Raw genomic sequence first — 57,671 nt, 5'->3', positions numbered from 1 at the left:
TTTCGCCAAGATACCGGCGATGAGTGCGATGATGTATGCCCCCCAACTTGAGAGCGGGCTGATGACACAGACCGGTGCGGCCGTCGAGTCGATCGTATACGCGAGTTTCGCACGTGAGACTTTTTTCCGGTCCGTTAGCGGACGACTGATGTTACCGACAGCCAAACTGTTAAAGTAATCATCAATGAAAATCAAAATCCCGAGTCCGAACGAGACGAGGCGTGCGCCGCGTGCCGTCTTGACGTTTGCAGCCGCCCACTCACCGAACGCCCGGGCTCCGCCTGACGTTTGAATGATTGACGACAAAATACCGAGTAAGAGCAAGAACGCGATCAAGAGCACGTTCCACTCATTCAACTCGCCGTCCGACCAGAACAAGGCGAGAACGTTTGACCATAAGTATGAGATCGAGTCGAGCGGATTGAAGTTATGCAAGAGCAACACCCCTGCGATAATCCCGACGCCAAGCGACGGAATGACTTTCCGCGTTGTGATGGCCATAATAATGGCCAGTAATGCCGGTACGAGTGATAGTACCGAAGTTGAATAATCTACCATGCTGATTTCCTCCTCTTTTGTTTGAGATGAGGCCCCCCTATGCTTAAAAAAACGCAAAGCGAGGGCATCGGCAACAAAGCCGACACCCTCGCTGGATGTTCCGTCTTTCTTAGCCGACTTGGAGCGCTCCATACGTAAATATGTATGGCAGTCTGACGCGTATTCCCCGTCAGCCCAGCACAACCCCATAGACCATGGGTGTTGCACTTCGGCGATTCTGCCTTTTTGTAGCCTTCATCGTTGTCATCCTCCGACTACATACTCATCAGCATCGCACCTCTACCTCATCGATAGCACGAATATTCATTTAAAAGTTACGTCTAAATTATCATAGGTCCATGACACATTTCAACACTTATTTTTCGTCACGGATGATTTGTTTCAATACAGCGAGTGCTTCTTGGTCATTTGCCTCGACCGCTTTAAAGAAATCGCTAAAGAAATGATACAACACGAACCGCTCGGCATGTGACGACGTTTGCTCTTTAATCGTCAAGAGGATGAGGCGGCGTAACCGACGTTTCGTCCGCGTCTCGTCCGGCAATTCTTCATATCGGTCTTTGAAGGCACGATATACAGAATTGATCAAATCCTCATGTTCATCATACGACCGGTTATAAGCAACTTGTTCCATCTGTGATATCCCCCCTTTCAATTTGAACCGATGAAACTTGTTGTAACTATACCAACTTACCGGAAACCGTTCAATCGTTCCGAGCCGTTCTTAACAAAAATCATACGTTAGACCGACTCATGACTCGATGAATGAGAACGTCGTCACATCGAATAGTCCCATGTCCGTCAATTTCAAGTCTGGGATGACCGGAAGCGCGAGGAACGACATCGTCAAATACGGATTGAAATGACGATGCGCCCCGACGACGTCGAGCGCGTCGTTCAACTGTTCGAGCACGTCCGCCACTTCAGCGTAAGGACGCTTCGTCATGAGTCCACCGATCTCGAGTGGCAAGACCGCAAGCACTTCTCCTTCTGATACTGCGACGACGCCACCACCGACTTTCTCGAGCGTCTCGGCCGCGAGCAACATGTCGTTCGGACTGACGCCGGCGATGACGAGGTTGTGGCTATCGTGGGCCACCGTCGCGGCGAGCGCGCCTCGCTTCAAGCCGAAGCCTGTGACCGGCGCGAGTGCCATATGCCCCGTGCCGTGATGTCGCTCGATGACGGCGAGCGTGGCGATGTCTTGGTCGAGGTCTGCCCCGGATTCGTCTGGACTGAAGACGAGGCGCTCCCGTTTCGTCAACAGACTGTTCGGCAACACTTGAATCACGTCGACCGCCTCTTCTTTGACAGGTAACCGGAACGATTCACTCGTCAACGCCGGAAGTCTCAACTCCCCTTTCATCGGTTTCGGCACTTCAATCCCGTTCGCTTCGAACGTCGCTTGGCCTTCACGGGCAACGACTTCGCCGTTCACATAGACGGTTTCGATTTTTACCGATTGGACGTCTGACAAGATGACAAAGTTCGCCTTCTTCCCAGGCGCGATGGCCCCGATGTCGTTCAACCCGTAAGCCTCGGCCGCATGGAGACTCGCAACGGCATACGCCGTTTCCGGTTTGACGCCTTGTTTGATCGCCATGCGAATGTTATAGTCGATCCCACCTTCGGCGACGAGGTCGTCCAAATGCTTGTCGTCGGTACAGAACAAGAAACGATGGGCGTTACTTTCCGTGATGGCCCGGCTCACCTTCTCGACGTTCCGGGCGACCGAACCTTCCCGGATTTGAACGTAAAATCCGCGGCGAACCCGCTCGAGCGCCTCTTCGGCCGTCGTACACTCGTGGTCCGTCATAATCCCGGCCGTCCGGTAGACGTTCAGTTGGTCAGGACCGAGACCGGATGCGTGACCGTCGACGACTTTCCCGACCGCCTCCGTCTGCGCGATTTTTTGGAGCATGTCTACGCTCCCGGCCTCGACCGATGGATAATCCATCACTTCACCGAGGCCGTGCACGCCCGGATCGCCTAAAAACGGGGCCAAGTCCTCCGCATAAAGTTTTGCGCCCGCATGTTCGAACGGCGTCGCCGGCACACAGCTCGGGAGCATCATCCGGACGTCGAGTGGGAGTCCTTTCGCGTCAGCCAACATATATTCAATCCCGAGCGCCCCGTTCACGTTCGCAATCTCATGTGGGTCCGCGATGACCGTTGCGACGCCGAGCGGCAGGACGGCTTTCGCGAACTCGTGTGGCGGCACCATCGATGACTCGATGTGGACGTGTGAATCGATAAACGTCGGTGCGAGCGTCCATGACGGGTCATGGTATTCCGTCTCTCCTTCGTAGCCTTCCCCGATGGCCACGATGTATCCCGCGTCGATTGCGACATCGGTGCGAATCGTCTCACGGCTATACACGTCGATGACCGCCACATCTTTAAAGACGACCGCTGCTTTCTTTTTCTTCGCGGCGATGTCAATCAAATGTTGTTTTTCCATCTGTGTGTCTCCTTTTTTCAACGTATTTTATCTATCTTAACAAGAAAAATCTTTTCGGCGCAATTTCTTTTTCAAGTTGTGCGACAATAAGAGCATATCTGTTTGAAAGGGGTTACACATATGCAGTACAAATTAGGTGATTTACTTCCAAACGTCGACGCGACGGTCTTCGTCGCTCCCGGTGCCCATGTCATCGGCGACGTCACGATCGGGGCCCATTCTGGGGTTTGGTTCAATACGGTCATCCGCGGGGACGAAGGTCCGATTCAAATCGGTTCGTACGTCAACATCCAGGACGGTTCGATGGTCCATCAATACGAAGGCTCACCGACAATCATTCACGACCGTGTCTCCATCGGACACATGGCGATGATTCACGGTTGTGAGATTGAAGAAGGTTGTCTCATCGGGATGCACGCGACCGTCCTCGATGGGGCCAAGGTCGGGAAAGGTTCATTCGTCGCAGCCGGTGCGCTCGTCACGCCGAACATGCAAATCCCAGAAGGGGTCATGGTCATGGGGGTACCTGCAAAAGTCGTCCGACCGCTGAACGATGAAGATCGCTTTATCATGGAGCGGACGGTCAACAAGTACGCCAAACGAGCAGAGCAGTATTTGACGACGTGCGAACCGATCGAACGTAAAGAAAGTTTGTGAAAGCGTTTACAAGATTCATAAATTGTTAACGATTCCCCTGAATTTTCTTCATGATTCCTTTGTATACTGAGGATGTAGTCAAGCCGACGTGTCGAAAGGAGCCAATTGTATGCATCTCAACCACGCTCAACTCATGTTAGACTTGTACGCTTCGTCCATTAACCCAAGCTATTGCCTTCATGTCGAGGATTCGTTCGATGATACGTTGCAAGGCACACATCGAGAGGTTTGGGAACGGATCCAATCGGATAATAGTATAGAGGAAGAAATCAAAACCGGGGGAACGTGATCATAATGATTCCAGCAAACGTCATTCAAGACTGGCTCGCAAATAAATTAAAAAAATAACTTGCATAGACGAAAAGCTCGAGCGTAGACACTGGTCTCCGCTCGAGCTTTTCTTTATTCAAAAATCGTGAGGCAACTGTCAACCGACTGACGACGTTTCTTTGGTGGGACGTCCTCGAATCGCCCGAGTTGGAGCAACCCGACGAACGTCTCTCCTTCCGCCCCGATCATGTCTTGCAGGCGCGCATCCTCAAAGATACCGCCCGTCCGCCAGACGAGGCCGATGTCTCGCTCGCTACAGAGCAGATGGAAGTTCTGGATAAACGTCGCCGTCGCGAGCAACGCATCCTTCTTGTCTTTCTCCGTCTCGAACGGCTTCGTCGTCACGTAGATGCAGGCAGCGGCATTCCGAATCCGCCCGGCAATCTTTTCCCGCTTCGACTCCGGTCCGTCTTGAAACGCTGGCTCGAGCGCGGACAGTAACACGTCTTTCCCGTCTCCGTTGAACAAATAGACGTTCCACGGTTCGACTTTATTATGAAACGGCGCTTGATGGGCCGATGTCAAAAGTTCATACAACTCGGCCGTGTCGAGTTCACCTTCCGTAAACATCCGAATCGTCCGCCGCGATTCAATCAACTGTTGTCCCGCTGTCTTTTCAATCATGTCAATCCCCCCTCTACTATCTGTTTCATCATAATTGAAAATCGTTCTCATGTGTAGCGATTTGACCGAAGATAAAGGGAACCTGATGGCTATTTAGCGAGTATATAGTAGTGAATCGCTCTCATGCTCCATTCGTCGAAACAACCGCCATGAACGAACAAACAGATAAGGAGAGGATCGTCATGACCGCACGGTTCAAATCATTGCTATTATGTACGCTCTCACTCGCCATCTTCACAGCAGCATGTCAGTCCGCGGCCTCTCAGCCTGAAACGATTGAAATGAAAAGTGAAGAAGAACAGCGCCAAATCGTAGACAATTTCACGTTCGACGACTATAAGAAACTGTTTGATGACGTGCTCGTCGAAGCAAACCAGTTCGACGTCGAGGAGCCGTTACGGAAGTGGGTCATTCGGACGTTGGCAGAAGAGAAGCTGTACTATGAAACCGACTTAACAGACGCGCAAGTCATCGCACTCTCGACTGAAGCGATGGAACAAGATGTCTCATGGAAGACGGTCGCAAGAGAAACGTACAACATTCACGTAACCGAAGACGAGATTGACCGATTCATTCAACAAGGTCCGGACCAGAGTGATTTACCAAATCACCTCGCCTACGCGAGCGCTCTCGGTTTATCGCTTCAAGAGTTGAATCATCAGTTTGACAGAGACCTTTATGAAAAGAATACGATTTGGTTACGTCTAATCCCGGTCTTAGAAAAGAAATACGGTACGACGGACAACAACAAACTTGTGGAACGATATGAAGCGGAAGTGAACGCACGACTCGATTGACCTGACAGATGGTTGTTGACACGAAAAAGGGATTCAGTCGCATGACTGAATCCCTTTTGTGCTTACCCTTACGATGATTGTCCGACGACTTCACACACGACCAGATCTTCGAGCGTCTGTCTGCGGACGACGAGACGATGTGTCCCATTTTTCACGAAGACGACGGCCGGGCGAAGCATTTGGTTATAGTTGCTCGCCATCGAGAAGTTATAGGCGCCCGTCGCTTTGACGAGGAGCAAATCCCCTGCCTCGACCGGCGGGATGAGTGAACGGTTCGAGATGATGTCTCCCGACTCGCAACATGCGCCGACGATCTTCGCTTCGAGCGTCTTTTCTTCATTCATTCGTGTCGCTGCGATGACGTCGTACTCGGCGTCATAGAGGGCAGGACGGATGTTGTCCGTCATCCCGCCATCGACCGAGACGTACGTGCGGACACCGCTCACTTCTTTCACCGTCCCGACTTCATACAGCGTCGCCCCGGCGTTGGCGACGAGCCAGCGGCCCGGCTCGATCCCGATTTTCGGGAGCGGCAATCCGAAGCGGTTCACTTCCGCGATGAGCGTATCCATCACTTGCGTCATCGTGTCGGCAAAGTCGAGCGGATCGTCCGACTCGAGATAAGCGACACCAAAGCCGCCCCCGATATTCAACACGTCGGCTGTGAAGCCCGTCTGTTGACGAATCGTCTCGATGAAGTTGACCATCGTCTTCACCGTGTTGATGAACAGCGTCGGCTCTTGAATCTGTGACCCGACGTGGCAATGGATGCCTTGTAAACGAAGGCGATCCGCTTCAAGTGTCGCTCGGACGGCTTCTAAGTACGTGTCGTCATGTGTCGGGAAGCCGAATTTCGTATCGACCCCACCCGTCTGAATCGCCTCGTGGGCGCCTCCGACGACTTGTGGGACGATGCGGAGCAAGACATCGACGTCGACGTCATGCTGCGCGGCAAGGCCCGAGAGCAACCCGATTTCCCGCATGTTATCGATTGTGAAATGGGTGATGCCGTGCTCAAGCGCGAACGTGATATCCTGTACCGTCTTGTTCGACCCGTGGACGTGAATCCGGTCGGCCGGGACACCCGCATGAAGGGCGACGAACATCTCGCCGCGCGAGACGACGTCGATGCTTAGACCAGCCGCCATCACTTTCTCGTACACGGCCGCGATTGACATCGCTTTTGACGCATAGAGCGCATACGTGTTCGGATATTTGTCTAAAAATGCGCTCCGGACGAGGCCGAGGCGGCTCTCGAGTTCCGGTTCGCTCATGATATAGAGCGGCGTCCCATATGTCGCTTGAAGTTCACGAACGGACACGCCCTCGATCATACAAACTGATTGGTTGGTGGTGTACATACATTTCCTCCTTCATAGCGATGCGGGACACGCCATGAGCGTGCGCATAATTGTTCCGAGTTATTCGCATAACCCGTCCGCGTGATGTCGTCGATTTTCGTCGTGTTCCCGTACAATTCGACACGGTCCCCGATTTGAACCGACGCATCAACGCGTAAAAAGCTGTGACTCATAAAGATGTTGCTCACGAACGGGAACGCCTTCTCCTGAATGTGGACCGGTAAATGGCGCCGGGCCCGCATGAGCCCGTCCCCATAACCGACCGGAAGCACGGCGATGCGTTCTCTCGTTTCGGCCGTATAGCCCGTCCCGTATCCGACGTGCGCCCCCGCTTCGATGTCATGGATGGCGATGACTTCCGTCTCCCAACGAAATGCCGGGATGAGCCAATCGACCGGTTCCACGGAAGAGTAGCCATACAAGAAGATGCCGACGCGGACGTGTGTGCAGTGACCGAGGCGCGGGTCGGCTTGGAGCGTGGCCGCGCTATTGGCCGCGTGCACCACTTCAAACGTTTGCCGTTCCATCAGTCGCGTCGACCAGTCGGCGAACCGTTCCACGTGGACGCTATGCTCAATTTCTGCATTGTCCGCATCGGCGAGCGGAAAGTGTGTGCATAATCCGACGAGGTCAAGTCCCTCGTCTTGGCAATACGCGAGAATGGCGAGCGCTTCGTCATACGTCTTCGCACCGAAACGGTTCATGCCGACGTCTAGCTTCAAATGAAGACGAACGCCGTCCAATTGACTGCGCTGTGCGACGAGCCAGTCGTAGGAACCGATGGCGACGTCAAGCTGTTGCTCGTGCACACTCGTCCATTCATACACAGGATTCATGACGAGCACGCGGGCATCCGGTGCGCTTGACCGGACTTCCGTCGCCTCATCGAGCGTCGTCACCATAAAGTGACGTACCCCTTCTTCGTACAGCGTCGTCACAACTGGCTTCATCCCTAAATTATAGGCGTTGTTTTTCACGACGGCGAACACCGGTCGGCCGAGCGCCTCAATCCGACGTTTGTTTTCGCGAATCGCATTCAAGTCAATTGTGACTCCCATACAAAAACTCCTTTACTCTTTCACTGCTGCTTTGACGAACGTGACCCAGTCGCGACGGTGCTCGATTTGCCCCGTCACCGCTTCACGATAACGGGTGAGCATGTTCGTTGCGACCGTCTGCACGCCGCCTCCGATTGAAATGTTGTCGACTTCGATGACACTCGTCACTTCAGCCGCTGTACCTGTCAAGAAAATCTCATCCGCGACATAGAGCTCGTCCCGTCCGATATGACGTTCGATGACTTCGAACCCTTCTTCACGGGCAAGGTCGATCACCGTTTGACGCGTGATGCCGTCAAGCACTGAACAGTCGAGTGACGGTGTGAAAATCTTTTTCCCTTTGACGAGGAAGATGTTGGCGACGCTCGCCTCGCTGACGTTCCCGTTCATGTCGAGAGCGATCGCTTCATCGTAACCGTCTCGTACCGCCTCCCCTTTAAGGAGTTGCGAGTTCATATAGTTGGCCGCCGCTTTTGCCTGCATCGGCATCATCGTCGAAGATACGCGACGATACGAAGCGACTTTCGCCCGGATGCCGACCGTCTTGCTGAAATACTCGCCGAGCGGCCAGCACGAGATCGCGACATGTACTTTCGTTTCCTGTGTCGGCATGAGTGCCTGCCAAGGTGTGCCGAGGAAAACGAATGGGCGGATGTAACAGGCTTCGAATCCATTGCGCTCAATCAATTCGATTGTCGCTTGCTCGAGCTCATCGACCGTATAAGGTAAGTCGACATGATAGTACGCACATGAACGCACGAGTCGCTCTAAATGTTCGCGGAGTCGGAAGATGGCCGGGCCTTCCTCTGTGTGATACGCCCGAATCCCTTCAAAAAAGCCGCTGCCATAGTGAATCGCGTGCGTCATGATGCTCGTGTTCGCATCCGTCGGCTCGATCCAAGCTCCGTCTTGCCACATCCATTGTCCATACTGTTCCATCGTTCAACTCTCCCATTCATTTTTGATATTTTCTGTCTATTATACGTTACAGGGAGCGTAAGTCATCAACAAGTTGTGTTTTTTCTGCTGTTTTTTCATCTTTTTGCTTAATGATGCGGGCAGGCGTACCGGCGACGACGACGCCTGGCGGTACGTCTTGTGTGACGACACTACCGGCTGCGACGACCGCGTTCTCTCCGACACGGACGCCCTCCAAGATGACCGCGTTCGCACCAATCATGACACCGTCTTCGATGATGACCGGATCTTTTGAAGGTGGCTCAAGGACACCTGCGACAACTGCGCCGGCTCCAAGGTGGACGTTTTTCCCGAGTGTGCCGCGGGCGCCGATGACGGCGTTCATGTCGACCATCGAACCGTCACCGATGACGGCTCCGATGTTGACGACCGCGCCCATCATGACGACGGCATTGTTTCCGATTTGAACGTGGTCACGGATGAACGAACCTGGCTCGATGCGCGCATTGAGTTGAGTCGTATCGAGCATTGGGACGGCACTGTTGCGGCGGTCAAACTCGAGGTGCGAGTCCGTGATGACCGCGGCGTTCGTTTCAAGGAATGCCGCCGCACGTTCTGCTGTCGTCAAGAACAGCTTCGACTCATCCGATCCGAACGCTTTCGCGTCCTCGATCGTGAGACCGGCCAATTGACCGTTGACGTATAGTTTGACTGGCGTTTCTTTCTTGGCATCTTTAATGTATTGCGCGATTTCATAAGCGTTTGTGAGTAACATGAGTAGCCTCCTCGTATAGGTTCGTTAAATTGTAAAGTCCGGCCGGGCGGTCGAGAATCGTCGCCGCCGCGGCGAGTGCCCCGTTCGCGAAGACGCGTTTCGACAGGGCCGTGTGTTTCAATTCGAGCATTTCATCGTCTCCGACAAAGAGGACGGTGTGTTCACCGAAAATCGTGCCGCCACGCACCGAGTGCATGCCGAGCTCGTTTGCTTCCCGCGCCTCACGTCGTGGCGTCCGGTCATATACCGGTGTGACGTCACGTTTCGCTTCGATGGCACGGGCGAGCAGCTCCGCCGTCCCGCTTGGCGCATCGACTTTCTTCCGGTGGTGCGCCTCAATCACTTCGATGTCGTATCCGAGCGTGAGCGGGACGAGCTGGTCCAATAGCTGTTTTAGTAGCGCGATCCCATAAGACGTGTTATACGATTGGAAGATCGGAATCTCGTTTGACGCTTCCTCGATTTTCGCGAGCTCGGCTTCCGAGAACCCGGTCGTCGCGATGACGAGCGGGACTTTATTCGCTTTTCCGTAGGCGAGCACGTCATCTAACAGTGCCGGGTTCGAGAAGTCGATGACGACGTCGATGTCCGCCTCGACGTCTCGCAGTGACGTCGGATGTTCGCCGCCCGCCGGTGAAACGATGGCTGCGACGTTCAAGTTTTGGGTATGGGCGACTTCTTCGACGATCTGTCCCATCGCCCCGTATCCATGAATGAGTAGGTTCACTGTCTCACCTCGTTGAACTGCTCCATTGCCGACAAAAGTCTCGCCTCGGCCGTCGCGCTCATCGGGACGAGCGGGAGACGCGGTGCCCCAAACTCGAAGCCGCGTGCGTTCAATGCCGCCTTGACCGGAATCGGGTTTACTTCCGCGAACAGTTCATCGATGACTGGAAGCAATCGGATTTGCCATTTGCGAGCCGTCTCCAAGTCCCCGGCAAGGAGCGCCTCGGCGAGTGCGACGGTCGCACCCGGATAGACGTTCGAGAGGACCGAGACGACGCCTTGCGCGCCCCATGCCATGTACGGCAAGATCTGGTCGTCATTGCCACAATAGACCGGGAAGCCTTCCGGTAAATGGGCCATCATCTGAGCCATGACCGAGATGTCGCCGCTCGCTTCTTTGAGCGCAGCGATACGCGGGTGGTCAGCGAGTTCACCGACCGTAGCCGGTTCGAGGGCGACGCCAGTGCGTGACGGCACGTTGTAAAGCATGAGCGGAATCGGTGAAGCGTCGGCGATCGCCGTGAAGTGGGCGATGAGCCCGGCTTGTGTCGACTTGTTGTAGTACGGTGTGACGACCATCGCCATCTCGGCACCGAGCTCTGCGGCACGCTTCGTCTTCTCGATACTGAGCGCCGTGTTGTTCGACCCGGTGCCGGCGATGATGACGGCGCGTCCGGCTGCGATAGCGATCGCTTTCGTGAGGAGCGTCTCGAACTCATCGTCCGTGATCGTCATTCCTTCACCTGTCGTGCCTCCGATGACGAGCCCGCTCACCCCTTCCTTGATTTGATCTTCAATCAACGCTTCCCATGCGTTAAGGTTTAGCGATCCATCCTGTTGAAACGGTGTAGCGAGTGCGGTTGCGACTCCTGTGAACATATGATCTCCTCCTTATTTTGTGGCGGTCTGGCCAATCATGCACTGGGCGATTTGGACGGCGTTCGCGGCCGCGCCTTTTCGAACGTTGTCGGCGACGCACCAAAGATGGAACGTGTTCGGTTGCGACTCGTCGACACGGACGCGTCCGACGTACACGTCGTCCGTCCCGTTCGCATCGAGCGGCGTCGGATAGACGAGTTCATTCGGGTTGTCCATGAGGACGACGCCTGCTGCGTCACTGAGGACGGCTTTCACTTCAGCGAGTGTCGCCTCGCGGTCGAGCGTCACCGTGATGGAGACGGCGTGGCTATTGCGGACCGGGACACGGACACACGTCGCCGTGACACCGAGGTTCGGCGCGTTCAAAATTTTGCGCGTCTCGTCGATCATCTTCTGTTCTTCTTTCGTATAGCCGTTCTCGAGGAACACATCGATGTGCGGCAACACGTTGTCGTAAATCGGATACGGATAGTTTTGCGGTTCCTCCCCGCGTGCTCCGCGCTCTAAATCTTCAATCCCTTTTTGGCCCGAGCCCGAGACGGCTTGATACGACGTATAGGCGACACGCGTCAAGCCGTACACTTCAGCGAGCGGCGCGAGCGCGACGACCGATTGAATCGTCGAGCAGTTCGGATTGGCAATCAGTGTCTTGTCCGGGCTCAACTCGATTCGGTTCACTTCCGGGACGATGAGCGGGATGTCCGCCTGCATCCGGAAGGCGCTCGAGTTGTCGATGACGATGACGCCTTGTTCGCTAAGCCGAGGCGCATACTGTTCACTCAAGCTGCCTCCGGCCGAGAAGAGCGCGATGTCGATCGGGTCTGCGTAAATCGCGTCCGAGAGCTCCCGGATGACGACGTCCTTGCCGTTCACGGTCACTGTTTTTCCAGCCGAGCGGGCCGATGCGTAAAGCAACAGCTCGCTAATCGGGAATTCATATTCTGTCAATACGTCAATCATCTTTTGGCCGACGGCACCGGTCGCGCCGACGACGGCTACGTTATACATGTCGCGTCCTCCTTATAATTTGAAGCGTGTCGCGATGGCCGCGACGGCTGCTTCGACGTCTTGTTCGTTAATCGTGTATGAGATGCTGATCTCGGAAGTCGTGACCTGGTAGAACGGGATGCCGCTCTCACGGAACGTCGCGAACAATTCAGAGGCGACACCCGTCGCGTCGCGCATCCCGATCCCGACGACCGAGATTTTCGCATGCTCGGTATGGCGGTCAATCTTGATTTGCGGGAACGATTCCGTCAACTCGGCGAGCGCTTCTTCAAGGAACGCCTCTTCATCGAGCGGGCACGTGAACGAGAGGAATACTTCCCCGTCGAACGCCGTCTGACTGATCATATCGATATTGACATGGCGCTGTGACAATTTCTCGAAAATATCGGCAACCCCTGCCACCGAATGCGGGATGTGTTTAATCGAGACGCTGAGCACGTTTTTCACGACGCTCACGCTCGTCACCGCTTTTTGTTCCATTGCTTGGGTCATATCCATAATCCACGTTCCTCCTTCGCTCGCAAGCGTCTTTCCTACAAAAATGTTCACATCGTATTTTTTCGCGAGCTCGACGCTGCGCATTTCCATCACTTTCGAGCCGAGCGCGCTCATCTCCATCATCTCGTCGTATGAGACGGTATCCAACCGGCGCGCTTCTTTATGGATGCGCGGGTCGGCCGTGTAGACGCCGGCGACGTCTGTGTAAATCTCACAGCGTTTACTGAGGACGGCCGCTAAAGCGACGGCCGTCGTGTCCGAGCCGCCACGACCAAGCGTCGTGACGTCACCGAATTCGTTGACACCTTGGAAACCGGCGACGATGACGACGTCGTACGTCCGGAGCTTCTCTTCGAGCACTTCTTTTCGAATTGCCTTAATCTTACTTTTTGTATGGATACCCATCGTATCGATTCCGGCCTGCTGTCCGGTGAGTGAGATGGCCGCGACGCCTCGCGAGTTCAACGCGATGCTCAGCAGGCTGATCGTCTGCTCTTCTCCGACGGCGAGCAAGCGATCGAGTTCTCGAATCGTCGGCCGTTCCGTGATTTGCTTCGCGAGTGACAAGAGCGAATCCGTCGTCTTGCCCATCGCCGATACGACGACGACGAGCTTCTCACCGGCCTCGGCTCGGGTTTGCAAGTATTCAGAAATTGCCTGAATCTGTTCGATTGTGGCAACGGAGCTGCCTCCAAATTTTAATACGGTTGTCATCAAGTTCCCCACTTTCATGATGTCCACCAACAGAAAAAGCGGCAGACCGGTAGGAAGCACTCTCCCTACGGCCTGCCGCTTGTACGCGCAGTTGAAAAACGATTAAAGAATCGTTCCGTAGATAGCGCTCCATGGCATTTCATCCATGGCAGTGTAGGCGTTATTCACGACTACCCCAGCCTTCGTTCGTACGCATGCGAACGTCGACTTCGGCGAAATTCCCCTTTCGGCCCGATCCGGAATGCGTCCGTCTCGATCAAGCTTACTCATGTCATTCGCAACCTCTATCTGTCAGTTGTTAGTTTTAGTTATAACAAATGAAAAACGACTTGCCAACCTTTTTTTAGAAAAAAGGAAAATTTCTAAAAAGCATTACCACGTCTTTTTCATCATCCGGTGCGGGATGTCGGCGTCTAAAAACTCGTCGCCATACGCCTCATACCCGAGTCGCTCGTAGAACGGGAGCGCCGTCAGTTGGGCCCCGAGCTTCAACGTATGCATGCCTTGGCTGTTCGCGACGCGCTCAATCTCGAACATGACTTCCTGGGCATACCCGTTCCCGCGCGCCGTCTTCAATGTCGCGACGCGTTCGACTTTCCCGACGCCGTCTTCAACCGGCCGCAGCCGGGCCGTCGTCACCGGAACGTCTTCGACCGTTCCGACGACGTGGACACAGACCGGGTCGAGGTCATCATATTCGAGCGCCGGGTCGATGCCTTGCTCTTCGATGAAGACGACTTCTCGGACGTGTCGCGCTTGTTCAATCAACGTGTCTGTCTGACCGTGCTTCACTATTAACATGAGACGACCCCTTCCTGTAAACGTTTGACGACTTCTGCCGTCGCCTTCTCTAAGTCGAGCACCGACTCGAATCGTGCCTGCGCTTGTTTATGGCTGCCACCGCCTCGGCCAATCCCGAGGTCGTCGAGCGTCCGTTTCAAAAACTTTCCGATGGCGATGTCGTGCGTCCCGTCATGCATGAGAATCAACTTTTGGGCCGTATGATTGGCCCCGACGGCAATCCGTCCGGTCGCGGCAATCCGTTCGATAATCATCGTTGTGAGCGTCTCGCCTTCGGTCTTGCCGATATGTGTGATCACGTAATTGTCTTCTTGTAAGAAGGCGGCCACTTTCGCCTTGGCGACCCGGGCCTCAAGCGCCTTCACTTCTTTCTCACGCTCAATCCGAGCGTTCCGTTCTTCAAGGACGCGGGCCGCGACGGTCTCGTTCGTCGTCGACAACGTCTGATGGACCGTCCGAAGTGCTGTGCGTGCCGATTGAGTTTCCCGGATTGCCCGCCGACCGGCAACGTATGTCAAACGGACGTTCCCTCGGACTTTTTTCAAAGCCGTCACGTGTACGAAACCGAGTTGTCCGGTCGATGCGACATGAGTCCCGCCGCATGCGTTATAGTCGAGACCCTCGACTTCAACGATGCGAATCACCCCGGTACGGTCAGTCGGCTTTCGCAACTTCGTCTGATCCACTTCACTTACATCAAGCTGACGGATGTGAATCGGACGGTTTTCGTAAATGACCGTCGCCACGTCTTGCTCGAGTTGCTCGATTTGCGCCCAATCGAACGCATGCGTCCCAATCTCAATCGAGGCGTCATCGGTTCCGATACCGAAACTGAGCGTCTCGATGCCGTATCGGTCTTCAAGGATGGCCGTCAACACGTGTTGCGCCGTATGTTGGATGGAATGGTCGCGACGTGTCGCGACGTCGACTTGTGCAGTCACTGCTGTACCGACTTCAAGCGGACGCTCAAGCAAGTGCCAGACGACGCCGTCAACTTGTTGAACATCGTGTACCGCTTCGTCCGCGATCGTTCCGGCATCAGCCGGTTGTCCGCCGCCTTCCGCATAAAAGTGCGTCTCTTGAAGCGCGATCCAGTGCCCGCGCTCATCTTGTCGTTGTGCCGTTACCATCGTTTTAAATTCCCATCCGGTCATAAGTAGAACCTCGTTTCTCTATAATGTGTTCAGACAACTAGTTTGATTTGGTCTATAATAAGTCATAATCCTTATGAGTCAGGAGCGATTGAGATGTTACAGATTGATAAAAAATCCCCGCTTCCTATTTATTATCAAATCGAATCTTATTTAAAGCAACAAATAGATGACGGGTTTCTGCAACCCGGTGATCTCATCCCGTCCGAACGCGAGTTTTCCGAGACGTACGATGTCAGCCGGATGACCGTCCGCCAAGCGATCAAAAACTTGGTCAATGACGGCTATCTCGATCGCCAAAAAGGGCGCGGCACGTTCGTCGCGACGAACAAAATCTCGATGACACTCTCCGGTTTGACGAGTTTCACCGAAGAAATCAAACACCGCGGCATGCGGCCGTATTCACGCCTGCTCTCGTTCCAAACGATTCCGGCCCCGTATAAAGTATCACGTCGCTTGAGCGTCGCGCTCGACACCCCGGTGTACGAGATGAAACGCCTTCGCTTGGCCGACGAGCAAGTGCTCGCCCTCGAGACGGCCTACATCCCTGTCTCCTTATTACCCGAGTTGACGAAAGAGGACGCCACCGGGTCAATCTATGAATATGCCGAGCAAGCTGGGCTCCATTTGAAAAATGCGACGCAGACGCTTGAAGCCCGAAGTGCCGGTGAGGAAGAAGCCGAACTCTTGACGATTGAGCCGGGGGCACCGGTGCTCTTAATCGATCAACGGACGTACCTCGATAGCGGAGACATGTTCGAATATAGCCGCTCGTTGTTCCGTGGCGACGCCTACTCGTTCACGGTCGCGATGGAGCGGTCATAATAAAAACGATTGCGAGGTGGCAAATCGTTTTATTGTGCTTCATATGTGATTCCAGATGGGTCGTACATATACGACTCGAGCTCTGAGTCGGTCATCGCCTGTACTTCGTTTCCGGCATCCGCTTGTTGGACACGGTAACGGACCTCATCGAGCAATGGCTCGTTCAAGAAGTAGTAGAAATGTCCGTCACTGGCGCGGGCACCTTCACCCGTCAACTGGTATTGCACCGTGTTGTTGAGCGCACCGACGTCTTCAATCAAGCGCATGTAGTCGTTCGGTCCGAGCGTCGTCTGCATATTGTCACCGACGGCCTTCAACACTTTATCGTAGTTGTTGAGGAGCGACGTCCCGAGCGACTGTTCGAGCACGGCGTTGATGACTTCCATCTGACGTTGACCGCGGCCGATGTCACCGCGTGGGTCGTCATAGCGGTTGCGGACGTAAGCGAGCGCTTCTTCACCGGTCAATTGCTGGAGGCCGGCCTCGACTTCGACGACCTCACGCGAAGCGTCGTAGCTGTTTTGTTTCGACGAGAACGGGACGTCAATCTCGACACCGCCGACGGCATCGATAAAGTCGACGAACCCTTGGAAGTTGAGTGAGACGACGTGGTCAATCTCAATCCCGACGAGGTTTTCGACCGTCTTCGTTGACATCCGCATACCGTTGTTCGGGTTCGACTCGTCCATCGAACCGAAGTAATAGGCGTGCGTGATTTTGTCTTGGTCAAGACCTGTCTTCCCGTACGGAATGTTGTAGCCGGTATAGTCGATGTTGACGTATGAGTCACGCGGGATGCTAAGCATCGTCGTCTGTTTTTCTTTCTTGTTCAAGATGACGACGATCATGACGTCAGAACGTCCGTATTCACCACGTGCTTTCTTCTGGGGCGATAAATCCGTCCCGAGCACGAGGAAGCTTTCAGTATCTTCTTTATCAAACCGGGTCGGTTCTACCATCGGGTCGTCGTCAAGTGTCACTTGTGTCCCCGACAACATGTTGTGTGCTTTATAAAAGGCTGTCCCATACATGCTCGAGCCGGCGATGATGACGATGAGTAATACTGCACTGAACAGTTTATAAAACGCAGACGGTCCTGTGCGACGTCTACGAGCCTGGGTTCTAGAATTCATATGTTTCTCCTTCACGGTCGAATGATACGAGCTTCACTTATTATAGAGGAAACGATACCGTTTGTCGAAAACGTTTTGATGACAAATTCATTTCCATACAATTTCCCACAAATGAAAAACCTGCGGACTGATGTCCGCAGGAGTCAAGCTCGGATAGAGAAGAAACGGGCCGCGGCCTCATTGCCTCGGGCTTGGAGCGCCTCCGCGCATCGCGACGCCGCTTCCTTGTCGAGGACGACCGTGACGCTCGGGTGGGCCTGTAGAATCGTCGCCGGCCACTCGATCGTCGGGACGCTCTCAATCATGTGATGGACCGCTTCCGCTTTTCGTGTCCCGGTCGCGACGAGGACGATCTCACGTGCGTTCATGATCGTGTCGAGGCCCATCGTAATGGCTTGGGTCGGCACTTCGTCAATCGAGTCGAAGAAACGTCGGTTCGCCTCGCGTGTCGACTCTGTCAATTCTGTCACGTGCGTCTTCGCGTCGAGCGCAGTCCCCGGCTCATTAAAGGCGATATGTCCGTTCTCGCCGATTCCGAGCAACTGCAGGTCGACACCGATCGAACGGACGAGCGCCTCGTAACGTGCCGTCTCTTGTTCCGGGTCGGGCGCGTCCCCGCGTGGCACATGGCTCTCCTTGAACGGCACGTCATCGAACAGCTTCTCTTCCATGAAGTGATGATAGCTTTGAGGGTGGTCCGGCGCGAGCCCGATATATTCATCCAAATTGACGCTCGTCACATGGCTGCAATCCAATCGGTCTTGTTTGAACATTTTATACATGCCGACCGGCGTACTCCCGGTCGCAAGCCCGAGGACGAATTCACGTTTCCCGGCCAGGCGTTCTTTAATGAGCGTGTATGCAATCTGTTCGGCGTCTTGTGGTGTATTGGCGACTAAGATGTTCATGCGTGCTCCTCCTTCTGAAAGACGATTCGCCCACGGTGAATCGTCTGTTTGACTGATAACGTCTCGTCCCAGATGACGAGGTCGGCGTCAAAGCCGCTGGCGATGTTCCCTTTATGTGTCAACCCGAACTCGCGCGCTTGGTTGAGCGAAGTCATCTTCACGGCTTCTTCGGTCGTACAGCCGGTGAACGCGAGGATGTTCCGAAATGCCGCGTCCATCGTCAACACGCTTCCCGCCAAGTTGCCCGCTTCTAGACGGGCAGCACCCGCCTCCACGATGACAGGCTGTCCGCCGAGCTCATACCGTCCATCGGGCAATCCTTTGGCCCGCATCGCATCCGTGATGACGACGAGCCCGTCTGCCCCTTTCATCCGATAGGCGAAGTCGACCATTTCCGGGCGGCTGTGAATCCCGTCCGGAATGATCTCTGCCATCACGTCCAGTTCGAGCAGGCAATAGCCGACCGTTCCGGGCTCCCGGTGATGCAGTCCGCGCATCTGATTGTATAGATGCGTCCCGTGTTTGACGCCCGCTCGCTTATTCTCGACGTATGTCGCGTTCGTGTGACCAGCCGACCCGATGGCCCCCGTCTCACGCATCACTCCCTCGAGTTCCCGTGCGCCCGGTCGCTCCGGTGCGTACGTCACGAGCCGGATATGTCCGGCTGCCTCCTGTTGCCATGAACGGAACAACTCCGCATCCGGGTCGACAATGTATTCGGCCGGTTGCGCCCCCGCGTTCTCGACGTTCACGAACGGCCCTTCTAAATGGATCCCGATGAGCGACGTATCATTCGTCTCGATGACACGGCGCGTCGCCTCGAGCGCACGCGAGATGTTCGACGGTGACTGGGTGATCGTCGTCGCAAAAAATGATGTCACGCCTTCAGCAAACATCGATTCGGCCCATTGGCGCAACGTCGTCTCGTCAGCGTCCATCGTGTCGACGTCATACCCGCCGTGGACGTGCACATCAATCATCCCAGGGGTGACGAGCGCACCGGAGACATCGTGTACCGTTTCCTCTTGTTCGACATAGTCTGACATCGAGCCGACTTGTTCGATCGTCGCCCCGTTGATTCGAATAAACCCTCGTTCAAACGTCTCGTCGCCCGAGACGATGTGTGCATTGATAATCACCATCATCAATCTCCACCTTTCTACCACTGTTCTTCCCCATTATCATAACAAATAACTAGTATAGTTGTATATACCAATTTAACCACATTGAATTTCTTTTCACGAAAGAAGACCCAATCTGTTGACGAACCAAATCATGACATGTGATTTGGTTCATCTTCTTTTGGATTCAATGGTCCCGTGGCGCACTGCCCGACATAAAATTGAAGAAATGTAAAGACGAGAGACCTCACAAGTTCGGCCTCTCGCGGCGCTCATCCGGCGGCGCCGGAGACTCCTAAGGGGATAGCGAGCGCAGCAGCGTTACGCGATGCGGCTCCCTGCTCGCCCCTAGGAAAGCGAAGGCGCCAAGAGGATGAGTGAAATCATTCTGTTAGTCAACAAACCGAGACCCAGTCAGTCGACTGGGTCTCCCATATACTTACGATTTGATTTCAACCGGTTCCGGTTTATAACGCCGGACGATATACACGAGACGAACAAATAAGAGCACGGCCCCAGCGGCAAGTCCGGCGATGAGCCCAATCCAATACCCGTCCGGACCGACACCGAGCGGTTCGGCGAGCGTATACCCGAGCGGCAGCCCGATCACCCAGTAGGCGATGAGTGACAAGACGAGCGTCACGTTCACGTCTTTGAAACCACGCAAAATCCCTTGAATCGGCGCGGCGACCGCGTCCGACAGTTGGAAGAACACCGCGAAGATCATGAAGTGGGCGGCGAGTTCGACGACAGCCGCGTCGTTCGTATAAATCGCGGCGACCCGTTCGTTTTGCCAGAACAAGAACGCCCCCGAGAAAATCGACACGGCCAAACAGAGCGAAAGGCCGATCTTAGCGTATCGGACCGCATCTTTTAAGCGGCGGGCCCCGAGCTCATAGCCGACGACGATTGTGAGTGCACTCGATGCGGAGAGCGGCAACATGTAGACGAACGATGCGAAGTTGATCGCCGCCTGGTGCGCGGCGACGATATTGTCGCCGTACGAACTCAACAGAAGCGTGACCGCCGCGAAGATGCTCACCTCGGCAAAGATGGCGAGCCCGATTGGCGTCCCGAGTTGCAACAGTTCTTTTTGGCGTGGCCAAAGCAGTCGTTCAAACGAGCGCAAGAAACGATACTCGAGGAACGGTTTGCCGCTTCGGACGAAAGCGAGCGCCATGAAAAATAGAAGCCAATACGTGATCGCCGAGGCGATGCCTGCCCCGATGCCACCGTAAGCCGGGACGCCGAGTTTTCCAAAGATGAAGATGTAGTTTAAACCGACGTTAATGGGTAACCCTAATAGTATAAGCAGCATCGAGACGCGCGTTTTGCCGAGTGAATCCATAAGCGTGCGTAACACGTTGAACAAGAACATCGGCAACACCCCGAACCCGAGGGCGAGCAAATACCCTTTGGCGATGCGCTTCCCTTCTTCACTCAGACCCATCCCGTCGACGGCAGTCGGCACGAGGATGAATCCGAGGATGAGCGTCGCGATGCTCAGGCCGACCGCTAAGTAGACGCCTTGGAACAACGTCCGTTGAATCTGCTGGATATTTCTCGCCCCGAGCGCTTGCGCGACAATCGGCGCGACAGCGAGCAAAATCCCGCTCAGTCCCGTATAGACCGGCATCCATAGACTCGACCCGACGCCGACACCGGCCAAGTCGACCGCTCCGGCCCGGCCGGACATGACCGTGTCAAAAAAGCTGATTAAGTAAAAAGAGACTTGTGTCACCAAAATCGGATAGAAGATGGTGAAGAACAGTTTGATTTTTTCTTGAAGCGTATGTGTTTGGTACATGGACAACCCTCATCTCATTTCAGAAAGGAAACAGTAGAATGAATCAACGGAATGCGGAAAAACTAAAATATGAGTTGCTCGAGACGTGGAATACGTTCAACCATTATATGACCGAAGCGCTCACGTTTCAAAACAGTGAAGACATCCATCAGGCGCGCGTTCACCTCCGGAAGCTGTTAACGTTCATGCAACTGTACGAGACGAAACCGTCCACGTATCGTCAGCTGAAACAACTCATGGAGGCACTCGGAACGGTTCGGGACGGCGACGTACTCGTCGAGGCGCTCGAGACCGATTCGGAACTCGATATCGCTTTTCTCAACGAGATGGAGCGACAGCGTGCCGTCAATCGAACCGTACTCGCCACCCGCGTGAGCGAGAAGATGACGCCGTCACTCGACCAACAAGTGCGTCGTTTCCTCGGTGGCCAGCTGTTCCGCGCCTTCAAAAAACAAGACGCGGCGTCTTTCCTCGAGAAAGCGAAAGATGAACGAAAACGTCGCATCGCCACCCATAAAGAAGCGTCACAGATGGCCGACCGGCTCGAGACGCTTCATAAAGTCCGGCTCGCCGTGAAACGCGAGCGCTATTTGCATGAATATTTGTTGAACTATGAGGACGAGGCGTCGAAAGACCAAGTCCATAAATTAAAACGGCTCCAGACCGAGCTCGGGAACATGAACGACCACCATCAGTTATTGTTGCGCTGGTCCGCGTTCACCCCGCCCGAAGAGCTGAGTGCCGCATATGAATCGAAACTGCGCCAACTCGAGGCAGAACTCGACGAATCGGTCAACGCTGTCAAGCTTTAACGTGACGTATAGCGTTCGACGAGCAGTTCAAGCAACTTCATCCCGGCAATCGAGTTCCCTTTTGAGTCGAGGGCGGGACCGAAAATTCCGAATCCGACATCGCTCAGCCCGAGCTCATGCTTGCCGGTCGCGAGAATCGCACCCGACACGCCACTCTTACCAGGAAGTCCGACGCGGACGGCGAACTCGCCCGAAGCATCGTACATGCCGCACGTCGTCATGATCGCTTTGACGATTCGGACGACACGGCGCGGAATCAACTCTTCGCCTGTCACCGGGTCCTCGCCGTTACCGGATAGAATCCGGCCGATGCGAGCCAAGTCAAAACAATCGATTTCGATGGCACATTGCTTCGTGTATACATCGATAATCTCATCGACGTCTCCTTCGACGATGCCGTGATGACGCATGAAATAAAGCAAGGCCCGGTTCAAGTCGGTCGTCTCGTATTCCGAGCGGGCGACTTTTTCGTTGTAGCGCACCTCTTCGACAGGCACGTTTAATAACGTCGCCAAAAATTGACGAAACTGATAAATCTTCAGCTCGGCCGTGTCGCCTAAAATCATACTCGTGACGGCGAGCGCCCCGGCGTTGATCATCGGGTTGAGTGGTTTTGACGGCACCGTCTCTTCAAGTTTTGCAATCGAGTTGAACGCATCCCCGGTCGGCTCCATCCCCACTTTCGAGAACACGTAGTCTTCGCCAAACTCCATCAAGACATAACAGAGCGTGAGCGCCTTCGAGACGCTTTGAATCGTGAATTTATGATGGACGTCACCCGCATGGATGTAAGAACCGTCAGGCAGACAAATCGCCACGCCGAGTAAATCGTCTTTCACATGAGCCAGCTCTGGAATATAATCGGCCACTTTCCCTTGAGCCGTATACGGACGACACTCGTCGACCAAATGCGCCAACTGCTGTTCTAATACGTTCATCATCATCACCTCATATCCGATAGTTTACAACCGGGTCATCTTACCACATCTTCTCGCGGTTATCCATCCGGCGGCCCGTCATCTTTATACCACTTGTCATCGGCCCATAGGATCGGCGGGCTCTCTTCGTCGCCCTCGAGCTTGTCGCCGTGCCGATTCATCACGAGGATGAACGTGATGACGCCTACGATGACGACGGACGCCATCAGCCAGAATGAGAGCATGGCAGTTCCTCCTTTTCAATCGTGACAGTTTTGTCTAACAACGGCGTGATACTTATCCTATGTCTCGTTGCCGATTCTCGGTACCGTTAAGCGTGAGACTATACGGAAATGGGTGAATGAATTGAAACAGATTGCAATCATCGGCGGCGGAATCACCGGGCTTGCCGCCGCCTATTACGCCAAACAAGCCGGGGCGCACGTCACACTCTATGAGGCGAACGATCGACTTGGAGGGAAAATCAAAACGATTCATCGGGACGGATTCGTCCTCGAGTGCGGACCCGACGGCTATATGGCCCGGAAACCGACGCTGACCGACTTGATTCAAGAGCTCGGCTTAGACGGGCAGCTCGTTCGTTCGAAGACTGGGACGTCGTACATCTATGTCCGTCAAAAACTGCGTCAAATGCCGGACGGTTCCGTCATGGGCATCCCGACAAAGTTTTGGCCGATGGTCAAGACCGACTTATTCACGTGGCGCGGCAAGTTCCGGGCCGGGCTCGACCTCGTGCTTCCGCGCGTCTATCACGGCACAGACATCTCGCTCGACACGTTCTTCCGTACCCGGCTCGGTCCTGAAGTCGTCGAGTCGATGATCGAGCCGCTCTTGTCGGGCATTTATAACGGGACGCTCCAAGACATGAGCATCGAGTCTACTTTTCCTCAGTTTATCACGATTGAACGGAAAAAACGCAGCCTGATCCTCGGCATGAAAGCATTGACACCGCCCGTTCAAGCCGGGGCCACACCTCGTGAGGCAGGGAAGTTCTTGTCGCTCCGTAACGGGCTCGGCACATTGACTGAAGCGCTCCGACCGGCCATCGATCAGCTTTATTTGAACACACGCGTCGCCGCGATTCGCCCGCATGAAGTCGAGCTCTCGGACGGGACGGTCGAGACGTTTGACGGTATCATTCTCGCGACTTCTCCAGAGGCGCTCGGCCCGATGCTCGGATTGGCTGAAGCAGCACAGTTATCCGACTTGAAACGAACGTCTTCCTTGACCGTGCTCGCCGCCTTCAAAGAGACCGATGTCGCAGCGCTCGACGGGACCGGGTATGTCATCGCCAAACGGGAAGGCAACGCACTGACCGCATGCAGCTGGATGCATAAGAAGTGGCCGCACATGGCACCTGCGGGTATGGCGCTCCTACGCGTCTATATCGGATCCGAGCACGTGCCTCCCCTGTTGAAGGAAGACGACGAGACGATTGCCGCGTTTGCCTTAGACGAGCTACGAACGATTCAACACGTCGGGAAGCCGCTCTTCACGAAAGTCGAACGGCACCTCGATACGATGCCCCAATATGAAGTCGGCCATAAAGCGTACGTCCGTTCCTTCAATCGTGCCCTCGCCGCACTGGACGGGGTCGAGGCGTGCGGCGCGATTCTTGACGGGGTCGGATTGCCGGACTGTGTCGATTCGGCCAAACAGGCCGTCGAACGTCTGAACGTAACGCCAGAGGTGCTCGTATGAGCGGAATCGATTACAACGTCAATCCGTTCATCGTCATTTGGGAAGTGACGCGCGCCTGTGCGTTGTCGTGCGTCCATTGTCGGGCCGAGGCCCAATATCATCGCTATCCCGATGAACTCGATACAGATCAGGCGAAAACGCTCATCCGGGACATTCACGCCATGGATAACCCAATCCTCGTCTTCACCGGCGGCGACCCGCTCATGCGTGACGACTTATTCGAACTGACCTGGTACGCAGCCTCGCTCGGCATGCGCGTCTCGATGACGCCTTCGGCTACCCCACGCGTGACCCGCGATGCGGTCAAGCGAGCTAAGGCGGCCGGACTTTCACGCTGGGCGTTCTCAATCGATGGACCGGACGCCAAGTCGCACGACTACTTCCGAGGCACACGCGGCAGTTTCGATCGGACATTGCGCGGCATCTCGTACTTTCAACAGGAAGACATGTCATTTCAAATCAATACGACCGTCACGGAATACAACGTGGACCAACTTCCCGCGATTGCCGAACTCGTCGGTGCGCTCGGCGTCTCCGTCTGGACCCTCTTTTTCCTCGTTCCGACCGGACGCGGTTCGCTCTTACAACCGATCACACCAGAGCGGCATGAAGAAGTGCTACGTTGGGCTTTCGCTCTCCAAGCCGAAGTCCCGTTCATCGTCTCGACGACCGAGGCCCAGTTTTATCGCCGCGTCGCTAGACAAGAGAACGCGCGCCGGAAACAACTCGGGCTTCCACCCATCGGTCATCCGCACGATGATTTGGCAAAAGCGCCACGTGGGACGAACGATGGGAACGGGTTCGTCTTCATCTCACATACCGGTGACGTCCAGCCGTCCGGTTTTCTCCCGATCAAATGCGGCAACGTCAAACAGTCATCGCTCGCCGACCTTTATCGACATCATCCGGTATTCACCTCACTCCGGGACCCCGATACGCACGGAGGCAAGTGCGGGTATTGCGAATATCGTTACATCTGCGGCGGTTCGCGGGCCCGTGCGTTCGCCGTGACGGGCGACTATAAAGCCGAAGAACCGTACTGCGTCTATCAACCGTCTACGTAAAAAGAATCATTTTACATTTTTTCGGTTTATCGTATGATAAATGTAAATATATTGAATTTGCATTTACCTCGATAAAGGTGGAGATCACATGTTCGTGTATGTCCCGATTGACGGCTTGTTTTACATCGGCCTCGCACTCATCGCCTTGATTAGCTATCCGGTCGGCCATTTGATCATGCGATTTGGAAAGACCGTGAACGGCGGATTTTACTCGCTCGTCGCGGTCAGTCTCGGTTTGTTCTTTTGGCTTGTGATTTGGTTTGACGAGGCCGCGCGACAGCGTGATATGGGGACAATCCCGGTCGTCTTCAATTTTGCGTTCGCCGTCCTGTTGTATGTAACGTTTCTCGCACTCAGCTATTTCGTCCTACGCGCCGTCCATCGACGCACACGAGTCAATCACTAAAAAAGGAGCGCCGGCATCTGCTGGCGCTCCTTTCCTTAATAGGTCACGGTTGTCGGACGGAGTGTCAACTCTCCGTTCTCGACATCAATCATCACGGTCTGGCCATCCTCGACGTCACCGGCGAGGATGCTACGGGCAAGCTTTGTCTCAATCGTCCGCTGCACATAGCGGTTAATTGGACGGGCCCCGAACTGCGGTTCATACGCCTCATCCGCGATGAACGCTTTCGCCGCGTCGGTGATTTCGATGTGAATCGAGCGGGCCGTCAAACGGCTTCCCATCCGGGCGACCGCCTTCTCGACGATTTGGCCGATTTGGTCGCGTGTGAGCGGATGGAACAGAATCGTCTCATCGACACGGTTCAAGAACTCCGGTCGGAAGTGACGACGGAGTCGCTCGATGACTTGACGTTCCTCCGCCTCATCGATGACGCCGTCTTTCGCCGCCTCGAGCAAGATGTCGGCCCCAATATTCGACGTCATGATGACAATCGTGTTCTTGAAATCGACGACTCGTCCGTGCGAGTCGGTCAAGCGACCGTCATCGAGCAACTGGAGCAAGATGTTGAACACGTCGGCGTGCGCTTTCTCGACTTCATCGAGTAGTAACACCGAGTACGGATTGCGACGGACCGCTTCCGTCAATTGACCGCCTTCCTCGTAGCCGATATAGCCCGGAGGCGCACCGACGAGACGCGACACGGCATGTTTCTCCATATACTCGCTCATGTCGAGACGAACGATATGGTCTTCCGAATCGAACATCGCCTCGGCGAGCGCTTTCCCGAGTTCCGTCTTCCCGACCCCGGTCGGCCCAAGGAAGAGGAACGACCCGATCGGGCGGTTCGGATCTTTAATGCCGGCCCGTGCTCGGATGACGGCGTCGCTGACGAGGCGAATCGCATCGTCTTGGCCGAAGACGCGTTGATGGAGCACCGTCTCGAGGTTGAGCAACTTGTCCCGTTCCCCTTCGGTCAGCTTCGTCACCGGGATGCCCGTCCATTTCGAGACGACCTCGGCAATCTCTTCTTCCGTCACTTCCTCCCGGACGAGTTCACGCGTCACCGATCCCGCGAGACGTTCGGCTTCTTCAAGTTCACGCTCGAGTTCCGGGATACGTCCGTATTTGAGTTCCGACGCCCGGTTCAAGTCGTAGCGGCTCTCTGCCTCTTGCAGTTCGAGCTTCACTTTCTCGAGGTCGCCACGGATGTGTTGGACGCGGTGGGTCGATTCTTTCTCGTTTTCCCAACGTAGACGAAGCGCGTCCGCTTGTTCGCGTGACGAGGCGAGTTCTTGTTGAAGCGCCTCGAGCCGTTTCTTCGACGCGTCGTCGCTTTCTTTTTTGAGCGCCGCCTCTTCAATCTCGAGCTGCATGACGCGACGGACGAGTTCATCGAGTTCGGCCGGCATCGATTCCATCTCGGTCCGAATCATCGCGCACGACTCATCGACGAGGTCAATCGCTTTGTCTGGCATGAAACGGTCGGTAATGTAGCGATTCGACAAGACGGCCGCCGCGACGAGCGCGTTGTCATGAATGCGGACACCATGGTGAATCTCGAACCGTTCTTTCAAACCGCGTAAGATCGAGACCGTGTCTTCGACATCCGGTTCGTCGACGAGCACTTGTTGGAAGCGTCGCTCGAGTGCTGGATCTTTCTCGATATATTGACGATACTCATCGAGCGTCGTCGCCCCGATACAATGGAGCTCACCACGGGCGAGCATCGGCTTGAGCATGTTCCCGGCGTCCATCGCCCCTTCGGACTTACCGGCCCCGACGATTGTATGCAATTCATCGATGAAGAGGATGATTTTCCCTTCCGCCTCTTTCACTTCGTTCAAGACGGCTTGCAAACGCTCTTCGAACTCCCCGCGATATTTGGCACCGGCGACGAGCGAGCTCATGTCGAGGCTAAAGATCGTCTTGTCTTTCAAACTTTCCGGGACGTCCCCGCGGACGATCCGCTGGGCGAGCCCTTCGACGATGGCCGTCTTCCCGACACCCGGTTCCCCGATCAAGACGGGGTTATTCTTCGTCTTCCGGCTCAAGATGCGGATGACGCGGCGAATCTCGCTATCACGCCCGATGACAGGGTCGATTTTTCCGGTCTTCACTTCTTGAATCAAGTCACGTCCGTATTTTGTCAACACGTCATACGTCGCTTCCGGAGATTTCGAGGTGATGCGGCGATTGCCGCGGACGGCGGTGAGCGCCTCGCGTAACTTGTCCTCGGTTACCCCTTTTCGTTCGAGCATGCTTTGCGCTTGGCTTTTATTCAACAGGATGCCGAGCAACACATGTTCGACAGAGACGTATTCGTCACTCATCCCGGTCGCCTCACGTTCGGCCGTCGTCAAAACGTTCAACAGCGAGGCCGAAATCATCGGCGTCGTCGGATTTTGCAACTTCGGCGCATTTTTAAGTGCCATCGCCACTTCGGCTTCAATCTCTGCGACGTTTAACTCCATCTTCTGCAACAAAAGTGGGATGATGCCGTCCGTTTGCGAGATCATCGATGCCAAGACGTGCCATTCGTTCATCTCACTATGGTGATACTGTTTCGCGAGCGCTTGTGAACTGACGATGCTTTCATGTGCTTTATCGGTAAATCGATTGAAATCCATCCCATTTCCTCCTTATGTTCAGCGTTCAAGTTGTTCATAAACAGATCGGTGGGCGGCGTCGAGCGGTAAGTCGACCTCGAGCTGGACGAACAGGTCGGACCGGACTTTCGATGCCGTCATGAAACCACGACCTGGAATCCGCATCCGTTGGCCCGGACGTGAGCCCGGTTTGACCTTCAGTTTCACCCGTCCCCCGTCGAGCGTCGCGATAACGACTTCCGTCCCGTCAAGAAATGCGAGCGGACGCAACCGTTTGACGGTGATGACGTTCGCACCTTCCCGATGATACGCCTCGTCGTCCGTGAAATGGAGCTCGACGTAGACGTCGCCGCGGTCGCCGGACTGCCCGACTTTGCTGCTCTTCCCTTTTAGGCGTAGCTTTTGTCCCTCATAGGCCCCTTGGGGGAGCTTCACGTTCACTGTCCCCGACTGGAGACGCAAACTCACTTTCGCATCTTTCGTCAATTGACTGAGCGGGATGTTGACGCGCACCGTCTCGTCTAAGTCTTCTTCGACGGCTTGATTGAAGAAGCTGCCGAACATGTCCTCGAACCCGAACGTCCGGGACGTCGTCCGTGAGCCGCCCCCGAATTGTCGGAACAAGTCCTCAAACTGGGCCGAACCTTCTCCGTACCCATCTCCGCTATATGTCCCGCCACCAAACGTCGGTCCTTCCGCGCTTCCGTAGCGGTCATAGTTCGCTTTCTTCTCCGGGTCGCTCAATACGTCGAACGCTTCTTGAATCGCCTTAAACTGATCTTGCGCGCCCGGGTCTTGATTCACGTCCGGATGGTATTGTTTGGCCAACTTTCGATATGCTCGTTTAATGTCCTGCTCGGATGCCTGCCTCGACACGCCGAGGACGTCATAATAGTTTTTTGCCATTTCGTTTCACCTCACCTATCCCTTTCCCGATTCTGTTAAGTCTATTCTATCTAATTGGTCAAACAAGGTCAAAGATTACCCTCACTAATGTGTACGAAAAAAAGAAGGACTTCGTTTCAAAACGAAGCCCATTCTCGATTAGAAGTATACTTTCGGATTGGCCATGCCTTCTTCGAAGACGATCGTCACTTCCGGGTTGCCCCCGAGTGAGGTCACGTTAATTCGAATCGGGACACTGCGGTTGTATTCCCAACGGTTCTCGAGCAAGCCGACGATATGTTGTGTGAAGCCAACCAGTTCGGCGCGGCTATAGAACTGGATCGGGATATCGATCTCAAGGCGTGACAAATCACCGTTCTGATAGAACCCTTTGCCGATCATGCCGCTAAAGTCAGGAAAGACGTCCGCGATTCGGTCACTGAACAACGTGAACTTTTGAGAGTCGTCGCGCACTTCGTTCGTCGCCTCACGTGACGGGAAGTAGTAATAACGCTCATCGATTGCTTTCCAATCACCTGAGGCGATTTGATCCGACTTGCCGACGAAAGCCGACTTGATGTAGTTTCCGGGTGTCGGCGAGCCTTGCGAAGCCTTCATATATAACGCCACGTTAATATCGAGTTCTTTGAAATCTTCCCGTTCCCGCAGTTGCGTCACGAGTTCATTCGCCATCCGCTCGCCTTCCGCGATGACTTTGCTCTCGTCCAACCGTTCGGTATACGTCGGCCCGAAGTTAGGCGCTTGGAAGACATACTCCCGGTTCAAGATGAGGGCAAACGAGGCACCTCCGAGCGCATAGCCGTTATCGGACTGCTGCATATAGTTCTGTTCGACGAGCGAAGCGAGATAGAGCGGCGATTCTTTGTTCGCGTCGACAAAATCAGCCTCCGAGACTTCCGCCGTCCCGTTCTGGTAGGCAGGGTTGAGTGGGACGAAGGCGCCATCTTCCTGCTCTTTGCTCTTACGACCGAGAAGCTGTAACACGTCGGTGTTCGTCAAGAGCTGACCTTCTTGATACGCGAACTGGTCCGGATTGAACGCTCCAGTCGAATGACGCATCAAGCCGAGCTCGACTTCTTCAAGCTCGAGCGAGGAACTAACTTGACGCTGTGCGAGTCCACGGGCGGCGGCCGGTTTGAACGGAATCACCATCTGATAGTATGAATCACGGGCCTCAATGGCAGGGGTGACCCCTTCTGACACCGTCTCATTCCCGGTCGGCGTCGCTTCTTCTTCCCCCATCGGGATCTTCATTGAACATCCACTGAGTAGCAAACTGGCGGCCACTGCGGGAATGACGAGTTGTTTCCATTTCATCTATAGTTAACTCCTTTTACAAGTCGATTCCTCATACACTTTTTCTATTATAGCAAAATCGACCGCTGAAAAAAGTGTCGAAGCGGAATCAGTCCACTAGACAAAAAATCCTCCGGCGTTTGAGCCGGAGGAAGACGCGTTATGCTTTATTCGACGGGCGCCGTCGATGTGTCAACACGAACAGCCCGAGGATGAGGAACACGAGACCGAGCGCCGTCACCCATGTACTCGTCGAACCTGTCATCGGAAGCGTGCCCTGTGTCGGTGTTGTCGGTGTCGTCGGTGCTGGGACGTACGCGCTGTCATCTTCCCGTTCAGGAATGGCTTGTTTGACATGCACCGTCGCCTCGGCCGAGCGGGAGACGCGATTGCCGCTCACTTCGAATGTGAAGGTTACCCGATTCGTCAACGTCTCGCCAGCTCGTACGTCATAAGATGGCAATAAGACTTTCTCCATCTCCAAGACGATTTCTTCACCGGGTATGAGACCGTTCTCGACTTCCGCCAGGGCACGCATGCCGTCGCGTAACGTCTCGGTCGTCTCACGCTGTTCTGCAACGGTCAACGCCCCGCTCGTCCATTCTTCCATCGCGTCGACGAAATGGAGTGTGACGTTCGACGTGTTTGTGATTGTATACGTGTAAATGATCGTGTCACCCGGGTGCACTGTTTTAGGAGTCGCCTCTTTTGTCACGGTGAAGTCGATCCGGTTCAACAAGACGATTTGTTGGCTCTCGGCATCAATCACGCGACCGTATTCGTCAGTCGCGGCCACTCGGAAGATATTCCCGATTTCAGGATAGGTCGCCGCGTCGTAATCGTCCGGCACGTCGAGGTTGACTGTCGTTTCAACCCGTTCGCCCGGAGCGAGCCCGTCCTCTCCAATCAACCCGTCGAGTCTCGTCTGCAACGTCTCATTGAATGCGCGGACGGCTTCGGTGCTGATGCCACCGTCAAAGAATTCATCTTCAATCGAAATGATCGTGAGCGAGGTTTCCCCAGTGTTCTCGATGACGAACGTGTACGGGATCATCCCGCCGACGACGGCTTGATCGATATTCGCTTCTTTTCCGACCTCAAGTCCAATCATTTGGTTTGGCACGACGGTCACCGTCACGTCTGCACAGTCGTTCGGGATGTCTTGGCTTTCGACACCGATACAAAACGTGTTCGTCACATCCGTCTCCATCTCAACGTCTGGGGCGAACGTGTCAAACTGAATCGTCGTCGTCCCGACCGGTATGACCGGGAACGTCCAATAGAAGGCGGGCGGGCCGCTGACGACGGTCGGGACGGGCGTCTCCACACCTTCCGGACCAATCACTTCAACCGAATCCGTGACGACCGTCAACGCTTCCGGTACCGTGTCCGACACCGAGAAGTTTTCAATCGGTGCCCCTGTCACGTTGATGACGAGTCGATACGTCAACAAGTCGCCTGCGAGCACTTCCGTGATTTCGCCGTCCGCCCCGAGTGCGAGCTTCTCGATCGTGACAGAAGGGGTGACAGAGGTCGCCGCTATTTCTTCTGTCATCACCTCGACGTCCACGACCGGTTCTTCGACACCTGCTTCTTCCACGCTCGATTCCTCTGCGACGGTTGCTTCTACAACCGATTCTTCAGGAAGCGCTTCTTCCACGACTTCTTCAACAATCAATTCCGCCGACTCTGTTTCTTCGACAGGTGGCGTTTCCGTTAACACTTCTTCCACGACCGGTTCAATCGCCGCTCCCTCTGTAATCGTGAAGGCCGTGAACGAGTACGGCACGCGACCTTCATCGTACAGCGTGACCGTGTCAATCAAGGACCCGTCGACGCTCGGCGCATCAATCATGAAGCGCCATGTGTCCATAGTTTCCCGAACCCCGTAATACGTCACGTCTTCATAGACGAGACTCGATTCGAATAAGCTGTCTGCTTCCTCGGTCGTCAAGTCGACCTGTACATAAACCGTACTCGCGGTCTCGGCGTAAAGAACGTTCGGTGTAAGTAAGCTGATCAATAAGGCAATCAAAGCGATCCATGCAGTCCATTGACGGGTGGCGTGCGTCATGATGTGTCCCTCCTCTAAGCTGAATGCCAGTCGACATGTCTGTCCGATGACCGCCTCGGCACGGAGGGAGAAAAGAGGATGTGTGTGCGCGAGTCGTGGTGTCAAAGGGTCCTCTAATTCAGGAAGATTTTGCAAATTGTAAGGATACTATTCATTACCCTTCCGGCGTTTTCGTAAATCCGTCGAAACCTTGATTTTTTTGAACGTTAGGTCAATGAAAAAAAGTCACCATCTGAAAATCGTTCAGATGGTGACTCGTTTCAATTCTGTTCGGATAAGAACGAAAGGAGCGCCGCTTCGTCCCACACTTCGATGCCGAGTGACTCCGCTTTCGTCAATTTCGAACCAGCCTTCTCACCGGCGACGAGCAAATCCGTGTTCTTGCTGACGCTTCCGGTGACGCTCGCGCCGAGCAGTTCAAGCTTCTTCCCGGCTTCGCCACGCGTCATCTCATGCAGTTTGCCGGTCAAGACGACCGTCTTCCCTGCAAGCGGCGCGTCCGTGTCGACGGGGCGCTTCGTCCCTTTGAACGTCAAATTGACACCTGCTTCAGCGAGTTCCTGCACGAGATCTTGGGCTTCCGGTTTCTCGAAATAGAGGGTGATCGATTCGGCCATCTTCGTACCGATGCCGTCAATCGCCGTCAACGCTTCTACAGAAGCCGTCATGATTTGATCCATCGTCTCGAATCGTTCGGCGATGAGCGTCGCCGCCTTTTGGCCGACGAGACGGATACCGAGCGCGAACAATACCCGTTCGAGCGAGTTCTGTTTCGATTGCTCGATCGCCGCGAGCAAGTTCGTCACCGACGTCTCGCCCATCCGGTCGAGCGCAAGGAGCGCCTCCCGGTCAAGCCGATACAAGTCGGCGACGTTATGGACGAGACCCGCCTCATGCAGCTGGGTGATGACTTTCTCACCGAGTCCATCGATATTCATCGCCGGACGTGACACGAAGTGAATCAACCCTTCGAGCAGTTGGGCCGGACATTCCGGATTGACGCAACGGTGATCTGCCTCGCCGTCTAACCGGACGAGTTCGGAATCACACGCCGGGCAATGCGTCGGGAAAACGATTTCCGTTTCTTCGCCGGTCCGCTCACTAACGAGCGCGGAGACGACGGCCGGGATGACGTCCCCGGCTTTCTTGATGACGACACGATCGCCGATGTGGAGGTCCTTCTCTTTGATAAAGTCTTCATTGTGGAGCGTCGCGTACGTCACGGTCGAACCGGCAACGGAGACCGGTGCGAACCGCGCCCGTGGCGTGACTTTCCCGGTCCGGCCGACGCTGAAGTCGACGTCTTCAATCGTCGTCACGACTTCCTCGGCCGGGAACTTATAGGCAACCGCCCAGCGAGGGCTCTTCGCCGTGAAGCCGAGCTGTTCTTGTTCTTCATACGCCGCGACTTTGATGACGATGCCGTCAATCTCATATGGGAGTTCAGACCGTCTCGTGACGTACGTCTCGATATAGTCCCACAACTCATCGGCCGTCTGACACGTCGTGTACTCTTGGCTGACGGCGATGCCGAGACGGCCTAAATACGCGAGTGATTCGTCGTGCGAGGCGACGAGGTCATCGGTCGAGACGAGGCCGTAGGCGAAGAACGCCAAGTTCCGCGCCGCCGCAATTTTCGAGTCGAGCTGTCGGAGCGAACCGGCTGCCGCATTGCGCGGGTTGGCGAACAGCGGTTCACCGAGACGTTCGCGCTCGTCGTTCAAATGTTCGAACGACCGTTTCGGCATGTACGCCTCACCGCGCACCTCAAACGTGACGTCCTCGTTCAATCGGAGCGGAATCGCACGAATCGTCTTCAAGTTTTGCGTGATGTCTTCCCCGGTCGTCCCGTCACCGCGCGTCGCGCCACGGACGAGCCGGCCGGCCTCGTATTTCAGCGACACGGCGAGCCCGTCAAACTTGAGCTCGGCGACGAACAGCGGACTGTAGCCGAGGTCTTTCTCGATGCGTCCGACCCATTCGACGAGCTCTTCTTTTGAGAAGACGTTCCCGAGCGATAGCATCGGTGTGTCGTGCGTCACTTTGACGAACGCGTCAAGCGGGGCGCCGCCGACCCGTTGCGTCGGTGAGTCGGGACTCCGGAGTTCCGGATAATCCGTCTCAATTTCGATGAGCTCGTTCATGAGACGGTCGTATTCCGCATCCGGGACACTCGGTCGATCGAGCACATAATATTCATAGCCGTACTGATTTAACTTCTGTCGTAACGCTTCAACACGTTCTGCCATCTCCATATGATCACCTCACGCTTTTTCGATTGGGGCAAACTTGGCGAGTAGGCGTTTGATGCCGACGGCCGGGAAGGCGATATCGAGTTCGAGCTGATCGCCTTCGCCACGCGTCTGAACGACCGTGCCTTGTCCCCACTTCTTATGATTCGCTTTATCTCCGACGTTCCAACCGATTGACTCGGCGCCAGACGACTGGGCGAGCTTCGGTTTCGGTTTTGAGCTGAAGCCGTTCACGGGAAGTTTCCCTGGCGACTCGACCGGATTCCATGGCATCGGCTTCTTCGCTTTACCTGAACGTTCTAATAACGTCTCCGGCAACTCATGTAAGAAGCGCGACTCCGGGTTGTTTTGAAAGCGGCCGTACAACATGCGGGACTGGGCTCGCGTCAAATAGAGACGCTTCTCGGCCCGCGTGATGCCGACGTAGGCGAGACGGCGCTCTTCTTCCATCTCCTCGGGGTCGTTCAACGCACGACTATGCGGGAACAACCCTTCTTCCATTCCGATTAAGAAGACGACCGGGAACTCGAGTCCTTTCGCCGAGTGGAGCGTCATCAGGGTGACTTGATGCAACTCGTCGACTTCTTCGAGTGAATCGAGGTCGGAGACGAGCGTCAAATCGGTGAGGAAGGCGACGAGCGTCTGTTCATCACTTTCCTTTTCGAAGTTTTGGGCGACGGAGAGAAATTCCTGCAAGTTCTCGAGCCGGCTCTCCGCTTCGAGCGTCTTCTCGATTTTGAGCATCTCTTCGTAGCCTGACTTCTTCAACACTTCTTCAATCAACTCGGAGATCGACAAGTAGTCGGCCATTTGACGAAGGTCGACCATGAGTTTGCGGAATTCGGCGAGTTTCGTCGCTGTGCGCGGGGCGATGCCCGACAGTTCGATGTCCCGAATCGCTTCCATGAGGGATACGCCTTGCATCGCGGCGAAGTCGCCGAGCTTGTCGACCGTCGCGGCGCCGATGCCCCGCTTCGGTTCGTTGACGACACGGACGAACGAGATGTCCTCGTCCGGGTTGGCGATTAGGCGCAAATACGCCAAGATGTCTTTGATTTCTTTTCGTTCATAGAACTTCGTCCCACCGACCATCTTGTACGGGATGTTCGACTTGAGAAGCATCTCCTCGAGACCACGTGACTGGGCGTTCGTCCGGTAAAGGACGGCCATCTCGCCGTAATCGATTCCTTCTTGGCGGAGCTCTTTCATCTGATTGATGATGAAGAACGCTTCATCACGGTCGTCTGAAGCGACATGAAGGAGGAGCTTCTCCCCTTCCGCGTTTTCCGTCCACAACTTTTTATCTTTACGGCTCGAGTTGTTTTGGATGACCCCATTCGCCGCCTCTAGAATGCGTTTCGTCGAGCGATAGTTCTGTTCGAGCAAGATGACGTGCGCGCTCGGATAGTCCTTCTCAAACGTCAAGATGTTGGCGATGTCGGCGCCGCGCCAGCGATAAATCGACTGGTCCGAGTCCCCGACGACACACAAGTTCTCATGCGCCTCGGCGAGCAGTTTAACGAGCGTATATTGGGCCCGGTTCGTATCCTGATACTCGTCGACATGGATGTATCGAAACTTCTTCTGATAGAACGCGAGCACGTCCGGCGCTTCTTGGAACAACTGGATCGCCTTCATAATCAAGTCGTCAAAGTCGAGCACGTTGTTTTGCTTCAACTTCTTCTCATAGGCCGTATAGACGTCCGAGATGACTTTTTCATACGGGTTGTTGCCGACAAGTGCGGCCGCCTCTTGTGGCGTGCGGAGCTCGTTCTTATGGTTCGAGATCATACCGAGGAGCGTCCGTGGCTCGTATTTTTTCGGGTCAAGGTTCAACTCTTTGAGCACTTGCTTGATCGCCGTCAATTGATCGGACGAGTCAAGAATCGAGAAGTTCCGGTCATAACGGATGCGATCGATGTCCCGGCGTAAAATTCGGACGCACATCGAGTGGAACGTCGAAATCCAAATATCGTCCGCGACACCGCCGACGAGACGGGCGATTCGGTCTTTCATCTCACGGGCCGCTTTGTTCGTAAACGTGATGGCGAGAATGTTCCACGGCGCGATCTGTTTCGACGCCATCAAATAGGCGACGCGATGCGTCAAGACGCGTGTTTTCCCAGACCCCGCCCCGGCCATGATGAGCAGCGGGCCGTCCGTATATTTGACTGCCTCTGCTTGTGGAGGGTTCATGCCTTTGACCAATTCTTCACTCAAGTTATACATAATCGTTTCCTTTCTTCATTCCAAACGTTTGTTCTTATTTTATCGGAGTGCTGCTACGGTCGCAAGCGCTCCGTCGAGATTCTCATAAATGACATTACCGACGACAATCGTATCTACGTAAGAGGCCATCAAGCGCGCCGTCTCGGCCCCGTCGATGCCACCCCCGTAAAACAAGTGCGTGTCCGGCAAAGCGAGACGAACTTCTTTGACGACGTCCGGCGAGCCGAACGTGCCGCTATATTCGAGATAGAGGGACGGCAGTCGGAACACGTATCGACCCGTCTCGGCGTAGGCGACGACTTGCTCGAGCGACAGGCTCGTCTTGGCTTCCGTCACGACGGCGACTTTCGCCTCGGGGTTTAAGACGATATACCCTTGACCGGTCACGCACGTCGCATCGAACCAATGTCCGTATGATTCAAACGCCCGCGCCTGGTGTCCGATCACCCAATCGACACTCCCGGCGTTCAACACGGTCGGGATGAAGTAGTGCTGAAAGCCGCGCACCGTCTGGTCGGGATGGCTCATTTCGAGCGCGAGCGGGACGCCACACCCGGCTAACCGTTCATAGAGCCGGTACGTGTTCTCTGCGTCCACCCCGTCCGTCCCGCCGATGAGGAAGGCATCGGTCCCTGAGTGGATGAGCGCCTCGAGCGACGCGTCGTCGATGGATTTGTTCGGGTCTAACTTAAAGACATGACGCCACTTCGTAAATTCCATTCGGCTCCCTCCATTCGATACCTTCTCTAGTGTAGCGATTTTTAGACTCGGTTGCATCTGTTGACGAAAAAAAGACTTGCCGCAGCAAGTCTTCAGACGTGTCGTGATTCGGCGGTGCGGCGTTCGCGTGCGGTCATCCATCTTGCGACGACGAGCGCAAACACCCCATACACCGGGACGAACCAGAGCGGATTCCCTAAAAAGAATCCGAGGACTGGAATGTCGAGCAAAGGTGAATCAGGGGAACAGAGCGCCGTCCCGTTCACGATGGCGATAAACGGCAAGACCGGGACGACGAACACGTAACCGAAGTTGATCCAAAATGCCTTCATGACCTTGTCTCCTTAACCTAAGATAATCGATTCTTTCGGATAATTGTACATCCGTTTCGGCTGACGGCGTTGCAAAATCAAGATGAAGGCGATGACCCCAATCCGGCCGATGAACATGAGAATCGTGAGCACCCATTTCCCGACGTTACTGAACTCCGAGGACAGCCCGACCGAAAGTCCGGTCGTCCCGAACGCCGAGCACGCCTCGAACAAGATCCGGGTGAGCGAGGCGTCCTCAAAGAACGCGAGCACCATGACACCCGTCAGCAAGACGGCGAGCGAGACGGTGATGATGACGAACGCTTTCCAAATATCTTCGAGCACGATTTCGCGTCCGAAAATTTTAATCGACGAGTCCCCACGGATGAACGCGATGACCCCGAGCACGGCGACGGCGAACGTCGTCGTCCGAATCCCCCCACCGACCGAAGACGGCGAGGCCCCGATGAACATGAGAATCGATAAGAGCAACATACTGCCTTCCGAGAACAAGTTGACGTCGACCGTCGATAGTCCCCCGTTTCGCGTCGTCACGGACTGGAATAACGAGTCCGACAGCGCGAGCCAGAGCGGCAACTCTTTGAAGGCGTTGTTGTACTCGAACAAGAACAATCCGACCGTCCCGATTGCAATCAAGATGAAGAACGTCGAGACCGTCAACTTCGTGAACAGTGAGAAACGGCGCGGGAAGTTCTCACGCTTGCGCATGATGCGGCTCGTCAAATACGTCCGAATCTCGACGAGCACCGGGAACCCGATGGCACCGCCGGTCATGAGCGCGATTTGTGTGAAGATGACGAACGGGTCTTCCCGGAACGGGGCGAGCGAGCTACCGGTAATATCGAATCCGGCGTTCGTCGTCGCACTTACGGCCCCGAACAAGCCTTGAAGGAATGCCTCGCCGGCCGTGTCAAAGTAGTTTAAGTAGTGAACACCGAGTAGCACCGCACCGATTGCCTCGATCGCGATTACCGTGATGACGATCTCGGTGATGTACTTGATGATACCAGACATCGACGTCTGGTTTTGGTCACGCAAAATGAGTTGGCGCTCACGGAAACCGATACGCTTCCCGAGCAAAATCCACATGATGACATGAAGACTAATCAACCCGACCCCGCTCACTTGAACGATGAAGAGGATGATGAATAGTCCGAACGTCGAGAACGTGTCCGCGACGACAATCGGCGTGAGTCCGGTGACACTGACACAACTGACCGCGAAAAAGACGAGGTCGGTGAACGTGATTGTGACACCAGGCTTGTGCGCGATTGGCAGAGCGAGCAGGATGATCGACAAAATCGCGGCCGCGCTGTAAATCAAGACGAGCGTCTGGACCGGTGTCAGTTTTCGAAAGAACAGCTGTAAATTACGTTTCATAAATTTGTCTTGCATCATGCCCCTCCTCTCCATCAAAAACAAGATGACTCTTACGAGTCACCTTTGTCTGATTGGTTTAGGCGTTCAAGGGCAAGGTCATAGCCACCAGACCCGTAGTTCAAGCAACGCTTGACACGAGAAATCGTAGCCGTCGAAGCACCTGTCGCTTCTTCGATTTTATGATATGTGCTACCTTCACGAATTTGGCGAGCCACTTCTAACCGTTGGGCCAGCGCCTGGACTTCGTTGACGGTCGCTAAATCTTCAAACAATTGATAACAGTCTTCGAGCGTGTCGAGCTTCAAGATCGCCTCAAACAGCTGATCAAGTTCACGCCCTCTTAATTTATCGAGTTGCATCCGCAAGCATCCTCTCTCCATCGTACTTCTTTATCATTTTAAAGCACGACTGCCTCGGACTCAACTGTTCATCGCAAAATCGCTGGAAATAGTATTTGTTTTTTCATGACTTCGTAAATTCCGAGCGGCGTCGCCCGCACATACGGCAAATGTGTCGAGGCGAGGAACAAGAGCGTGTAAATCGGGTCTTCGAAATGATACCCACGTGTCACGAGCTCCTCCCGAAGCTGTTTCTCCTGCTCGATCAACCGCTCAATCGGCTCCGTCGAGGTCATGCCGCAGAGCGGGAGCGGGATTTCTGCGATGATTTCCCCACGGTCGACGAGGACGATGCCGCCGCCGAGTTCTTTCATCCGCGCGAACGCCGTCAACATGTCTTGTTTGCATTTCCCAAGAATCAAGTAATCGCCACTGATCGAGTACGAGCTGACGAGACCGCCGAAATCGTTGGCGAATCCTTTCAGTACCGTGTTGAGCCGCCACTTGCCTTCTTTGTCGAGCAACATGAGAAACGACTCGTCCCCTTCGCGCGGCAGTTCGTCTTGCCCGGTATCGTGCGTGATCTTAAACAGTTTCATGATGACCGAGTTGACCATATCGAGGCCGACGGGCATGCTGAACGACAAATCTTGCGGGGTAAGCTCAATCTCGACGTCTGTCGCCGGCATGAGCGCGAGCACCGCCTCGACGAGCTCGTCCGGGAACAGGGAGACGCCGTCGCGCACAATCCATTGTCCTTTTGCGATGACGCTCGTCGGACGCGGTTCGTCCACGGCGTCGAGAATATTTAAATGGGCAATCCGCCCCGGGGCGATCGATCCGAGGACGTGATCGAGGTCGAAGTGACGGGCCACGTTCAACGAGACGATGCGATACGCCTCGATCGGGTCGAGTCCCGCCTCCATCATGATCTTCACGAGTTGATCCTGCATGCCCGCCTCATAAAAGCCCGGTGTCGAACCGTCCGTCGTCACCATCAAATGGTCGAACGCCGTCAACCCAGCCTTGAGTAAACCGTCCATCATCTCCGGGAGGTCCGGACGAATCGACGAGTGTCGTAACGTCGTCGTATAACCGTGCTCGAGCCGACAGAGCGCTTCTTCGGCCGTCATCGCCTCATGGTCGCTGTGGACACCCATCAGCGCCATTTTCGTGAGCGTCTTCGCCGATGCACCAGGGAAATGTCCTTCGACCGGTAGCCCGCAAGACTCTGCGTCAAGCATCCACTGTAACATCTCGTCGTCACCCTTCAGTGTGCGCGGCCATGCCGTCAACTCGCCGGCCATGATGACATCCGGATGGTTGAACCAGTCATGGATACGTTCCGTGTCGACGAGGACACTATCCCGGTCAAGCTCCGTTTGCGTGTCGAGACGGGCCCACCAATACGTGCTCGTCGGCAACTGTTGCATCGCATCCATTTGTGCAAACGCTTGCTCCTTATTTTGTAAAAAAAGAAGCATGTTGTCATTCACGAGCGTGGTCGTCCCCCGCTCGCCTGCATACTTCGACAGCGTCGCCGGGTTATACAGTTGGAATGGGTGAGCGTGTGGCTCCATGTAGCCTGGGACGATAAACTTCCCGGAAACATCGACTGTCTCGACCGCTGCTTTCGGCAAGTCCGGCCCGACATAAACGATTCGGTCGTTTTCAATCCAGATGTTGGCTTCCTTCCATTGTTTCACATACACGTTCAAATATGTCGCATTCGTCAAGACGAGCGAAGGCGGTCGCACTTGGTCCACGACTTCGAGCTGTGAGCGAATCATCGTTTTTGACCACGGTGCCCGCGCCGATCGTTTGGTTGGCATCGAACCCAGTCCTCCCTTAATCGCTTGCTTTTATTATCAGACGATAATTTTGTAAGCGTTTTCTTTAACCTGATTCAAGTTTACCTTTTCTCATAATCCGTCGCAAGTTATGTTCACCATTGTAACGAAATTCACATAAAGTTTACACAAATAAAGACGCCTCCGAGGAGGCGCCTATAGCATGACCACTTTCTTCAAATAGTTCTCCAATTGCGAGAGCGGTACCGGTTTGCTGTAATGATACCCTTGAATCAACGAACTGCTATGCTCGAGCACGAACGCGAGCTGTTCCGGCCGCTCGACGCCTTCTGTGACGATATCGAGACCGAGCGTATGGAAAGTCTGATACAACCCTTCTAACAGCGCCCGGTCGAACGTGTTTTCCGTAATCCCTTTGACGAAGTTTTGATCGATTTTAATCAAGTCGAGTTGAAGCGACTGTAGAAACGAGAGCGAGGACGTCCCAACACCGAAGTCGTCGAGGGAAATTTTTACCCCGATCGCCTTCAACGAGCTGATAAACTGTTGCAGCTCATACAGATTGCCGCCGACCTCACTTTCCGTGATTTCCACGTGCAGATTACTCGGATTGAACGTTTGATCGTGTAAAATGCGCTCGAGCTCTCCTAAAAACGAGCCATCCGCGATTTGACGTTTCGAGACGTTAATCGATAAGAACAGTTCGTGACGTGTCACGTGCTCACGCATCTCCCGAACAGCCTGACGGAGCACCCAACGTCCGATATCCGAGATGAGGCCGAGCTGTTCGGCGATTGGTATGAACAATCCGGGTGAGACTTGCCCTTTCACCGGATGATTCCAGCGGATGAGCGCCTCGACGCCGCGCACGGCGAACGGATGAGGCGAGACGATCGGTTGATAATACAGTTCGAACTCGTCTTCTTCGAGCGCACGGCGCAAATCACGTTCCATCTCGAGCGTCTGCAAGTAGTGGCTACCGTCTTCAATCTCTTGGAACGAGAGCACCCGATTTTTCCCGGACAGCTTCGCCTCGTGCAAGACGACGTCGAGACGTCCCATCAAAATCTCATACGTGTGATGCGGATGATGGGAGGCGAAGACGTCGAGTCCGATCGTCGTCGTCAGCCCGGTCACCCCGTTCACGTCGGCCCAGTCCGCCAAATCTTTCATGAGCCGTCTCGCGACCGGACGTAACTCCTCGAGTGTCCAGTTCGGATGAAGGAAGATGAATTCATCTGCCCCGATTCGGGCAACGAACCCTTCTTCTTTATAGAAGTTCAACCGCGAGGCGATATAAATCAAAGCCGCATCCCCGGTTCGGTGCCCGAACTGGTCATTGATGCGTCGAAAATCATCGAGATCGAGCCCAATCACACCGATGTGACGGTACGTCTTTCGCACGGCGGCGAAATAATCCTCGACCGCGAGTCGGTTCGGCAGTTGCGTGAGCGCATCGCGATACGCCTTATCGAGCACTTCCGCTCGCGTATCTTCGAGCGCGGCGAGCACTTCGTTCATACTCGCGGCCATCTGTTCAATCTCGTCCCGGCTCCCCGCATCGATACTGAGACGCAGGCGACTGTCGCGTTCGACCGTGATTTGTTTCAACTCGCCCCCAATTTCCATCAAACGGCGAATGACGACACGGTGGAACGTCCATAACAACGACAAGAACAGGCCGGTTCCGAGGAAGACGAGCGCGACCATCCCGAGCCGAAGCATCGACACCGTGTTCGCGTAGTGTGTCGGTTCGACGACGAACGTGATGCCGTAGTCGGTCTTGTCATACACCGTATCGAGCGGGATGACGACATGTGTCAGCCCGTCCCGCGACGTGATCATCGTATCGGTCGCTTCGGTCAGACCTACGGCGAGCGGTAACTTCGTCTGGGCACTCAAATCGGCGACGAAATGACTGCTGACGAACTCGAGCATGACGAGCGTCCCTTCGACCGGACCGCTACGGTCACTTTGGAGAATCGGATGGGTCGCATAAAACACGGGCCCGTATTCGCTCTCATAAATCGTACTGCGCGTGTTGGCGTCAGCTCGAACACGTGAAGCGATATCGGTCAAAAACGCCTGGTGCTCCGGCTCAGTCAGCGACAAGCCCTGCTTTTGGAACGTGGCGTAATGCACATCCCCGTCCCGATTTAAAAACAGCATCGCATTGACGTTCAAATTGTCGAGCGACGCCTCGCTGATGTTGCTGTCGACGAACGCCTCGTTCTTTCCTTGGACGAACGCATACGCGTCGTTCCATGCCGCCCAATCGACGAGCGTCCGCTCGAGGCTACTCTTTCGATTCGCGAGTGTCTCGGTCACGCTCGCGATCTGACTGTCGACCGCGAGCCGGTCCCGCTCCATGCTCTGTTCGATGAAATAAGGCCGGACGACAAAGAAGATGACGCCGACAAAAATGAGGATATTCAACGCCACCGCAATCATCAGTTTTGTCCGAATGCGCATGCCGACCACCTTCTTCCTTCAATCTACATCATTATTGTAGAACACGAAGTTGGCATTTCCTTCTTTTCGCATGAAAAAAAGGATGGGTTGACCCATCCTTTAAAAAATCTGTATAAGTGCTCGGTGCGCGATGTCCGATCGGTAAAACGTCTCCGGCAGTTCGAGCGTCTCAAGCGCGGCATATGCCGTTCGTCTTGCCTCTTGTAACGTCGGTTTCGTCGAGGTGAGGACGAACAACCGCCCGCCATTCCCAACAATCTCGCCATCTTGTTTCGTCGTACCGGCATGGAAGACGAGGACGTCTCCAGATAACCGCTCAAACCCGGATAACACTTGACCCGACACCGCTGTCGACGGATAGCCTTCCGCCGCCACGACGACACCAATCGTGTAAGCATCAAGCCACTCGATGGCGTACGTTTTCTTGGCGACGACGGCCTCGATGACGTCTAGGAGCGGTGAAACGAGGTTCGGGATGATGACTTCGGTTTCCGGGTCCCCGAAACGCGCGTTGAACTCAATCACTTTCGGCCCGTCAGCCGTCAAGATGAGCCCAGCGTACAGGAAGCCTTCGAACGGCGTCCCGCGTTCAACCATCGTCTTCGCGAGCGGATGGAGTACACGTTCGACCGCCTCATCATAAACGCTTCCGGCAAGGTGAGGCATCGGGCTATACGCACCCATCCCGCCCGTGTTCGGTCCTTCATCGTTGTCATAGGCACGTTTATGGTCTTGCGACGTGATCATCGGGATGACGTGGTCACCAGAGACGAACGCCATGAGCGAGAACTCTTCACCTTCCAAAAACTCTTCGATGACGACACGCGACTGTGCACCGAACTTGTCGGTCGTGAAGATGTCCGTAATGGCTTCTCTTGCTTCTTCAAGCGAGAAGGCGACCGTCACGCCTTTCCCGGCGGCGAGCCCGTCCGCCTTGACGACAAGCGGGGCGCCCATCGTCTCGATGTAACGGAGAGCCGAGGCTGCGTCCGTGAACGTCTCGTAGGCCGCTGTCGGAATGTCCGCCTGGCGCATCACTTCCTTCGCGAACGCCTTGCTCCCTTCAAGCAGGGCAGCGGCTTTCGTCGGGCCAAAAATCGGCAAGCCCTCTTTTTGGAACACGTCGACGACGCCTGCCATGAGCGCCGACTCCGGCCCGACAATCGTCCAACCGATTTGTTCTGCCTTGGCGAACGAGACGAGCGCCGTGACGTCCGTCTCTTCGATTGGCACGCACGTCATGCCGCCCATGTTGAGATTGCCCGGGGCGACGAAGACGTCATGCCCGTCCTGCTTCAATTTCCAGGCGAGGGCGTGTTCCCGCCCGCCGCGTCCAATGACGAGTACGTTCATCATATCGCTCCTCTCAGTGTTTGAAGTGTCGGACTGATGTGAACACCATCGTGATGCCATGACGGTTCGCCGCCTCGATCGACTCTTCATCTCGAATCGAACCGCCTGGCTGGATGATGGCCGTAATGCCGGCCGCTGCCGCTGCTTCGACCGTGTCGCCCATCGGGAAGAACGCATCGCTACCGAGTGCCGCACCGATGGCTCGTTCACCGGCTTGTTCGAAGGCGATTTTCGCCGCCCCGACCCGGTTCATCTGTCCAGCACCAATCCCGATTGTCGTCTCGTCTTTGGCGACGACGATCGCGTTTGATTTCACGTGTTTAACGACGCGCCAAGCGAGCTTTAAGTCTTCCCACTCAGAAGCCGTCGGGCGTCGGTCCGTCACAATTTGGCACGAGGCGTCGTCGAGCGTCATGTCATCCCCGTCTTGGACGAGCAAGCCACCGGCGACCGCCGTCAACCGTGTCCCCGTCATCTGCCCCATGTCGAGCGTCAACAGACGGAGATTCTTCTTCTCTTTCAATCGGTCAAGTGCTGCCTCGCTAAAGGATGGCGCGATGACGATCTCGAGGAAGATGTCCCGAAGAGCTTCTGCCGTCTCAAGGTCGACTTCCCGGTTCAACGCGACGATTCCCCCGAAGATTGAGACCGGGTCGGCCGCATGGGCACGTGTGAACGCTTGGTGAATCGTCTCGCCGACCGCGACACCACACGGGTTCATATGTTTGACGACGACTGCTGCCGGCTCTGTCAACTCGGTGAGCGCCTCGAGTGCCGCGTTCGTGTCTTGGATGTTGTTGTATGAGAGTTCTTTTCCGTGGAGCTGTACTGCGTTCGCGAGCGTCATCCCGTCATAGAGCGGTGTCTTGTAAAATGCCGCCTGTTGATGTGGGTTCTCCCCGTAACGAAGGTCTTGCACTTTCTCATACGTGACCGTCAACTGTTCCGGGAACGTCTCGCCGATTTGTCGTCCTAAATAGTCGGCGATTAACGCGTCGTACGCCGCTGTATGGCGGAACGCTTTCGCCGCAAGGCGTTGGCGCGTCTCAAACGACGTCCCGCCGTTCATGACTTCCTCGGCTACGACCGTGTAGTCGGACGGATCAACGACGACCGTCACGCTCGCATGGTTTTTCGCCGCAGAACGGAGCATGCTCGGTCCGCCGATATCGATATTCTCAATCGCCTCGTCATACGTCGCGTTTTCTTTTGCAATCGTCTGTTTGAACGGATACAAGTTGACGACGACATAGTCAATCGGTTCGATATGATGATCTTTCATCTGTTCGACATGCGAAGGCAAATCACGACGCCCGAGCAAACCGCCATGGACGAGTGGATGGAGCGTCTTCACGCGACCGTCGAGCATCTCGGGGAACGAGGTCACGTCCGAGATGTTTTTCACCGGTAACCCAGCCGCGACGAGTGCTGCTTCCGTCCCGCCGGTTGAAATCAGTTCGATGCCAGCCTGATGGAACGCACGCGCAAGCTCGACGATGCCTGTTTTATCTGACACACTTAATAATGCTCTCACTTGAAAACCTCCTGTTGATTGAACACTTCATGTAATACGTACGGATAGAGCGCATGCTCTGCCGCTTGAATCCGCCGGGTCGCTTCCTGACGATCACAGCCCGTGATGTCCACTTCACGTTGCGCGATGATCGGCCCTGTGTCCATCCCCGCATCGACGTAATGGATCGTGACGCCGCTGACGTCGACGCTTGCATCAAGCGCTTGCCCGATCGCGTCTTTTCCCGGGAATGCCGGGAGGAGCGACGGATGGATATTGATAATGTGACTCGGATACGCCTCGAGCAAAACGTCTCCAATCAAACGCATATAACCGGCCAAGACGATGTAGTCGACACGGAGCGCCTGGAGCAACACAAGAATCTCTTCTTCGAAATCTCGCTTCGACACATACGCTTTCGGTGTGAACGAAAAGCTCGGGATGTGATATGCATCGGCTCGCTCGAGCACTTTCGCCTCCGGTTTGTCCGTCACGAGCAAAACACACTCACCGGACAAGTCCCCCCGCTCAATCGCTTGCCAAATCGTCTCCGCGTTACTGCCGGAACCAGAAGCGAAGATGGCAAACCGCTTCACTGGTCGACTCCCATGATGCGGATGCCAGGCTTCGCGTCGACTTTCCCGATGCGGTGCGCCGTCTCCCCAGCGCGTTCAAGAGCCGCTTCGACAGCGTCCACATCTTCCGGGCGGACGGCGATCATAAAGCCGATGCCCATATTGAAGACGTTGAACATCTCTTGCTTCGAGACGTGACCGACTTGTTCGAGCCAGTCAAACACGGGCAGGCTCGGCCAGCTCGAGGCGTTGAACGTGACACCGAGTCCTTCCGGAAGCATCCGGGGCACGTTCTCGTAGAAGCCACCGCCCGTGATATGGGCCATCCCTTGGACGCGGCCTGTCGCGATGGCTGCTTTCGCCGCCTCGGCATAAATTCGAGTCGGCAGTAAGAGCGCGTTGCCGAGCGTCGTATCGAGCATGGCAATCTCGTCCGTATAGGCGAGCCCTTGCCCTTCGACGATATGACGGACGAGCGAGAATCCGTTCGAGTGAACGCCAGACGAAGCGAGACCGAGGACGATATCCCCTGCTTCAATCGTCTGCCCATCGATGAGCGCTTCTTTCTCGACGACACCGACAGCGAACCCGGCGATGTCATATTCGCCGTCCGGGTACATGCCCGGCATCTCAGCCGTCTCACCGCCGACGAGGGCACAACCCGCTTGGACACAGCCTTCGGCGACACCGGCGACGATGCGCTCGAGTTTCGCCGGTTCGGCTTTCCCGGTCGCGATGTAGTCTAAGAAATAGAGGGGTTCGGCCCCGTGGACGAGGCAGTCGTTGACGCACATCGCCACACAGTCAATCCCAATCGTATCATGTTGATCGAGCGCGAACGCGAGTTTAAGCTTCGTCCCGACCCCGTCCGTCCCGCTCACGAGAATCGGATGCTTCATCTGCATCGACCCGAGGTCGATCATCGCGCCGAAACTGCCAAGTCCCGTCATGACCTCCGGACGCATCGTCCGTGCGACGTGACGCTTCATGCGTGATACAGCCTCATAGCCTGCCTCTAAATTCACACCCGCTTGTTCATATCTTAAACTCATCGTCAGTCCCCCTCAAGCTTTTGTCTCTGTCACAAGTTCCGCCAGTTCCGTCGGATAAAGTCCGGTGAAGCAAGCGGCACACTGCCCACGCAAGTTTCCTTCAAACGGTCGGTCAATCGCGTCGACCGTTCCTTCCAATGAAAGAAATGCTAGTGAGTCGGCCCCAATCTCTTCTTTAATTTCTGTAATGGATTTAGTGGCCGCAATCAACTCTTCCTTTGATGATGTATCGATCCCGTAATAACACGGATGTTTTATCGGTGGTGACGTGATGCGGACGTGCACTTCGGTCGCCCCGGCTTCACGAAGCATCTTCACGATGCGTCGGCTCGTCGTGCCCCGGACAATCGAGTCGTCGACCATGATGACGCGCTTGCCGTTCACGACGCCGCGAAGCGCTGACAGTTTCATCTTGACGCCTCGCTCCCGTAGCTCTTGCGACGGTTGGATGAACGTCCGCCCGACATAGCGGTTTTTGATGAGCCCCATCTCATACGGGATGCCGCTCGCCTCGGCGTAACCGATGGCTGCCGAGATGCTCGAATCGGGAACACCGGTCACGACGTCCGCCTCGACCGGCGCCTCATCGAACATCTTTTTCCCCATCGCTTTACGGGCCGTATGGACGTTTACCCCGTCGATGATCGAGTCTGGCCGTGAGAAGTAGATATACTCCATCGAACACATCGCCCGGACCGCGGCTTCACTGTATCGTTCGGACGTGATGCCGTCCGCTGTGATCATGAGGAGCTCGCCCGGTTCGACGTCACGGACGTATGTGGCGCCGACGACGTCGAACGCACACGTCTCAGAAGCGAACACGTACGCCCCGTCCTCGGTCTGACCGAGCGAGAGCGGACGGAGTCCATGGACATCGACCGCGACGTAAAGTACGTCTTCCGTCAAAAAGAGAAACGCGAACGCCCCGACGAGACGGGCCAAGCTGTCCGAAATCCGTTCTTTCAGCGAGTTGCCACGACTCCGCTTAATCAAGTGGGCGACGACTTCTGTGTCTGACGTCGTCTGGAAGATCGCGCCTTCCGCCTCGAGCAGATGTTTCAGTTCGGTCGCATTGACGAGGTTCCCGTTATGCGCCATCGCCAAGTCGCCGGTGAGCGATTTAAAGTGGAGCGGTTGAACGTTTTCGAGCGTGTTCCCCCCCGCCGTCGAATAGCGGACGTGCCCGATGGCGTGATGCCCGGTCAAGGCGTCGAGCGACGGTTCGTCAAACACTTCGGCGACGAGTCCTAGCCCACGCTTCGCGTTCAACCGTTTCCCGTCCGCCGTAACGATGCCCGTCCCTTCTTGGCCCCGGTGTTGCAGACTATGCAGGCCGTAGTAGGCGAGATGAGACGCGTCGATGTGTCCGTAGACGCCGAACACACCGCATTCCTCATTCATGCCTCGGATGTCATATAACATGGAATAGCTCCTTCCCATACACGTTCCAGCTCGGTGACGTCCATCTCGATGAGGCGGTCACTCGCCCGGATAATCAGTTGTGTTGCCTCGGTCACGTGTCCGATACGCGCGGCGTTCGTCAACGTCTCGAAGCGGTCCGCTTGATCGGCCGCGACTGTGACGAGGAAGCGTGACTGTGACTCACTAAAGAGTGTCGTCACGAGATCCGTCTCGACGCTCACGTCTAAGCCGAACCCAGTCCCGAATACGAGCTCAGGAAGCGCTGCGGCGAGTCCGCCCTCTGACACGTCGTGGGCCGCTGTGACGAGTCCTTGACGAATCGACGTAAGGAGCGCTTGTTGATTCGTGCGTTCCGTCTCCAAGTCGAGTGTCGGCGCGTGTCCGCTCACTTTGCCGTCTTGTAGCATTTGCAGCGCACTGCCACCGAACTCAGGTTTCGTCTCACCGAGCAAGAAGACGACGTCGCCTGCCGTCTTGGCGAACGAAGTCGTGATATGTTCACGCTTTTCAATCAAACCGACCATGCCGACGACCGGTGTCGGATAGATAGCTGTTCCGTTCGACTCATTGTAAAGCGAGACGTTTCCTCCGATGACCGGTGTATCAAGCGTTCGACACGCTTCAGCCATTCCTTCAACCGCTTGATCGAGTTGCCAGAACCCTTCTGGTTTGTCTGGACTACCGAAGTTCAAGCAATCCGTGAGCGCGAGCGGTTCAGCCCCGCTCGCGACGATGTTGCGCGCTGCTTCAGCGACCGCGATCGCGCCGCCGACACGTGGATCGAGGTACACGTATTTGGCGTTACAATCCGTCGTCATCGCCAGCGATTTGTCTGTGTCGCGAATACGAATGACGGCCGCGTCACTGCCTGGCGCAACGACGGTCGATGTTTGGACCATATGGTCGTACTGCTCGTACACCCAACGTTTCGAGGCGATGGTCGGCATGGCAAGGACGTCTTTCCACGTCGCGAGCACATCCGTGACGACCGGTTGGACCGGTGCCATCGCTTGGAACGTTTCGTAATAGGCCGGCACTTTTGACGGCTTATGATAGACCGGTGCGTCTTCGGCGAGCGCGTCGACCGGTACTTCGGCCGCAATCTCGCCGTGATGCACAAGGCGGAGCACTTTGTCTTCGATGACTTCGCCGACTTTGATCGCATGAAGTCCCCACTTCGTGACAATCGCTTCAATCTCGTCTTCATGTCCTGCCTTGACGACGAGGAGCATCCGTTCTTGCGATTCCGACAACATCATCTCGTAAGGCGTCATCCCTGACTCCCGTTGCGGGACGAGGTCGAGGTTCATCTCGATGCCCATCCCCGCTTTTGACGCCATCTCGGCCGAAGACGAGGTGAGACCGGCCGCGCCCATATCCTGAATGCCGACGAGAGCCGGGTGCTTGATGACTTCCAAACACGCTTCGATTAACAACTTCTCCATAAACGGGTCTCCGACTTGGACGGCAGGACGTTTCTCGTCCGCATCCTCACCGAGTTCTTCTGAGGCGAACGTCGCCCCGTGAATCCCGTCACGTCCGGTCGTCGCACCGACGTACATGACCGAGTTGCCGACACCTTCCGCAATCCCTTTTTGAATGTCTTCGTGGCGGATGAGTCCGACGCACATCGCATTGACGAGTGGGTTACCAGCATAGGCCGGGTCAAACGCGACTTCCCCACCGACCGTCGGGATGCCGACACAGTTGCCATACCCGGCAATCCCTGAGACAACGTGGCCGAATAAATGTTTCACACGTGATTCGTTCAAATCTCCGAAGCGGAGCGAGTTGAGGAGCGCCACAGGACGCGCGCCCATTGAGAAGATGTCGCGGATGATGCCGCCGACGCCGGTCGCCGCTCCTTGGTACGGCTCGATCGCGGACGGATGGTTATGGCTCTCGATCTTAAAAGCGACCGCTTGCCCGTCACCGATGTCGACGATTCCAGCTCCTTCTCCCGGTCCTTGAAGGACGTGCTTCCCAGTTGTCGGGAACTTACGGAGCACAGGCTTCGAGTTTTTGTACGAACAGTGTTCTGACCACATGACCGAGAATAAGCCGATTTCCGTGTAGTTCGGGTCACGTCCGAGTAGCGAGACGACGAGCGCGTACTCTTCGTCTGAAAGTCCCATCGTCGCGTATAAGCGTGCTTCACGGATATCTTGTGCTGTCGGTTCAGTTGTAACTAGCATGTCGAGTCCCCCATTTCACCATTGAAGTGAATAATCGTTTTCCGTCTTCACTGCCAAGTAATCGCTCGACCGCCCGTTCCGGGTGCGGCATCATGCCGAGCACGTTGCCTTGTGCGTTCGTGATGCCGGCGATGTCCGCTGCCGACCCGTTCGGATTATCCGTATACGTGAAGACGATTTGCCCGTTCGCCCGAAGCATCTCGAGCGTCTCCTCGTCACAATAGTAGTTGCCTTCCCCATGTGCGATTGGGATCCGAATCGTCTCACCGAGTGCGTAGTCGCTCGTGAACATCGTCTCGTTGTTTTCGACTTTCAGCTCGACCGTCTTACACATGAACTTCAAGTCACGGTTTCGCATCAACGCACCTGGCAACAATCCTGTCTCGACGAGCACTTGGAATCCATTGCAGACACCGAATACTGGACGTCCTTCTTCAGCGAAACGTTTCACTTCACTCATGATCGGTGAAAACTGTGCAATGGCCCCGCACCGTAAGTAATCCCCATATGAAAATCCTCCCGGGAGAAGAACACCGTCGTATCCGTCTAGTGACGTCTTCGTATGGAACACGTACTCTGCTTCTTCACCCATCACGTCTTTGACCGCATGGTACATATCGAGGTCACAGTTCGATCCTGGGAAGACGATGACCGCGAACTTCATGCGAGTACCCCCATCTCAATCTCGTAATTCTCAATGACCGTATTGACGAGTAACTTCTCACACATGTCTCGGACCATCGCTTCAGTCGTCTCATCCGTGACTTGAAGTTCGATCATCTTGCCGATGCGAACCGATTCAATACCGGTGAAACCGAGATGATCTAGTCCACCTTTGACGGCGACGCCTTGTGGGTCGAGTACACTTTCACGTAATGTCACGTACACGTTTACTTTTTTCATTGGTTCATTCCCCCTATGCGTGTTAACAGCTGGCCGTACGTCTCAGTCAGTGAGCCGAGGTCTCTACGAAATACATCTTTGTCAAGTTTCTGCTTCGTCTCTTGGTCCCACAGGCGGCAAGTGTCCGGCGAAATCTCATCTGCGAGAATAATCGTCCCGTCGACTTTACCGAACTCGAGCTTGAAATCGATTAAGTCGATGCCGTGTTCTGCGAAGAAATCAAGCAACACATCGTTCACCCAAAGCCCGAGTTGTCGCAATGTTTCGACTTCTTTATGTGTGGCGACCTGCAGTAAACGGATATGATCTTCTGTCAGAAGCGGATCTCCGAGTGCGTCATCTTTATAATAGAATTCAACAATTGGTGCGAGGAGCGGTGTCCCTTCTTCCCAACCGAGTCGTTTGGCCAGGCTCCCGGCGGCGACGTTGCGAACGACGACTTCGAGCGGGATGATGTCGACACGGCGGACGAGTTGTTCGCGGTCCGATACTTTTTGAATAAAGTGCGTCGGAATCTTATTATCGTGCATCAGTTCGAACAAACGGGTCGTGATGGCGTTGGTCAATACGCCTTTGCCGTCAATCGACTGTTTCTTTTCCCCGTTGAATGCCGTTGCGTCGTCTTTATAATAAACGCGGAGCACACCCGGCTCTTCTGTCTCGTATAACGCTTTCGCCTTACCTTCGTAGATTGCTTCCATCTGTATCCGTTCCCCCTTAAAGTGAGAGGGGCATGGTGCCCCTCAACGATTACAAACCACAGCGTTCAAAAATCACATCGACACGGCGCACGTGATGGCTCGGGTCAAATAGGTCGTCGAGCTCGTCACTCGTGAAGAGTGCGCCCATCTCGGCGTCTTGTTCAATCAAAGTGCGGAACATCGTCTCTTCTTCCCACGCCTGCATCGCCTTCGGTTGCACGGCGTCATACGCGGCTTCACGTGACCAACCTTTCTCAATCAAGGCGAGCAAGATCCGTTGCGAGAAGATGATGCCGAACGTCCGGTCCATGTTGCGGCGCATATTGTCTGGGAACACCGTCAAGTTCTTCACGATGTTGCCGAAACGGTTGAGCATATAGTTCAACAAGCTCGTCGCGTCCGGTAAGATGATGCGTTCTGCCGATGAGTGCGAGATGTCGCGTTCATGCCAAAGCGGGACGTTCTCGTACGCCGTCACCATATGGCCGCGGATGACGCGGGCAAGGCCTGTCATGTTTTCAGAGCCGATCGGATTACGTTTATGCGGCATCGCCGATGACCCTTTTTGTCCTTTTGCGAAGAATTCTTCGACTTCACGTGTCTCTGTCTTTTGAAGGCCGCGAATCTCGGTCGCCATCTTCTCAATCGACGTGGCGATCAACGCGAGCGTACCCATATATTCAGCATGGCGGTCACGTTGTAACGTCTGTGTCGAGATTGGAGCGGCCTGGATGCCCAACTTGTCACAGACATACGATTCGATGAACGGGTCGATGTTGGCGAACGTGCCGACAGCGCCGCTCATCTTGCCGAACTCAATCGTCTCGCGTGCTGCCATGAAGCGTTTCTTGTTGCGCTTCATTTCCTCGTACCAGAGGGCGAGCTTCAAACCGAACGTCGTCGGCTCCGCATGAACGCCATGGGTACGACCCATCATGATGTCGTATTTATGCGCTTTCGCCTTTTCAGCAAGAATGTCGATGAACCGATCCAAGTCTGCTTCTAAAATATCGTTCGCTTGCTTAATCAAGTAAGAGAGCGCTGTATCGACGACATCCGTCGACGTCAATCCGTAATGGACCCACTTCTTTTCTTCACCGAGTGTCTCAGAGACGGCACGGGTGAAGGCAATCACGTCATGACGCGTCTCTTGTTCAATCTCAAGGATTCGTTCGACATCGAATGAGGCTTGATCCCAAAGTACCTTGACGTCCTCTTTTGGAATGACACCTAACTCGCTCCACGCCTCGCAAGCGTAAAGCTCGACTTTGAGCCAAGCGTCAAACTTGTTCTCATCGGTCCAAATGGCCGCCATCTCAGGGCGGGTATAACGTGAAATCATAAAACAGTCTCCTTCCAAATTGCCAGTTGTTCGATGGTATGAAGCGCCTCGTCGACAGAAGGGGCAAGTACGTTCAAGTGGCCCATCTTCCGTCCGGGTTTCGCTTCGTCTTTCCCATACAGATGTAGTTTAACATTCGATGGTAAACGCTGCGGGTTCAGTTTTTGCATATGTTCCCCGAGCAGGTTGACCATGACAACCGGTGTGTGTAACGTCGTATGACCGAGGGACATGCCCGTCACGGCACGAATATGTTGCTCGAATTGTGACGTCTCGCATGCATCGATCGTGTAATGGCCTGAGTTGTGAGGTCGTGGTGCGAGTTCATTCACGTAAAGGGAACCGTCTGGCATAACGAACAGTTCGACTGCGAGCGTTCCAATCAACCCAATCTGATCCGCAAGCTGTAGCGCCAGATGACGTGCGTCTTCTATGATGTCTTCGGAAAGACGGGCCGGGACAATCGATAGATGTAAGATGTTGTTTTGATGAACGTTCTCGCTAATCGGGAACGTCGTCGTCTCGTGAACGCCTCGTGTCACGATGACCGATATCTCTTTTTCAAAAGAAAGCCACGCTTCGGCGACGTATTCATCCTCACGGAACTGATCGGTGAACGAATGGACATCCTGCATCGTCCGGACGACCGTCTGTCCTTTGCCATCGTATCCAAATCGACACGTCTTGATGACAAATGGCAACCCGAGTAACTCTTGGGCTCGTAAGACGTCTCGTACAGAACGTACCGGCACATACGGGGCGACCCGTAACCCAGCCGACTCAATCATCTGTTTTTCGAGCAATCGGTGCTGCGTTGCTTTCAACACGTCCATGCCTTGCGGGCACTTATCGCGAATCGCTTCAATCATTGCGGTCTCGATGTTCTCGAACTCATATGTGATGACGTCGGTACGCGCTGCGAGTTCTTTTGCTGCCTCGACGTCGTCAAAGTTTGCGACGATACTCGGTGCCACTTGAGCCGCCGGTGCGCGTTCAGCTGGGTCAAGGCTGAGTGTCTCGTACCCCATCGCACTTGCACTGAGTGACATCATTCGTCCAAGTTGGCCTCCGCCTAATATCCCGATTCTCATTAGACGAGTTCCTCCGTTCCATGCATCGCCATCTCTTTTTTCTCTTGGCGATATTGCGTAAGGCGATCGGCGATGTCCATTGAATGAATGCTAAGGATTTGTGCCGCGAGAAGGCCGGCATTCGTGGCGCCTGCTTGTCCAATCGCGACCGTCGCGACCGGTACACCGGCCGGCATTTGGACGATGGATAGAAGTGAATCGAGTCCGTTCAACGCTTTCGATTGAACGGGTACACCGATGACTGGCAACGTCGTCTTCGCGGCCACCATCCCCGGAAGGTGGGCAGCCCCGCCTGCACCGGCGATGATGATTTGAATCCCGCGGTCTCGTGCCTTTTCAGCATATTCGAACATCAGATCAGGTGTGCGATGCGCCGACACGACTTGTTTCTCATATGCGATGTGGAGCGTATCAAGCACGGCACATGTATGTTGCATCGTCTCCCAGTCAGATGAACTGCCCATGATTACACCAACTGTCTTCACTTCAGCGTCCCCCTTAAAATAAAGAAATCCCTAAACCGATTCGTCAGTTTAGGGTATAGACCACGACAAAAAAATGTCGACTATACCCCATAGTCTGACCAGAATCGGTGATCAGGTAGAAACTTGCAAGCCATTTCCTTGCGATTATATGGAGCGATATTTGATTTTCTTAACTCACACGCCTATCGTACCTTGTTCTTTGAAAACATGTCAACAAAGTGCGAACATTTTAATTGTCTGAATATTTATCGTTCGCTTTTAACTCATTCTCAGTACGTAAAAAAACCGCCCTCATAAAAGGACGGTTTGGCATCATGGTTTGAGAGCAACGCACTCAAATAAAATCGATTGATGGGAATGTACAGGTTCGTCTTTGGTTCCCGTTTTTTCAAAGACAGGCTTTTCAATCCTACGTACCGGGCGATACCCCATTTGAGCGATGCGATCTAAACACTCACCGACCGTCTCGTTTGGCTCGACGTATACTTTGATTTTTTTGGCCATCTGTTCTTCCTCTCTTTCATTTGAATGACGATATAAAAAAGCGGCGGCCCTTGAGCGAATGCTCCAGAACCACCGTTTGCCTGGCGAC

At 54.9% G+C, this 57,671-nt stretch carries 52 protein-coding genes and 3 riboswitches (1 of these 55 running past the window's edge); of the genes, 7 read left to right on the top strand and 45 right to left on the bottom strand.

Annotated features, from left to right (window positions below):
- From RT52_RS00425 to ade, 3 genes are all read right to left on the bottom strand, one after another.
- Positions 1-558 carry the beginning of a Na+/H+ antiporter NhaC family protein gene (locus RT52_RS00425; RefSeq protein ID WP_034814383.1) on the bottom strand. 1,035 nt of this gene lie to the left of the window's left edge, so the window shows 558 of its 1,593 coding nt (coding positions 1-558); the start codon lies at positions 556-558; the stop codon falls past the left edge of the window.
- Between the two features lie 113 nt (positions 559-671).
- Positions 672-848: riboswitch (Lysine riboswitch) on the bottom strand.
- Between the two features lie 65 nt (positions 849-913).
- Positions 914-1,192, bottom strand: a complete 279-nt coding sequence (locus RT52_RS00420) for a hypothetical protein (RefSeq protein WP_034809944.1) — start codon at positions 1,190-1,192, stop codon at positions 914-916.
- A gap of 117 nt (positions 1,193-1,309) precedes the next feature.
- The gene (gene ade, locus RT52_RS00415) at positions 1,310-3,019 is read right to left on the bottom strand and encodes an adenine deaminase (protein ID WP_034814382.1); all 1,710 of its coding nucleotides are present in this window, start codon (positions 3,017-3,019) and stop codon (positions 1,310-1,312) included.
- A gap of 120 nt (positions 3,020-3,139) precedes the next feature.
- On the opposite strand from ade, the gene RT52_RS00410 reads away from it, so the two are divergent.
- A complete protein-coding gene (locus RT52_RS00410; RefSeq protein ID WP_034814380.1) occupies positions 3,140-3,676 on the top strand; it encodes a gamma carbonic anhydrase family protein in 537 nt (178 codons plus the stop codon).
- A gap of 402 nt (positions 3,677-4,078) precedes the next feature.
- On the opposite strand, the gene RT52_RS00400 is transcribed toward RT52_RS00410, so the two are convergent.
- Positions 4,079-4,630, bottom strand: coding sequence for a nitroreductase family protein (locus RT52_RS00400; RefSeq protein WP_245175436.1), 552 nt, complete (start codon positions 4,628-4,630; stop codon positions 4,079-4,081).
- 182 nt (positions 4,631-4,812) lie between these two features.
- Here RT52_RS00400 and RT52_RS00395 point away from each other — a divergent pair, with 182 nt between their 5' ends.
- On the top strand, positions 4,813-5,427 hold the full coding sequence (locus RT52_RS00395) for a hypothetical protein (protein WP_034814377.1): 615 nt from the start codon (positions 4,813-4,815) through the stop codon (positions 5,425-5,427).
- Positions 5,428-5,495: 68 nt separating this feature from the next.
- Here the strand turns inward: RT52_RS00395 and lysA are convergent, their stop codons facing one another.
- The 10 genes from lysA to RT52_RS00345 form a co-directional block, all read right to left on the bottom strand.
- On the bottom strand, positions 5,496-6,788 hold the full coding sequence (gene lysA, locus RT52_RS00390) for a diaminopimelate decarboxylase (protein WP_034814375.1): 1,293 nt from the start codon (positions 6,786-6,788) through the stop codon (positions 5,496-5,498).
- Entirely contained in the window at positions 6,758-7,846 is a 1,089-nt protein-coding gene (gene alr, locus RT52_RS00385; RefSeq protein ID WP_034814373.1) for an alanine racemase, read from the bottom strand. Before alr ends, lysA begins: the two co-directional genes overlap by 31 nt.
- Before the next feature lie 12 nt (positions 7,847-7,858).
- Positions 7,859-8,785 carry a branched-chain amino acid transaminase gene (locus RT52_RS00380; protein WP_034809956.1) on the bottom strand — a complete coding sequence of 309 codons (927 nt, stop codon included), beginning with the start codon at positions 8,783-8,785 and terminating at the stop codon, positions 7,859-7,861.
- A gap of 46 nt (positions 8,786-8,831) precedes the next feature.
- Entirely contained in the window at positions 8,832-9,539 is a 708-nt protein-coding gene (dapD, locus tag RT52_RS00375) for a 2,3,4,5-tetrahydropyridine-2,6-dicarboxylate N-acetyltransferase (protein WP_034809958.1), read from the bottom strand.
- Positions 9,517-10,266, bottom strand: coding sequence for a 4-hydroxy-tetrahydrodipicolinate reductase (dapB, locus tag RT52_RS00370; RefSeq protein WP_034814371.1), 750 nt, complete (start codon positions 10,264-10,266; stop codon positions 9,517-9,519). The genes dapD and dapB overlap by 23 nt, the downstream gene beginning before the upstream one ends.
- On the bottom strand, positions 10,263-11,144 hold the full coding sequence (gene dapA, locus RT52_RS00365) for a 4-hydroxy-tetrahydrodipicolinate synthase (RefSeq protein WP_034814369.1): 882 nt from the start codon (positions 11,142-11,144) through the stop codon (positions 10,263-10,265). The genes dapB and dapA overlap by 4 nt, the downstream gene beginning before the upstream one ends.
- 12 nt (positions 11,145-11,156) lie before the next feature.
- Positions 11,157-12,152, bottom strand: a complete 996-nt coding sequence (locus tag RT52_RS00360) for an aspartate-semialdehyde dehydrogenase (RefSeq protein ID WP_034814367.1) — start codon at positions 12,150-12,152, stop codon at positions 11,157-11,159.
- Between the two features lie 12 nt (positions 12,153-12,164).
- Positions 12,165-13,364, bottom strand: coding sequence for an aspartate kinase (locus RT52_RS00355; protein WP_034814424.1), 1,200 nt, complete (start codon positions 13,362-13,364; stop codon positions 12,165-12,167).
- Between the two features lie 114 nt (positions 13,365-13,478).
- A riboswitch (Lysine riboswitch) is annotated at positions 13,479-13,659 on the bottom strand.
- 77 nt (positions 13,660-13,736) lie between these two features.
- Positions 13,737-14,165 carry a GNAT family N-acetyltransferase gene (locus tag RT52_RS00350; RefSeq protein ID WP_034814364.1) on the bottom strand — a complete coding sequence of 143 codons (429 nt, stop codon included), beginning with the start codon at positions 14,163-14,165 and terminating at the stop codon, positions 13,737-13,739.
- Positions 14,159-15,319 carry an alanine--tRNA ligase-related protein gene (locus RT52_RS00345; RefSeq protein ID WP_034814362.1) on the bottom strand — a complete coding sequence of 387 codons (1,161 nt, stop codon included), beginning with the start codon at positions 15,317-15,319 and terminating at the stop codon, positions 14,159-14,161. Before RT52_RS00345 ends, RT52_RS00350 begins: the two co-directional genes overlap by 7 nt.
- Before the next feature lie 93 nt (positions 15,320-15,412).
- Here RT52_RS00345 and RT52_RS00340 point away from each other — a divergent pair, with 93 nt between their 5' ends.
- Positions 15,413-16,141, top strand: a complete 729-nt coding sequence (locus RT52_RS00340; RefSeq protein ID WP_034814360.1) for a GntR family transcriptional regulator — start codon at positions 15,413-15,415, stop codon at positions 16,139-16,141.
- A gap of 29 nt (positions 16,142-16,170) precedes the next feature.
- On the opposite strand, the gene RT52_RS00335 is transcribed toward RT52_RS00340, so the two are convergent.
- The 4 genes from RT52_RS00335 to RT52_RS00320 form a co-directional block, all read right to left on the bottom strand.
- Complete coding sequence (locus RT52_RS00335) at positions 16,171-17,274, bottom strand: LCP family protein (RefSeq protein ID WP_034814358.1); 1,104 nt, start codon at positions 17,272-17,274, stop codon at positions 16,171-16,173.
- A 143-nt stretch (positions 17,275-17,417) separates the two neighbouring features.
- Positions 17,418-18,182, bottom strand: a complete 765-nt coding sequence (nagB, locus tag RT52_RS00330; protein ID WP_034808995.1) for a glucosamine-6-phosphate deaminase — start codon at positions 18,180-18,182, stop codon at positions 17,418-17,420.
- A complete protein-coding gene (gene nagA, locus RT52_RS00325; protein WP_034814356.1) occupies positions 18,179-19,327 on the bottom strand; it encodes an N-acetylglucosamine-6-phosphate deacetylase in 1,149 nt (382 codons plus the stop codon). The genes nagB and nagA overlap by 4 nt, the downstream gene beginning before the upstream one ends.
- Positions 19,328-19,742: 415 nt before the next feature.
- Positions 19,743-21,110 (bottom strand): MATE family efflux transporter, encoded by a 1,368-nt coding sequence (locus RT52_RS00320; protein WP_034809000.1) that lies wholly within the window; start codon positions 21,108-21,110, stop codon positions 19,743-19,745.
- 38 nt (positions 21,111-21,148) lie between these two features.
- On the opposite strand from RT52_RS00320, the gene RT52_RS00315 reads away from it, so the two are divergent.
- On the top strand, positions 21,149-21,922 hold the full coding sequence (locus RT52_RS00315) for a CHAD domain-containing protein (protein WP_034814354.1): 774 nt from the start codon (positions 21,149-21,151) through the stop codon (positions 21,920-21,922).
- Here the strand turns inward: RT52_RS00315 and glsA are convergent.
- Entirely contained in the window at positions 21,919-22,863 is a 945-nt protein-coding gene (gene glsA, locus RT52_RS00310; RefSeq protein ID WP_371816171.1) for a glutaminase A, read from the bottom strand. The genes RT52_RS00315 and glsA overlap by 4 nt on opposite strands.
- Before the next feature lie 56 nt (positions 22,864-22,919).
- The gene (locus RT52_RS16430; RefSeq protein WP_167331249.1) at positions 22,920-23,084 is read right to left on the bottom strand and encodes a hypothetical protein; all 165 of its coding nucleotides are present in this window, start codon (positions 23,082-23,084) and stop codon (positions 22,920-22,922) included.
- 112 nt (positions 23,085-23,196) lie between these two features.
- On the opposite strand from RT52_RS16430, the gene hemG reads away from it, so the two are divergent.
- From hemG to RT52_RS00295, 3 genes are all read left to right on the top strand, one after another.
- Positions 23,197-24,561: a protoporphyrinogen oxidase gene (hemG, locus tag RT52_RS00305; RefSeq protein WP_034814352.1), complete on the top strand. Its 1,365-nt coding sequence runs from the start codon at positions 23,197-23,199 to the stop codon at positions 24,559-24,561.
- A complete protein-coding gene (locus RT52_RS00300; protein WP_034814351.1) occupies positions 24,558-25,625 on the top strand; it encodes a TIGR04053 family radical SAM/SPASM domain-containing protein in 1,068 nt (355 codons plus the stop codon). The genes hemG and RT52_RS00300 overlap by 4 nt, the downstream gene beginning before the upstream one ends.
- Positions 25,626-25,713: 88 nt before the next feature.
- Positions 25,714-26,031 carry a hypothetical protein gene (locus RT52_RS00295; RefSeq protein WP_034809007.1) on the top strand — a complete coding sequence of 106 codons (318 nt, stop codon included), beginning with the start codon at positions 25,714-25,716 and terminating at the stop codon, positions 26,029-26,031.
- Between the two features lie 35 nt (positions 26,032-26,066).
- On the opposite strand, the gene clpB is transcribed toward RT52_RS00295, so the two are convergent.
- The 25 genes from clpB to RT52_RS00170 all read right to left on the bottom strand — a co-directional run.
- Positions 26,067-28,658: an ATP-dependent chaperone ClpB gene (gene clpB, locus RT52_RS00290; RefSeq protein WP_034814350.1), complete on the bottom strand. Its 2,592-nt coding sequence runs from the start codon at positions 28,656-28,658 to the stop codon at positions 26,067-26,069.
- Between the two features lie 18 nt (positions 28,659-28,676).
- Positions 28,677-29,543 (bottom strand): DnaJ domain-containing protein, encoded by an 867-nt coding sequence (locus tag RT52_RS00285; protein ID WP_034814349.1) that lies wholly within the window; start codon positions 29,541-29,543, stop codon positions 28,677-28,679.
- A gap of 138 nt (positions 29,544-29,681) precedes the next feature.
- The gene (locus RT52_RS00280; protein ID WP_034814348.1) at positions 29,682-30,860 is read right to left on the bottom strand and encodes a CamS family sex pheromone protein; all 1,179 of its coding nucleotides are present in this window, start codon (positions 30,858-30,860) and stop codon (positions 29,682-29,684) included.
- A 139-nt stretch (positions 30,861-30,999) separates the two neighbouring features.
- A complete protein-coding gene (locus tag RT52_RS00275; RefSeq protein ID WP_034814347.1) occupies positions 31,000-32,913 on the bottom strand; it encodes a DUF7507 domain-containing protein in 1,914 nt (637 codons plus the stop codon).
- A 260-nt stretch (positions 32,914-33,173) separates the two neighbouring features.
- Positions 33,174-35,168 (bottom strand): NAD-dependent DNA ligase LigA, encoded by a 1,995-nt coding sequence (gene ligA / locus RT52_RS00270; protein WP_034814346.1) that lies wholly within the window; start codon positions 35,166-35,168, stop codon positions 33,174-33,176.
- Between the two features lie 9 nt (positions 35,169-35,177).
- On the bottom strand, positions 35,178-37,394 hold the full coding sequence (pcrA, locus tag RT52_RS00265) for a DNA helicase PcrA (protein ID WP_034814344.1): 2,217 nt from the start codon (positions 37,392-37,394) through the stop codon (positions 35,178-35,180).
- A gap of 39 nt (positions 37,395-37,433) precedes the next feature.
- Positions 37,434-38,114, bottom strand: a complete 681-nt coding sequence (gene pcrB, locus RT52_RS00260) for a heptaprenylglyceryl phosphate synthase (RefSeq protein WP_034809018.1) — start codon at positions 38,112-38,114, stop codon at positions 37,434-37,436.
- 92 nt (positions 38,115-38,206) lie between these two features.
- Positions 38,207-38,446 (bottom strand): hypothetical protein, encoded by a 240-nt coding sequence (locus tag RT52_RS00255; protein ID WP_034814342.1) that lies wholly within the window; start codon positions 38,444-38,446, stop codon positions 38,207-38,209.
- Between the two features lie 12 nt (positions 38,447-38,458).
- Positions 38,459-39,841 (bottom strand): TrkH family potassium uptake protein, encoded by a 1,383-nt coding sequence (locus tag RT52_RS00250; RefSeq protein WP_051690221.1) that lies wholly within the window; start codon positions 39,839-39,841, stop codon positions 38,459-38,461.
- Positions 39,842-39,876: 35 nt separating this feature from the next.
- Positions 39,877-40,185, bottom strand: coding sequence for a YerC/YecD family TrpR-related protein (locus tag RT52_RS00245; protein ID WP_024371764.1), 309 nt, complete (start codon positions 40,183-40,185; stop codon positions 39,877-39,879).
- Positions 40,186-40,253: 68 nt separating this feature from the next.
- Positions 40,254-41,996, bottom strand: a complete 1,743-nt coding sequence (locus tag RT52_RS00240; protein WP_034814341.1) for an adenine deaminase C-terminal domain-containing protein — start codon at positions 41,994-41,996, stop codon at positions 40,254-40,256.
- A 174-nt stretch (positions 41,997-42,170) separates the two neighbouring features.
- Positions 42,171-44,447, bottom strand: a complete 2,277-nt coding sequence (locus RT52_RS00235; protein ID WP_245175435.1) for a putative bifunctional diguanylate cyclase/phosphodiesterase — start codon at positions 44,445-44,447, stop codon at positions 42,171-42,173.
- A 99-nt stretch (positions 44,448-44,546) separates the two neighbouring features.
- Positions 44,547-45,800, bottom strand: coding sequence for a phosphoribosylamine--glycine ligase (gene purD, locus RT52_RS00230; protein WP_034814337.1), 1,254 nt, complete (start codon positions 45,798-45,800; stop codon positions 44,547-44,549).
- A 13-nt stretch (positions 45,801-45,813) separates the two neighbouring features.
- Positions 45,814-47,334, bottom strand: a complete 1,521-nt coding sequence (gene purH / locus RT52_RS00225; RefSeq protein ID WP_034814335.1) for a bifunctional phosphoribosylaminoimidazolecarboxamide formyltransferase/IMP cyclohydrolase — start codon at positions 47,332-47,334, stop codon at positions 45,814-45,816.
- Positions 47,331-47,909: a phosphoribosylglycinamide formyltransferase gene (gene purN, locus RT52_RS00220; protein ID WP_034814333.1), complete on the bottom strand. Its 579-nt coding sequence runs from the start codon at positions 47,907-47,909 to the stop codon at positions 47,331-47,333. The genes purH and purN overlap by 4 nt, the downstream gene beginning before the upstream one ends.
- Positions 47,906-48,940 (bottom strand): phosphoribosylformylglycinamidine cyclo-ligase, encoded by a 1,035-nt coding sequence (gene purM, locus RT52_RS00215; RefSeq protein ID WP_034814331.1) that lies wholly within the window; start codon positions 48,938-48,940, stop codon positions 47,906-47,908. The genes purN and purM overlap by 4 nt, the downstream gene beginning before the upstream one ends.
- Positions 48,941-48,952: 12 nt before the next feature.
- Positions 48,953-50,362, bottom strand: coding sequence for an amidophosphoribosyltransferase (purF, locus tag RT52_RS00210; RefSeq protein WP_034809034.1), 1,410 nt, complete (start codon positions 50,360-50,362; stop codon positions 48,953-48,955).
- A complete protein-coding gene (purL, locus tag RT52_RS00205; protein WP_034814329.1) occupies positions 50,338-52,557 on the bottom strand; it encodes a phosphoribosylformylglycinamidine synthase subunit PurL in 2,220 nt (739 codons plus the stop codon). The genes purF and purL overlap by 25 nt, the downstream gene beginning before the upstream one ends.
- Positions 52,541-53,221, bottom strand: a complete 681-nt coding sequence (purQ, locus tag RT52_RS00200; RefSeq protein ID WP_034814328.1) for a phosphoribosylformylglycinamidine synthase subunit PurQ — start codon at positions 53,219-53,221, stop codon at positions 52,541-52,543. Before purQ ends, purL begins: the two co-directional genes overlap by 17 nt.
- Positions 53,218-53,460 (bottom strand): phosphoribosylformylglycinamidine synthase subunit PurS, encoded by a 243-nt coding sequence (purS, locus tag RT52_RS00195; protein ID WP_034814326.1) that lies wholly within the window; start codon positions 53,458-53,460, stop codon positions 53,218-53,220. Before purS ends, purQ begins: the two co-directional genes overlap by 4 nt.
- Positions 53,457-54,161, bottom strand: coding sequence for a phosphoribosylaminoimidazolesuccinocarboxamide synthase (gene purC / locus RT52_RS00190; RefSeq protein ID WP_034814324.1), 705 nt, complete (start codon positions 54,159-54,161; stop codon positions 53,457-53,459). Before purC ends, purS begins: the two co-directional genes overlap by 4 nt.
- A gap of 49 nt (positions 54,162-54,210) precedes the next feature.
- Positions 54,211-55,503: an adenylosuccinate lyase gene (gene purB, locus RT52_RS00185; protein ID WP_034809043.1), complete on the bottom strand. Its 1,293-nt coding sequence runs from the start codon at positions 55,501-55,503 to the stop codon at positions 54,211-54,213.
- The gene (gene purK / locus RT52_RS00180; RefSeq protein ID WP_034809044.1) at positions 55,500-56,594 is read right to left on the bottom strand and encodes a 5-(carboxyamino)imidazole ribonucleotide synthase; all 1,095 of its coding nucleotides are present in this window, start codon (positions 56,592-56,594) and stop codon (positions 55,500-55,502) included. Before purK ends, purB begins: the two co-directional genes overlap by 4 nt.
- Positions 56,594-57,058: a 5-(carboxyamino)imidazole ribonucleotide mutase gene (purE, locus tag RT52_RS00175; protein ID WP_034809045.1), complete on the bottom strand. Its 465-nt coding sequence runs from the start codon at positions 57,056-57,058 to the stop codon at positions 56,594-56,596. The genes purK and purE overlap by 1 nt, the downstream gene beginning before the upstream one ends.
- A 91-nt stretch (positions 57,059-57,149) precedes the next feature.
- A riboswitch (purine riboswitch) is annotated at positions 57,150-57,251 on the bottom strand.
- A gap of 140 nt (positions 57,252-57,391) precedes the next feature.
- The coding region (locus RT52_RS00170) for an NETI motif-containing protein (RefSeq protein WP_338042310.1) at positions 57,392-57,671 on the bottom strand (280 nt) is incomplete at its 5' end.

The sequence above is a fragment of the Exiguobacterium alkaliphilum 12/1 genome (assembly GCF_000714435.1).
GTDB lineage: Bacteria > Bacillota > Bacilli > Exiguobacteriales > Exiguobacteriaceae > Exiguobacterium > Exiguobacterium alkaliphilum.
The sequence above is the reverse complement of the archived record's forward strand: the minus strand, read 5'-3'. Positions and strand labels throughout refer to the sequence as shown.

Coding starts and splice junctions, on each gene's coding strand:
- RT52_RS00420 (WP_034809944.1), bottom strand. CDS start 1,192: ATGGAACAAGTTGCTTATAACCGGTCGTATGATGAACATGAGGATTTG.
- ade (WP_034814382.1), bottom strand. CDS start 3,019: ATGGAAAAACAACATTTGATTGACATCGCCGCGAAGAAAAAGAAAGCA.
- RT52_RS00410 (WP_034814380.1), top strand. CDS start 3,140: ATGCAGTACAAATTAGGTGATTTACTTCCAAACGTCGACGCGACGGTC.
- RT52_RS00400 (WP_245175436.1), bottom strand. CDS start 4,630: ATGATTGAAAAGACAGCGGGACAACAGTTGATTGAATCGCGGCGGACG.
- RT52_RS00395 (WP_034814377.1), top strand. CDS start 4,813: ATGACCGCACGGTTCAAATCATTGCTATTATGTACGCTCTCACTCGCC.
- lysA (WP_034814375.1), bottom strand. CDS start 6,788: ATGTACACCACCAACCAATCAGTTTGTATGATCGAGGGCGTGTCCGTT.
- alr (WP_034814373.1), bottom strand. CDS start 7,846: ATGGGAGTCACAATTGACTTGAATGCGATTCGCGAAAACAAACGTCGG.
- RT52_RS00380 (WP_034809956.1), bottom strand. CDS start 8,785: ATGGAACAGTATGGACAATGGATGTGGCAAGACGGAGCTTGGATCGAG.
- dapD (WP_034809958.1), bottom strand. CDS start 9,539: ATGTTACTCACAAACGCTTATGAAATCGCGCAATACATTAAAGATGCC.
- dapA (WP_034814369.1), bottom strand. CDS start 11,144: ATGTTCACAGGAGTCGCAACCGCACTCGCTACACCGTTTCAACAGGAT.
- RT52_RS00360 (WP_034814367.1), bottom strand. CDS start 12,152: ATGTATAACGTAGCCGTCGTCGGCGCGACCGGTGCCGTCGGCCAAAAG.
- RT52_RS00355 (WP_034814424.1), bottom strand. CDS start 13,364: ATGACAACCGTATTAAAATTTGGAGGCAGCTCCGTTGCCACAATCGAA.
- RT52_RS00350 (WP_034814364.1), bottom strand. CDS start 14,165: ATGTTAATAGTGAAGCACGGTCAGACAGACACGTTGATTGAACAAGCG.
- RT52_RS00345 (WP_034814362.1), bottom strand. CDS start 15,319: ATGACCGGATGGGAATTTAAAACGATGGTAACGGCACAACGACAAGAT.
- RT52_RS00340 (WP_034814360.1), top strand. CDS start 15,413: ATGTTACAGATTGATAAAAAATCCCCGCTTCCTATTTATTATCAAATC.
- RT52_RS00335 (WP_034814358.1), bottom strand. CDS start 17,274: ATGAATTCTAGAACCCAGGCTCGTAGACGTCGCACAGGACCGTCTGCG.
- nagB (WP_034808995.1), bottom strand. CDS start 18,182: ATGAACATCTTAGTCGCCAATACACCACAAGACGCCGAACAGATTGCA.
- nagA (WP_034814356.1), bottom strand. CDS start 19,327: ATGATGGTGATTATCAATGCACACATCGTCTCGGGCGACGAGACGTTT.
- RT52_RS00320 (WP_034809000.1), bottom strand. CDS start 21,110: ATGTACCAAACACATACGCTTCAAGAAAAAATCAAACTGTTCTTCACC.
- RT52_RS00315 (WP_034814354.1), top strand. CDS start 21,149: ATGAATCAACGGAATGCGGAAAAACTAAAATATGAGTTGCTCGAGACG.
- glsA (WP_371816171.1), bottom strand. CDS start 22,863: ATGATGAACGTATTAGAACAGCAGTTGGCGCATTTGGTCGACGAGTGT.
- RT52_RS16430 (WP_167331249.1), bottom strand. CDS start 23,084: ATGCTCTCATTCTGGCTGATGGCGTCCGTCGTCATCGTAGGCGTCATC.
- RT52_RS00300 (WP_034814351.1), top strand. CDS start 24,558: ATGAGCGGAATCGATTACAACGTCAATCCGTTCATCGTCATTTGGGAA.
- RT52_RS00295 (WP_034809007.1), top strand. CDS start 25,714: ATGTTCGTGTATGTCCCGATTGACGGCTTGTTTTACATCGGCCTCGCA.
- clpB (WP_034814350.1), bottom strand. CDS start 28,658: ATGGATTTCAATCGATTTACCGATAAAGCACATGAAAGCATCGTCAGT.
- RT52_RS00285 (WP_034814349.1), bottom strand. CDS start 29,543: ATGGCAAAAAACTATTATGACGTCCTCGGCGTGTCGAGGCAGGCATCC.
- RT52_RS00280 (WP_034814348.1), bottom strand. CDS start 30,860: ATGAAATGGAAACAACTCGTCATTCCCGCAGTGGCCGCCAGTTTGCTA.
- RT52_RS00275 (WP_034814347.1), bottom strand. CDS start 32,913: ATGACGCACGCCACCCGTCAATGGACTGCATGGATCGCTTTGATTGCC.
- ligA (WP_034814346.1), bottom strand. CDS start 35,168: ATGGAGATGGCAGAACGTGTTGAAGCGTTACGACAGAAGTTAAATCAG.
- pcrA (WP_034814344.1), bottom strand. CDS start 37,394: ATGTATAACTTGAGTGAAGAATTGGTCAAAGGCATGAACCCTCCACAA.
- pcrB (WP_034809018.1), bottom strand. CDS start 38,114: ATGGAATTTACGAAGTGGCGTCATGTCTTTAAGTTAGACCCGAACAAA.
- RT52_RS00255 (WP_034814342.1), bottom strand. CDS start 38,446: ATGAAGGCATTTTGGATCAACTTCGGTTACGTGTTCGTCGTCCCGGTC.
- RT52_RS00250 (WP_051690221.1), bottom strand. CDS start 39,841: ATGCAAGACAAATTTATGAAACGTAATTTACAGCTGTTCTTTCGAAAA.
- RT52_RS00245 (WP_024371764.1), bottom strand. CDS start 40,185: ATGCAACTCGATAAATTAAGAGGGCGTGAACTTGATCAGCTGTTTGAG.
- RT52_RS00240 (WP_034814341.1), bottom strand. CDS start 41,996: ATGCCAACCAAACGATCGGCGCGGGCACCGTGGTCAAAAACGATGATT.
- RT52_RS00235 (WP_245175435.1), bottom strand. CDS start 44,447: ATGCGCATTCGGACAAAACTGATGATTGCGGTGGCGTTGAATATCCTC.
- purD (WP_034814337.1), bottom strand. CDS start 45,800: ATGAACGTACTCGTCATTGGACGCGGCGGGCGGGAACACGCCCTCGCC.
- purM (WP_034814331.1), bottom strand. CDS start 48,940: ATGAGTTTAAGATATGAACAAGCGGGTGTGAATTTAGAGGCAGGCTAT.
- purF (WP_034809034.1), bottom strand. CDS start 50,362: ATGTTATATGACATCCGAGGCATGAATGAGGAATGCGGTGTGTTCGGC.
- purL (WP_034814329.1), bottom strand. CDS start 52,557: ATGCTAGTTACAACTGAACCGACAGCACAAGATATCCGTGAAGCACGC.
- purQ (WP_034814328.1), bottom strand. CDS start 53,221: ATGAAGTTCGCGGTCATCGTCTTCCCAGGATCGAACTGTGACCTCGAT.
- purS (WP_034814326.1), bottom strand. CDS start 53,460: ATGAAAAAAGTAAACGTGTACGTGACATTACGTGAAAGTGTACTCGAC.
- purC (WP_034814324.1), bottom strand. CDS start 54,161: ATGGAAGCAATCTACGAAGGTAAGGCGAAAGCGTTATACGAGACAGAA.
- purB (WP_034809043.1), bottom strand. CDS start 55,503: ATGATTTCACGTTATACCCGCCCTGAGATGGCGGCCATTTGGACCGAT.
- purK (WP_034809044.1), bottom strand. CDS start 56,594: ATGAGAATCGGGATATTAGGCGGAGGCCAACTTGGACGAATGATGTCA.
- purE (WP_034809045.1), bottom strand. CDS start 57,058: ATGGGCAGTTCATCTGACTGGGAGACGATGCAACATACATGTGCCGTG.